The organism is Paraburkholderia sp. J12, from assembly GCF_905220215.1.
Lineage (GTDB): Bacteria > Pseudomonadota > Gammaproteobacteria > Burkholderiales > Burkholderiaceae > Paraburkholderia.
Genome location: NZ_CAJMZC010000018.1, coordinates 1 through 56,625, shown reverse-complemented (window position 1 = coordinate 56,625; position 56,625 = coordinate 1). Strand labels below are relative to the sequence as shown.

The window sequence follows — 56,625 nt, the reverse complement described above, 5'->3', positions numbered from 1 at the left end:
CGCTGTCGCCGGCGCTGGGGTGTGCGACGTGCGTGCAGTCGGCATAGACGTAGAACGCGCCGTCGGGCATGACCGGCACGCGAAAACCCAGCGATTCGAGGGCAGGTGCAATGAAATCGCGCCGGCGCTGGAATTCGAGGCGGCGCGATTCGTAGATCGCAAGCGTGTCCGGCTCGAAGCACGCCAGCGCCGCATGCTGCGCGAGTGCCGACGCGCAGATGAAGAGGTTCTGCGCGAGCTTCTCGAACGCGCTGATGAGCGCGGGCGGCACGATCAGCCATCCCAGGCGCCAGCCCGTCATGTTGAAGTACTTCGAGAAACTGTTGACGGTCACGACGTCGTCGCCGAACGACAGCGCCGAAACGGGTCGCGCTCCGTAGCTCAAGCCCTGGTAGATTTCGTCGACGATCGTGAAGCCGCCGCGTGCCCGCACAGCTTGCACGATGCGTTCGAGCTCGCCGGGTTCGATCGAGGTGCCGGTGGGATTCGACGGCGAGGCGAGCAGCACGCCGCGCGTGCGTGGCGTCCAGAGCCGTTCGACGTCGGCGGCCGTGAGCTGGAAGCGCGCCTCGGGGCCGCTCGGCACGAGCACCGGCTTGCCTTCCGCCGCCGCCACGAAGTGGCGGTTGCACGGGTAGCACGGGTCGGGCATCAGCACTTCGTCGTCGCGATCGACGAGCGCCGTGCAGGCCAGCAGTAACGCGGCGGAAGCGCCTGCCGTTACCACGACGCGCGCCGGATCGATGGTGAGGCCGTACGCATCGCGGTAATGACCGGCGATGGCCTCGCGCAGCGCGTGAATGCCGAGCGCGTTGGTGTACTGGGTGACGCCGCGGCGCAGGGCGGCCGCGGCCGCTTCGACTACGGGTTCCGGTGCCGTGAAGTCCGGCTCGCCGATGCCCATGTGGATGATGTCGCGCCCGGCGCGTTCGAGTTTTGCCGCTTCCTTGGCCAGTTCCATGACATAGAACGGCTGGATGGCGTCGACGCGCGCGGCAAGCCGCAGGAGCGGTTCGGCAACGGTGTTCATGCGGGTGATTCCGATTCTTTCGTGCCGGGAAGGCCGGCTGGGTCCGGCGCGCGAGAGATGTTTCCCGGCGCGCGGACCGTATTACGACAACGACTGCCGATGCGCGAGGCGGCGAGGCAGGCGCACGCGGCGCTTGCCAGCCGCCTCCCGCATCACGACTTGCGCGCAGCCTGGATTTCCGTGGCGCGCAGTTGCACCGCGAGCTTGTCCAGCACGCCGTTGACGTACTTGTAGCCGTCCGAGCCGCCGAAGGTCTTCGCCAGTTCCACCGCCTCGTTGATCACGACGCGGTAGGGGATATCGACGTGGTGCGTAAGCTCGTAGGTCGCCACCAGCAGCACCGCGCGTTCGACGGGCGAAAGCTGCTCGATGGGACGGTCGAGGCAGGGCGCGATGGCGGCCGAAAGCGTCTCGGCATCGCGGATCACGCCGTGCAGGATCGCGTCCAGATGCTCGTGGTCGGCCTTGTCGTAGCCCTGCGAACCGCGCAGTTGCGCGTCGATTTCGCCGGCGGGCACACCCGACAGCAGCCACTGATACAACCCCTGCGTGGCCAGTTCGCGGGAGCGGCGGCGCGCGCTCTTCATTGCTGTTCCTCTTCGTCTTCCTCGTCTTCGTCCTCGTCGTCGTCGCCGCCGTCGAGTTGCTCCAGCGCCACCGTGAGGTTGGCCATTTCGACGGCGACGCGCGCGGCGTCACGACCCTTTTCGGTCATGCGCGCGACGGCCTGCTCGTCGTTTTCCGTCGTCAGCACGGCGTTCGCCACCGGCACGCCGAAGTCGAGCGCGATGCGCGAGATGCCCGCGCCGCTTTCGTTCGAGACGAGTTCGAAGTGATAGGTCTCGCCGCGCACGACCGCGCCGAGCGCGATCAGCGCGTCGAACTGGCCGCTTTCGGCGAGCTTTTGTAGTGCGAGCGGGATTTCCAGCGCGCCCGGCACGGTGACGAGCAGCACGTCTTCGCCCGTCACGCCGAGGCGTTCGAGCTCTTCGATGCACGCGTCGGCGAGGCCGTTGCAGACCGGTTCGTTAAAGCGCGACTGGACGATGCCGATGCGCAGTCCGTCGCCGTCGAGGTTCGGTTGATATTGTCCGATTTCCATGTGGTATCCGTTGGTTCGGTTAAGCGTTATGACGCGTGTTGAGCGGGGTGCGGCCGCGGCGGGTGAGGCGTGGCCGCTCAGGCGCGCGTGGTGGCGCGCTCGGCGGTTTCGGGCGGGCAGGGCGCCTCGGTGCTGCTGCCCGGCATCGGCACGAAGCCGGTGACTTCGAGCCCGTAGCCCGACATGCTGCCGAGGCGGCGGGGTTTCGACAACACCTGCATGTGTCCCACGCCCAGCTCGCGCAGGATCTGCGCGCCGATGCCGTAGGTCTTGAAATCGACCGGGCGGCGCGCGAGCGCCTCCGCGCGCTCCTTCTGGTCGAAGGCCTGGAAGACTTCGATCAGATGTTCCTTCGTGTCGCCGCAGTTGAGCATGACGATCACGCCGAGATCGCGTTCGGCGATTTCGCGCATGGCGGCGTCGAGCGTCCACGAGTGCGTGGACGCGCCCGTTTCGAGCAGGTCCAGCACCGACAGCGGCTCGTGCACGCGCACCGGCGTGTCGCGCTCGGGCGTGGGCGTGCCGCGCACGAGGGCGATGTGTGGCGTGCGCGTGGGGTGATCGACGTACATGACCGCGCGGAACGTGCCGTGCGCCGTTTGCATGGTGCGCTCCGCCACGCGCTCCACGATCGACTCGGTGCGGCTGCGGTAGTGGATCAGGTCGGCGATCGTGCCGATCTTCAGGTTGTGCTCCTGCGCGAACTCGATGAGGTCGGGCAGGCGCGCCATCGTGCCGTCGTCCTTGATGACCTCGCAGATCACCGCGGCCGGCGTGAGGCCCGCGAGCGCCGTGAAGTCGCAGCCTGCCTCGGTATGGCCAGCGCGCACGAGCACCCCGCCCGGCTGCGCCATGATCGGGAACACGTGACCCGGCTGCACGATGTGCTCGGCGCGCGCGTCGTGCGCGACGGCCGTCTGGATCGTGCGGGCGCGGTCGGCGGCGGAAATGCCGGTCGTCACGCCCTCGGCCGCCTCGATGCTCACCGTGAACGCGGTGCCGTACTGCGTGCCGTTGCGATAGGTCATGAGCGGCAGGTTGAGCAGCTTGCAGCGTTCCTGCGTGAGCGTCAGGCAGATCAGGCCCCGGCCGTATTTCGCCATGAAGTTGATCGCTTCGGGCGTGACGAATTCGGCGGCGATCACGAGGTCGCCCTCGTTCTCCCGGTCTTCTTCGTCGACGAGGATCACCATCCGGCCGGCTTTGAGCTCGGCGATGATCTCGGGGGTGGTGGCGAGGGTCATGTTGGGATCTTTTTGGGAAAGCGCATATTTTACGCCACGCGGGCGGGCAAGTCGCCGTCGACGGGGCCGAGGGTTGGCCGAACGGCCGGCTGGGCAGCGCCGGACACGGTCGGCACAATAGTAACGGTTGACGTTATTAACGCATGGCGTTACTATCCGCGATGATGACTTCGTTTGCATGCCGTGACACTGAGGCGCTCTTCCTTGGGCGCCGGGTTGCCCGCTTTGCCCTGATCGAGCGGGCGGCAATCCGCAAGCTGCAGCAGATTCATGCCGCCGCTACGCTCTCGTTCCTGCGCGCTCCGCCCGGCAACCGGCTGGAGCGCCTGTCGGGCGATCTCGCGGGTGGCTACAGCATCCGCATCAACGTGCAATGGCGGATCTGCTTTTACTTCGAGAACGGCGAGGCAGCGGAGGTCCGCATCATCGACTACCACTGAGGAGGACCACCATGGTACGGGAAGTTCCGCTTGCAACACCGGGCGAGATCCTTTCGGAAGACTGGCTCAAGCCCATGGGCATCAGCCAGTACGCGCTCGCGAAGGCGATTGGCGTGCCGCCGCGCCGCATCAACGAAATCGTGCTCGGCAAGCGCGCCATCACGGCCGACACCGCCGTGCGCCTCGCGGTCTACTTCGGCACCGACGCGCGCAGCTGGATGGAGCTGCAGGCGCACTACGACACCGAACTCGCGCGCGAGCAACTGCAGGACGTGCTGGCGCGCATCCAGCCGCTCGTGCGCGCGGAGCTTGCCGAAACCACCTGAAGGCCGCTTGAGTACGCACGCGCCGGTGCCATTGCGCGCTTCATGGCAAAGGTCAGGGCAAAGGTCATCGCAAAGACCGGTGCCGCCTTGCGTTTGCAAGGCGGCACCGCCGGATCATCGCAGCACGACGTCGTCGGACAGGCCTTTCGTCAGTTCGAGCGCCTGGCGCTCGAAAAGCCGGCGATAAAGCCCGTTCGGGCGGCGAACGAGGGCGTCGTGGGTGCCTTCCTCCACCACTCGCCCGCGATCGAGCACCAGCAGCCGGTCGAGCGCACGCACGGTCGAGAGCCGGTGTGCCACTACCACCGTCGTGCGTCCCACCATCAGCCGCTCCATCGCTTCCTGGATCAGCACTTCGCTCTCGCTGTCGAGGCTCGAGGTCGCTTCGTCGAAGATCAGGATCGACGCGTTGGCGAGAAACGCCCGGGCAATCGCGACGCGCTGGCGCTCGCCTCCCGAGAGCTTCACGCCGCGCTCGCCCACGAGCGTGTCGTAGCCGTGCGGCAACGCGTCGATGAAATCGTGCGCACTGGCGAGCTTTGCCGCGCGTTCGATCTCGGCGCGCGTCGCGCCGGGCCGCGCATAGGCGATGTTCTCCGCGAGCGAGCGGTGGAACAGCACCGGCTCCTGCTGCACGATGGCGATCTGCGAGCGCAGCGAGGCCTGCTGCACGAGCGCGATGTCCTGGCCGTCGATCGTGATCCGGCCGTCGGAGACGTCGTACAGGCGCTGGATCAGCTTGATCAGCGTGGTCTTGCCCGAGCCCGAGTGGCCAACGAGTCCCACACGCTCACCGGGCTTGATCCGCAGCGTGAGGTTCTCGTACAGCGGCCGTTCGATCGTGCCGTAGTGGAACGTCATGTTCTCGAAGCGGATGTCGCCGCGATCCACCACGATGGGCGGAGCGTTGGGCTTGTCGTCGATCCCGAGCGGCTGCGCATCGAGCATCACGAGTTCTTCCATGTCGTTGACCGAGCGCTGCAGGTTGCGCACATGCATCCCGACGTCGCGCAGATAGCCCTTCAACAGGAAGAACAGCGTGAGCGCGAACGTGATGTCGCCCACACTCGCGAGGCCTCGCGCCCAGAGGATCAGCGCCGAGCCGAGGATGGCCGCCTGCATCACGACGAGCAGCACGCCCTGCACGCCGCCATTGAGCGTGCCGCGCCGCCACGTGCGGCGCGTGCGGCTGTCCCACTTCGAGATCACGCGCGCGAGCCGCGCCTCTTCGCGCGCTTCCGCGCCGAACGCCTTCACGACGGCGTTGCAGGAGATCGCGTCGGCCAGTGCGCCGCCCATCTTCGTGTCCCAGGCGTTCGCGAGCCGCGCCGAAGGCGCGACATAGAAGAGCGACAGCGACACCGTGATGGCGAGGTAAAGCAGCGAGCCCAGCCCCACGACGAGCCCCATCACGTGCCAGTGCAGCCCGAGCAGCACGGTCGAGCCCACCAGCATCACGAGCGACGGGAAGAGCGCGACCAGCAGCGTGTCGTTGAGCAGGTCGAGCGCCCACATGCCGCGCGTGATCTTGCGCACGGTGGAACCTGCGAAGCTGTTCGCGTGCCAGTCGGTGGAGAAGCGCTGCACGCGATGAAACGCGTGCGTGGCGATCTCGCTCATCATCTTCAGCGTGAGCACGATGATGTTCTGGAATGCGGCCTGGCGCATGAGCGTGCCTGCGAGCCCGAGCGCGGTGAGCATCCAGAACGCCCAGACGGCTGCGTGCCACGCGGTATCGCTGCCGCTGGCGGCGTCGCGGGCGAGGGCATCGACGAGTTCGCCGGCGTAGTGCGGCGTGAGCACGTCGGCGAGCGCGCCGAACAGGGCGGCGAGCGCGATGGCGAACACGCGCACGGGCTGGCGCGTCCAGTGCCGCCAGGTGAAGCCGAGCACGTCGCGGAACGTGCGTCCTCCGGAATCGGTTTTTGCTTTTTGGTCGGTCATGGGGAGTGTGCTCCGGACTTTGCGCCCGGAGACTCGATGAAAAATTGGCAATGGAAAACGAACCCGTGCGTCGCGGCGGCGGCCGGACGCACTACTTCGAATTCGTGGAAATGCTGCGCGGCGAAAAGGAGGCCGCGCGGAGCGCGATTGCGCTAACCTCGGCGCGAAAGTCGCGATGAACCCGACTTCACCCGAGGCATTGGCATGCCGGCGGCGATTGGAGTGTTCTTGACCATCTCAGCCTCCTCGGAAAATCGGGTAAAGGGGAAGGGCGCCGCTCGTGTCGGCACCCGTATGAAGATTCTGCCGATTCTAACAGCGTCCCGACCTTCGTGCTTGCGGTGTTGGAGGGTGTGACGGAAACGACACGGCAGTCGCGAGAAAGGAGGGCCCGGGCCGCCGTTAGGCGAGGATGTTGCGTTAGTGCGAGTTACTTCAGTGAGAGTTACTTCAGCGTCGACGAACCGGCGCTGCCCTGCGAGGAACTGAGCATCCGCTCCACATACCGCGCAATCAAATCGATCTCCAGATTCACTGCGGTTCCTACCTGCAGATGCTTGAGCGTCGTAACTTCAACAGTATGCGGGATCAGATTGATCGAGAACTCGCAGCCATCGGCGCGATCCTCCACCGAGTTGACCGTGAGGCTCACCCCATTCACCGTCACCGAGCCCTTGTAGGCGAGATAGCGGCCGATATCGGCGGGCGCGAGAATGCGCAGTTCATGCGATTCGCCCACCGGCGCGAAGTAAGTGACGGTGCCGATCCCGTCCACATGGCCCGAGACGATGTGGCCGCCCAGCCGGTCGTGCGCGCGCAGCGCCTTTTCCAGGTTCACTTCGCCCGTTGCCGCAAGGCCCACGGTGCGGTTCAGACTTTCGCGCGAGACATCGACGTCGAAGGTCGTCGCCGACTTCTCGACGACAGTCATGCACGCGCCCTGGATTGCAATGCTGTCGCCGATCAGGACGTCGTCGAGGCCGAGGCTACCCGCGTCCACGCTCAGGCGCACGCCGGCGTCGGCGCCGCTGCGAAGCGGCGTGATCGATGCGATGCGGCCCACCGCCGCGACGATTCCGGTAAACATCGTGCTGTTCCTCGTGTTCGATTGCCTGTTCGGATCGACCCCGCCGCTCGGGCTCAGGGCGTATCCGTTTGCGCATCCTCGGCACGCTCGATGCGCGCGAGGATGCGCAGGTCGTCGCCGATACGATCGACCGCATGAAAATTCAGGCGCGTGCGCGCATCGAGCGAGGCGGGCGCGGCGATGTCGATCATGCCGAGCGCGTTGGTGCCGAGGAGCGACGGCGCCACGTAGAGCAGCAGCTCGTCCACGCAGCCTTCGCGCAGGAGCGAGCCGTTGAGCTTGTAACCCGCTTCCACGTGCAGCTCGTTCACGCCGCGCGCGGCGAGTTCGCCGAGCATCGCGGGCAGATCGACCTTGCCGTGCGCGTTGCCGAGCGCGACGATCTCGGCGCCGCGCGCGCGCAGGGTTTCGGCGCGTTCGGCGTTGTGTTCGTCGAGCGACGCGCAGAACACGAGCGTCGGCGCGCCGACGAGGATCTGCGCGAGAGGCGACACGTCGAGCCGGCTGTCCACCAGCACGCGTTTGGGCTGGCGCGGCGTATCGACGGCGCGCACGGTCATGCGCGGGTCGTCTTCCTTCACGGTGCCGATGCCCGTGAGGATCGCCGAGGCGCGCGCGCGCCACGCGTGGCCGTCCGCGCGGGCCGCTTCGCCGGTGATCCACTGGCTCTCGCCCGAGGGCAGGCCGGTGCGGCCGTCGAGCGTCGCCGCGATCTTCATGCGCACCCACGGGCGCTTGCGCACCATGCGCGAGACGAAGCCGATGTTCAGCTCGCGCGCCTCGTTGGCGAGCAGCCCGCAGCGCACGTCGATGCCCGCGTCGCGCAATATGCCGAGTCCTCGCCCCGAAACGAGCGGGTTCGGATCTTCCATTGCCGCGATCACGCGCGCGACCTTCGCTTCGATCAGTGCATTCGCGCACGGCGGCGTGCGGCCGAAGTGGCTGCAGGGTTCGAGCGTGACATAGGCCGTCGCGCCGCGCAGGTCGTTGCCGCGTGCGCGCGCGTTCTTCATCGCCTGGATTTCGGCGTGATCCTGGCCGGCCGGCTGCGTGTGGCCTTCGCCGATGATCTCGCCGTCCTTCACCAGTACGCAGCCGACGCGCGGATTCGGGTCGGTCGTGTAAAGGCCGCGCGCCGCGAGGGCGAGCGCGCGTTCCATATGGAGGAAATCGGTTTGCGAGAACATCGTCGTGCTTTCTCCGCGGCGGCGGGTCGGGGGCGCCGGGCGCAGCGCCCGGCGAGGTCGTTGTGTGCGCTCTTGCGTGACGCGCTATGCCGTGCTTCGCGTGACGGATCAGCTGGCGAAGGCGCGGCGCGCGGCGGCGATCGTTTCGTCGATCGTCGCGTCGTCGTGCGCGCTCGACACGAAGCCTGCTTCGTAAGCCGACGGCGCGAAGTACACGCCCGCATCCAGCATCTGATGGAAGAAGCGGTTAAAGCGCGCAACGTCGCTTTTCGTGACTTCGGCGAAGCTGGTCGGGACGGTGTCCGCAAAGTAGAGGCCGAACATGCCGCCCACCGAATCCGCCACGAACGGCACCTGCGCTTCGCGCGCCGCGGCGCTCAAGCCTTGCGCGAGGCGTGCCGTTTGTGCCGAAAGTTTTTCGTAGAAGCCGGGCGCCTGGATCAGCTGCAGTGTCTTGAGGCCGGCCGCGACCGCCACCGGGTTGCCCGAGAGCGTGCCCGCCTGGTACACGGTGCCGTTGGGCGCGAGGTGGTCCATGATCTCGCGGCGGCCGCCGAATGCCGCGGCGGGCATGCCGCCGCCGATCACCTTGCCGAGGCACACCATGTCCGCCTCCACGCCGTAGAGTGCCTGCGCGCCCTTCAGGCCCACGCGGAAGCCGCACATCACTTCGTCGAAGATCAGCACGGCGCCGTGCTTCGTACAGAGGCTGCGCAAGGCGCCGATGAATTCGGGCGAGCCTTTCACGAGGTTCATGTTGCCCGCCACCGGCTCGACGATCACGGCGGCGATCTCGTCGCCGAACGCCTTGAACGCTTCTTCGAGAGCGGCCACGTTGTTGTACTCGAGCACCGTGGTGTGCTTCGCGATATCGACGGGAACCCCCGCCGAAGTCGGATTGCCGAACGTGAGCAGACCCGAGCCGGCCTTAACCAGCAGGCTGTCGGCGTGGCCGTGGTAGCAGCCCTCGAACTTCACGATGCGGTCGCGCTTCGTGTAGCCGCGCGCGAGACGCAGCGCGCTCATGGTGGCTTCGGTGCCGCTCGACACCATGCGCACCTGCTCCATCGAAGGGACGATCTTGCAGATTTCCTCGGCGATTTCGATCTCGGCCTCGGTCGGCGCGCCGAACGAGAAGCCCTTGTGCAGCACGCGTTCGACGGCTTCCAGCACTTCCGGATGGACGTGGCCGACGATCATCGGGCCCCAGGAGCCGATGTAGTCGATGTAGCGTTGGCCGTCCGCGTCCCAGAAGTACGGGCCTTGCGCGCGCTCGATGAAGCGCGGCGTGCCGCCGACCGAGCGGAACGCCCGCACGGGCGAGTTGACGCCGCCGGGAATGGTGCGCTGCGCGCGTTCGAAGAGGGCCTCGTTCCGGGACGGCGTGCTGGACTGGGTGTTGGACATGGGTGCTGGGCCTGCGTGAGTGCTGCGTGTGTGATAGCGCGCGGCGCGAAATTCGGGCGCGGCGTAGGGAGGATCTGCTGAAATTGTACCGGACTCGCGGCGAGCGAGCCGGCGGCCCCGGCGGGGATGCACGGTGCCGGCGAGCACGCTGCCGGGCTCGCGCGAGTCCCATGCCGGCGGGGTTTGCGCGGTGCGTGAGGCTATTTCCGGCGGCCGGCAACGGCCTTGCCGGGCGCAGGGGTTTTCGCGCGCGGGCGCCGGCGCGGGGTACTCGCGGGCCAGGGTGCGGCATCGAGCCGCGTTTCGCCCGCTGTCGCGTTATCCGGCTCCGGGGGCAGCACGGCTGCGAGCGGTAGCGGCCTGCGCCCGGTCAGCTCCGCCCAGCGCTTTTCCAGTGCGCCTTCCGCAATCGGCTTGATGACGGTGCCCGAACTCTGCGCGTCCCACGTTTGCACCGAGAACGGATGCACGCGCAGCGCGTCGCGGCCGATCACGACTTCGTGGCTCGCATCGACGAGCCAGTCATAGACGAAGTCGATACACAGCCGATAGCCGCGCTTGTAAGCCGGATCCGGCACCTCGTAGGGCGCACGCGTCACATAGCCCGAGCCGAACAGCCCGCGCGGCTCGGACGCCACACGATGCACGAACACGCGATCGCCCGGCAGGATGCCGCGGGCGAAGCCGCAGCCCCAGGTATCGGCGACGGGAACGCCGGCCCGCACGCGTTGCGCGAGCTCGGGCAGTTCGGGCCAGGGCCACTTCTTGGGGCTCCAGATGAGCAGGAAGGCGGTCATCGTTCGGGGCGGCCGAAAAGGCCGCAAGAATGGGAGAGGTCGAAAAAGCGGGCAGGAAAAGCGGGCAGCTTACCGCGAAGACGGCGAAGGCTGCATCGCCTTCGCCGCCGCTGCGCTTTTAAGCGTCGGGTACAATCATCGGCTTCGACGCCGCTTTGCGCCATCCGCACGGCGCGCCTATAACCGATGCAGCCGCGGCGCACCGCCCGCGGCCCGCTCCCGCGTCTCTCCATGCCCCATTCCACCCGCCGCCGGCCCGATCTCCGGCTGATCCTGCTGCTCGGCGCACTCGCGGCCTGCGGTCCGCTCGCGACGGACATGTATCTGCCGAGCCTGCCGGCCATCGCGCAGGCCTTCGGCGTTTCGACCGCGGCCGCGACGGCCACGCTCACGAGCTTCATGGCCGGGTTCGCCGTCGGCATGCTGTTGTACGGTCCGCTCTCCGATGCGTATGGCCGGCGTCCCGTGCTGCTCGGCGGCATCGCGCTCTTCACGGTGGCGAGCGTTGCGTGCTGGCTGTCGTTTTCGGTCGGCGAGCTCGTGGTCGTGCGCTTTCTGCAGGCGCTCGGTGCGGGCGCGGCTTCGGTGCTGGCGCGCGCGATTGCCCGCGATGCGCACGAGCCGTCCGACGCCGCCAAGGTGCTTTCCATGGTCGCGATCGTCACGTCGATCGGGCCGCTGCTCGCGCCGCTGATCGGCGGACAGTTGCTGCTGATCGGCGGCTGGCGCGTGGTGTTCGTTGCGCTCACACTGTTCGGCCTGACCTGCGCCGTGATGGCCTGGCTGCGCGTGCCGGAGACCTGGCCGCCCGAGAAGCGCGAAAGCGCCGCCGTGCTGCGCTCGTTCGCGGCTTATGGGCGGCTGCTGCGCGATCCGCTCGTGTGGGGGCACATGCTTTGCGGCGGTATGGCGTTCGCTTCGATGTTCACCTACATCTCGGCCACGCCCTTCGTTTATATCGAGTACTTCCACGTCTCGCCGCAGCATTACGGGCTCTTCTTCGGCATGAACGTCTTCGGCATCATGCTCGGCAACTTCCTGAACACGCGCTTCATCGGGCGCATGGGCACGCTGCGCATGGTGTCGATCGCCTCCAGAGTGAGCATCGTCGCGTCGTTCTTCGTGGCGCTGATGTGCGTGACGGGCTGGGGCGGCTTGTGGTCGATCGTCGCCGGGCTGTTCTTCGTGGTGAGCGTGGTCGGGCTCCTGAGCGCGAACTGCGCGACCGATCTCATGTATCGCTATCCCGTCAACGCAGGGGCGGCCGCGGCCGTGTTCGGCGCGGCCCAGTTGGGTCTGGGCGCATTCGCGAGCGTGGTGGTGGGGTGGTTTCCGGGTATCTCGCCGCTCGGCATGGGCTGCACGATCGGCGTGTGCGGTGCGATGACGTGGGTGGGGCGCAGCATCGTCGTGAAATGGCACGGCCGGCCCGCGCCGGGGCAGAAGACGCAGCCGGCCTCCACGTAATTGCGCGCTGGAAGAGTCGCAGACGCACAGCCGAAATGAAAATGGGACGCCGAAGCGTCCCATTTTTGTGCTACCTGTGAATCAAGGCGCTCAGTCGCGTGCCGTCGATGACGCTCCGTGGCTCAGCCAGTCGAGCACGGCGGAGGCATCGTCGTCGGCATGCTCGCGCGCGCGCTCGACGGCATCGTGCATTTCGCCGTTCGACGAAGCCCGGCGGATCGCCACGCCCACCGCGAGGATGTCGATCATCAGCAGGTGCAGGATGCGCGAAATCATCGAAAGCTGCGACTCGCGCATCTCGATGTGATCCGTTTCCAGTGCCACGGTCGCGCGCCGGGCGAGCGGCGTGTTGCTCGACGTGATCGCGATGACCTGCGCGCCGGCCTGCATGGCCACGTCCAGCACGCGCAGCAGCTCGGGCGCGCGGCCCGACTTCGACACCGCCACGATCACGTCGCCCTTGCCGAGCAGCGCGGCGGAGGCCGCCTGCATGTACAGGTCGCCGTAGGCGATGGTCGGGATGCCGAAACGGAAGAACTTGTAGTGCGCGTCCTGCGCGACGATATGCGAGTTGCCGAGCCCGTAGAACTCGATGCGGCGCGCGCCGTTGAGCAGCGTGATGGCTTCCTCGACGTGCTCGAAATTCAGGTGCTCGCGCAACTGCAGGATCGCCGAGACGGTGTTGTCGAGCACCTTCGCGCCGAAGTCCGTTGCCGTGTCGCCGAGGTGCACCTGGCTATGGCTCACGGGAATCGTACCCGTGAGGCCCGTGGCGAGCTTGAGCTTGAAGTCCGAGAGACCCTGGCAGCCGAGCGAGCGGCAGAAGCGGATCACCGTGGGCTGGCTCACGTCGGCCTTGCGCGCGATATCGACGATCGGGTCGTTGATGATCGAGCGCGGATGGTTCAGCGCGAGGTCGGCCACGCGGCGCTCGGCCGGCGTGAGCGCGTCGCGCATCTGGCGAATGCGCTCGAACACGGCCGACGAACCGCCGCCCGCGCGGTTCGCCAGTTGCTCCGCGAGGATCGCGGACACGCCGAGGAACGCCGGATATTCGGCGGTGATGACGTAGGTCGGGACGTTCGCGAGATACGCATCGAAGCGGCCCTTGGCTTCGAAGCGCTGGCGGAACGACGAGCGCGTGAAGAGTTCGCCGAGACGCGGCACCACGCCGCCGCCGATATAGATGCCGCCGAGCGAGCCGAGCGTCATCGCGATGTTGCCCGCGAAGCTGCCGAGGATGCCGCAGAAGCACTCGACCGTTTCGAGCGCGAGTTCGTCGCCTTCATGGGCGCGCTGGACGACGTCGGCCGTATCGAGGTCGGCGGCCACGCGCTTCTTGTCGCGCGCGGCGAGCGCGCGATAGATGATCTCCACGCCCGGGCCCGCGCACACGCGCTCGAACGAGACATGCGGCCACTTCTTGCGCGCGAACTGCAGCACGATATCTTCGCGCTCGTCCTGCGGCGAGAAGCTCGCGTGGCCGCCTTCGCTGCCGAGCGCGATCCAGCGGTCGTCGGCGGGAATGAGGCCCGAGACGCCGAGGCCCGTGCCCGGGCCGAGCAGGCCGATCACGCTGTTCTGGCGGCGCTGGCCGCCGCCCACCTGGACGCGCTGGGCGTCGGTCAGGCCCGGCAGCGCCATGGCGAGCGCGGTGAAATCGTTCACGACCAGCAGCGTGTCGAAGCCGAGCGCGCGGCGCGTGGCTTCGATGGAGAAGGTCCAGTCGTGATTGGTCATGCGCACCTGGTCGCCGTCGACCGGGTTCGCGATCGCGATCGCCGCATGATTCACGCGGCCGATCTTCGTGTCCTTCAGGTATTGCTGGATCACCTCCGCGACGCCGGGGTAGTCGGTGCACGGATAAACGCGGACCTGGCCGATCTCGCCCGGTCCGGTCTCGAGCGCGAAGCGCGCATTGGTACCGCCGATATCGGCGAGCAGCCTCGGTCCGTCAGCGTGCTGGCCCGCGCCCGGGGCGGTTTTATTAGGCACACCAGTAGACATCGAGTCTCACTCCCTTGTCGTTCGCCAGCTTCGAAATGGCGTTGTTCTGTTCGGCCGCGGCGGCCTGTTGCAGGACTTCCAGCTTGCGCTCGCCTGCGATCAGCAGGAACAGGCGGTCGACCTGGCGCAGCGCCTGCATCGACCACGAGACGCGCGCGTGCGGCGCGGCCTGCGGATGGACGGCCACGAACGGGCGCGCCGTGGTGATCGCTTCGTGCCACTCGGGCGCGTCTGCGAAGATCGACGCCGTGTGGCCGTCCTCGCCCATGCCGAGTACGGCGACGTTGGGCAGAAGGCGCTGCGGGTCGGCGTTGAGCGCGGCCACGTGCGCATCCAGCGTCTGGCTCACGTCCACGAGCGGCAGAAAGCGTGCGTGCGCCGCTTCGTTCTTCAGCAGCGTTTCATGCACGAGGCGCGCGTTGCTGGCCGAATCGGTTTCCGGCACCCAGCGGTCGTCCACGAGCGTGACGTCGGTGTGGGCCCAGTCGAAGCGGTGCGTCGACAGGGCTTCGAGGAAGGGGCGCGGGCTCGTGCCGCCGGAGACGGCGAGCGTCGCACGGCGCGCACCGGTCCCGGGCGCGGCGGTCTGAGCGGCGAGCGACGCATGTAGCGCATCGCCCACGGCTCGCGCCAGCGCGTCGGATTGGACGCGCGGGTCGTCGAATACGTGAAGCTCGATCACTTCTCCTCCATGCAGCTTTTTTGTAGATATCGGTCGGTTTCCATCAGTCGGTCCCGGCGCGCGCGCCTCGCGCGCACGCCGTCTTGCGTCTTCTTCAGTTCTCTTCTTCGAGCCAGCAGGTGCCGTGCTGCGCGAGCATCGCACTCGCCGCGGCGGGGCCCCACGTGCCGGCCGCATAGGGCTTCGGTGCGCGCGTGGAGGCGGCCCACTCGTTCAGGATCGGCTCGACCCATTTCCATGCCGCTTCCTGCTCGTCGCGGCGCACGAAGAGTGCGAGGCGCCCGTTGATCACGTCGAGCAGGAGGCGCTGATATGCCTCCATCTGGCCTTCGCGGAAGAACTGGTCGAACGCGAGGTCCAGATGCACGCTCGCGAGGTTCATCCCTTCGCCGGGCTGCTTCGCGAGGCAGTAGAGGCGGATGTTCTCGTTCGGCTGCAGGCGGATCACCAGACGGTTCGCCCCGGGGCGCAGCGCGGGCGCGCCGAGCGCCGAGTGCGGCACCGGCCGGAAATTCACGACGATCTCCGCCACGCGGTCCGCGAGCCGCTTGCCGGTGCGCAGGAAAAACGGCACGCCGGCCCAGCGCCAGTTTTCGATCTCGACCTTGAGGGCGACGAAGGTTTCGGTGTGGCTGTCGGGCTTGACGCCCGCTTCCGTCGCATAGGCCGGCACGGCCTGGCCGCGGATCACTCCCGCATGATACTGGCCGCGCACCGCAACCTTGCTGATATCGCCGGCGTCGATGGGCTTGAGCGCGCGCAGCACGCGCAGCTTCTCGTCGCGCACCGAGTCGGAGTCCATCGAGTGCGGCGGCTCCATCGCGACGATCGAGAGCAACTGCAACAGGTGATTCTGCACCATGTCGCGCAGTGCGCCGGTATTGTCGTAAAAGTCGCCGCGCGCTTCGACGCCGAGCTCTTCCGCAATCGTGAGCTGGATGCTCTCCACCCATTCGCGGCGCCACAGCGGTTCGAACAGGGCGTTGCCGAAGCGCAGCGCGAGCAGGTTCTGCACCGGCTCCTTGCCGAGGTAGTGGTCGATCCGGTAGATCTGGCCTTCGGCGAAGATCTCGCCGACCGCGTCGTTGATCGCATTGGACGACTTGAGATCGTAGCCGAGCGGCTTCTCCAGCACGATGCGCGAGTTCTCGTTCAGGCCGACCGCGGCGAGCGCGCGGCAGATCGGCACGAACAGCGACGGGCCCGTGGCGAGATAGAACACGCGGATGCCGGGCATCGTCTCGATGGCGTCGCGCAGCATCGCGAAATCTTCGGCGCGCGAAAGATCGAGCTTCACATAGTCGATGCGCGCGAGAAAGCTCGCCCACGCGGCTTCGTCGATTCCGTTCTTCGAGACGTGCGGCCGCACGTGCTGGTCGACCCACTGGATGTACTCGTCGCGATTTTCCTCGTGACGCGTGACGCCCACGATCCGGCCCGACTCCGCCAGCATGCCTGAACGGTGTGCTTCATACAGGGCCGGCAGGATCTTGCGCATCGACAGGTCGCCGGTAGCGCCAAAGAGCACGAACGTGAAGCCCGAATCGGTCTGCAATTGCATAGTCTCCGTCACAGTCCTGGGGAGGCCGCGGGTGGGGGTGTCGGGCGGCCGTAGTCCGATAAAATTTTTTTTGACACTGAATTGTAGTTTAACTACAATCCAAATCAAGAGGTAACGTTCATTCGATGAAAAAAGCGTGCTGCCCCGCGTCAAACGGTGGACTGGCGTGATTTCGCGAGCGGACGGAACATCCCTCATGTTAAAGGACATTGAAATTGTCGATGTGCGAGCCGGACGGCCGGTTCGCCCGCATGAGGGGGTAGCCGCGTGACGCAGGCGGCACCTCGACCTGCCGCGGGAAAAGACCCACACGAACTTGCCCGCCGGCCGGTGAAAATCAAAAGAGGAGACAGTCACTTGCATTCCGTACCACTCATCTCTTGAGCGTCCAGCGGCCGGACACCGGCTCGCGGCTCGCGCGCGTTTAATGAAAACACGCGTGCGGCACTCCGGCGCCCGACCGTCCAGTGTTTTGCCTGTTTTTTGTGCCTGTTTTAACCACACAGCACCCTGGCGACATCAGGGGCCATCTGTTTTTACTGTTCAGGTGTCTGGAGGAGATAAGCAATGAAATTCCGAGCGATCATGGGCGCCCTGTGCGCCGCAGGTCTGATGGGCGGCGTCGCGACGGCGCAGGCTGCCGAGTCCCTTGAAGTGCTGCACTGGTGGACTTCGGGCGGCGAATCGAAGGCCGTCGGCGTGCTCAAGGACGACATGCAGAAGCAGGGCTACGTGTGGAAGGACTTCGCGGTCGCCGGTGGCGCGGGCGCGGCAGCCATGACCGCACTGAAGACCCAGGTGATTTCGGGCAACGCGCCGAGCGCCGCCCAGATCAAGGGTCCGCTGATCCAGGAATGGGCCGAGCAGGGCGTGCTGGTGCCGATCGATTCGGCCGCCACCGACTGGAAGGCCAACCTGCCGCCGCAAATCGACAAGATCATGCACGCGGATGGCCACTACGTCGCGGCTCCGTTCTCGGTGCACCGCGTGAACTGGCTGTGGATCAACAAGGCTGCACTCGACAAGGTGGGCGCCAAGGCGCCGACCACGTGGCCTGAATTCTTCGCGCTGGCCGACAAGCTGAAGGCCGCGGGCTACCAGCCGGTCGCCGCAGGCGGCCAGCCGTGGCAAGACCTGACGCTGTGGGAAGACGTGGTCCTCTCGCAAGGCGCCGACTTCTACAAGAAGGCGATCGTCGACCTCGACCAGAAGACCCTCACGTCGCAGCAGATGATCGGCGTGTTCGACACGGTCCGCAAGATCGAGTCGTACATGGATAACGGCCGCACGGGCCGCGACTGGAACCTCGCCACGGCCATGGTCATCAACGGCAAGGCCGGCATGCAGTTCATGGGCGACTGGGCGAAGGGCGAGTTCGCGAACGCGAACAAGCAGCCGGGCACGGACTATGTCTGCGCGCCGGTGCCGGGCACCCTGAAGTCGTACACGTTCAACGTCGACTCGTTCGTGTTCTTCCAGCAGAAGGACCAGAAGGCGGCAACGCCGGGTCAGCTCGCGCTCGCGAAGACCATCATGAGCCCGGCGTTCCAGGAGCAGTTCAGCCTGTACAAGGGTTCGATCCCGGTCCGTCTGGGTGTGGACATGAGCAAGTTCGATGCGTGCGGCAAACAGTCGTATGCGGATGAGCAGACCGCGATCAAGTCGGGCGGCTATGTGCCGTCGCTCGCTCACGGCATGGCTCAGCCGGATGCCACCGCGGGTGCGATTACCGACGTCGTGACGAAGTTCATGAACTCGGATCAGGACTCGAAGAGCGCAGTCGAAGCGCTCGCCAAGGCAGCAAAGACGAAGTAAGCAGGGTGAGTTCCGCGTGCGGTGCGACCGGCGTTGCCGGCGCGCCGCGCGCGGCACCCTGGGCATGACGGTTCATCCCGAACCTTTTCCCGTGCGAAACGGGCCGCCGCGCCGCTTGTGAAACACAGGCACGGCCGGCGCCGTAACGTACCGTACCAGGAGTTGCGCAGTGACTGCTTCTCTTAGCGGCAACGGCAAGGCGGCCACGCCTGCTACCCGCCGCACGTCGCCGATGGCGGCGCTCGCAGACCGCTGGATTCCGAAGCTGGTGCTTTCGCCCAGCATTCTGATCAGCCTCGTGTTCGTCTACGGCTTCATCGTCATTACCGGCTATATTTCGCTGTCCGATTCGCGATTGATGCCGCGCTACGATTTTGCAGGCTTCGACCGCTACAGCGAGCTGTTCTCGAACGACGTCTGGTGGACGTCGGCGCAGAACCTCGGCTGGTTCGGCATTCCCTTTATTGCCATCTGCGTGTTTCTCGGCCTCTTTCTCGCGATCCTGCTCGACCAGCAGATTCGTCAGGAAGGCGCGCTGCGCGCGGTGTTCCTCTATCCGATGGCGCTCTCGTACATCGTGACGGGCACGGCCTGGCAGTGGATCTTCAATCCCGATCTCGGCCTCCAGCAGGTGCTGCACGACTGGGGCTGGACGAGCTTCCAGCTCGGCTGGCTCAACGACCCGGACAAGGCCATCTTCTGTATCGTGGTCGCGGCCGCCTGGCAGTCCACGGGCTTTTGCATGGCGCTCTTCCTCGCCGGCCTGCGCGGTGTGGACGGCGAAATCTTCAAGGCCGCCCAGGTGGACGGTGCGACGCTGCCCACGATCTACCGCAAGATCGTGATTCCGAGCATGCGTCCCGTGTTCTTCTCGGTGCTGCTGATCCTGTGCCACATCACGATCAAGACGTTCGACCTCGTGGTCGCGCTGACCGCGGGCGGCCCGGGTACCTCGTCGTCGCTGCCGGCCATCTTCATGTACACGTTTTCGTTCAATCGCGGGCAGCTCGGTCTCGGCGCCGCGTCGTCGATGATGATGCTCGCAACCGTCGTGGCCGTGCTCGTGCCGCTGATGTACCTGGAATCGAGGAGCACGCGCAATGCAGCCTAAGATGACGGTAAGCCGCGTGTTCATCTACGCGGTGCTGATCCTGTTCGCGGTGTATTTCCTGTTTCCGCTGTACGTGATGCTCTCGACATCGTTCAAGACGCTCGACGAACTGCACCAGGGCAACATGCTCACGCTGCCCACCCATCCGAGCTTCGCGCCGTGGGTGAAGGCGTGGGCCGAGGCGTGTACCGGCGTGCGCTGTGACGGCATGCAGCCGTTCTTCATGAACTCGGTGAAGATGGTGATCCCCGCGGTGCTGATCTCGTCGATCATCGGTGCGTTCAACGGCTACGTGCTCACGCACTGGCGTTTTCGCGGCGCGGATGCGTTCTTCACGATGCTGCTTGTGGGCTGCTTCATCCCGTTCCAGGCGATCCTGCTGCCGATGGCGCGTCTCGAAGGCTTCTTCGGCCTGTCGAACACGATCGGCGGGCTGGTGCTCGTGCACGTGGTGTACGGCATCGCCTTCACCACGATGTTCTTCCGCAACTTCTACGTGAGCGTGCCGGCCGAACTGGTGAAGGCCGCGCGCATCGACGGCGCCGGTTTCTTCACGATCTTCACGCGCATCATGCTGCCGATCTCGCTGCCCATCTTCATGGTGTGCCTGATCTGGCAATTCACGCAGATCTGGAATGACTTCCTGTTCGGTATCGTGTTCTCGGGCGTCGATTCGATGCCGATCACGGTGGCGCTGAACAATCTCGTGAACACGTCCACGGGCGTGAAGGAATACAACGTCGATATGGCCGGCGCGATCATCGCCGCGCTGCCCACGCTGCTCGTCTACGTAATCGCCGGCCGCTACTTCGTGCGCGGTCTCACGGCGGGCGCGGTGAAGGGCTAACTTCGAAAGTTTGAGAAAAGGATTTACGGTATGGCAAGCCTTTCCATTCGCGACGTCTACAAGACTTACCCCAACGGGGTGCCGGTCCTGAAGGGCGTCAACATCGACATCGAAGATGGCCAGTTCCTGATTCTCGTCGGTGGATCGGGCTGCGGGAAATCGACGCTGCTGAACATGATCGCGGGCCTCGAGACGGTCACCAAGGGCGAGATCTGCATGGACGGCAAGGTCGTCAACAATCTCTCGCCGAAGGACCGCGACATCGCGATGGTGTTCCAGTCGTACGCGCTCTATCCCTCGATGACGGTGCGCGAGAACATCTCGTTCGGCCTGAACATCCGCAAGGTGCCGAAGGCCGAGCAGACGCAGATCGTCGATCGCGTGTCGAGCATGCTGCAGATCCAGCATCTGCTCGACCGCAAGCCGGGCCAGCTCTCGGGCGGCCAGCGCCAGCGCGTTGCGATGGGCCGTGCGCTTGCGCGCGATCCGATCATGTTCCTGTTCGACGAGCCGCTCTCGAACCTCGATGCGAAGCTGCGGATCGAGATGCGCTCCGAGATCAAGCTGCTGCACCAGCGCGTGGGCAAGACGATCGTCTACGTGACGCACGACCAGATCGAGGCCATGACGCTCGGCGACCGCATCGCCGTGATGAAGGACGGTATCGTCCAGCAGTTCGGCGCGCCGCAGGACATCTACGATTCGCCGTCGAACCTGTTCGTGGCCGGCTTCATCGGCGCGCCGCCGATGAACTTCATCAACGGCAAGCTGGTGGAGCAGGGCTCGGGCGTGGGCCTCGAACTCGATACGGGCGTGGCGCGCAACGTGCTGAACCTGCCGTTCGACGCGAACAAGCTGAAGAGCCATATTGGCCAGGAAGTGGTGCTGGGCCTGCGCCCGGAGCGCATCACCGACGCGCGCAGCTCGCACGACGGCCATGGCCACGAACTGCAGCGCCATAGGGTGAAGGTCGACGTGATCGAGCCGACCGGCCCGGACACGCTGGTGTTCGCGCAAGTCAACGGCAAGCGTGTGGTGAGCCGCGTGCACCCGGGCGCGAACCCGCAGCCGCTCAACAACATGGAACTGCTGTTCGACGTTTCGAAGGCCGTGCTGTTCGATCCGAAGACGGAAGAGCGTATTGCCTGAGCGGGTTGAAGGGGCCTGAAAAGCCCGAATGGACTTGGAGCGGTATCGAAAAAAGCCTTACGTGCGGATGCACGTAAGGCTTTTTTGCTGGAGCGGCGCGAGCCGGCCGGCCCGAGAGGCGCAGGCGCCCTAGCGTTCCGCGTGCGGAGGGTGCGGGTTGTGCCCGGGCGCATGCGGTTGCAGCAGCACGAGCACCGCGCCCGCGCCACCGTCGTGCGCACGCGCCTGGCAAAACGCGATCACTTCTTCCTTCTGCACGAGCCACGCGCGCACCTTGCCCTTCAAGACCGGCTCCTTGCCGACCGAGCCGAGCCCTTTGCCGTGTATCACGCGTACGCAGCGCAGGCCGCGCTTGCCGGCTTCGCGGATGAACGCCTGCAGCGCCTCGCGCGCCTCCTCGCGGCGCATGCCGTGGAGGTCGAGCTGCGCCTGCACGATCCACGTACCGCGCCGCAGCTTCTTCACGACTTCGGCGCTCACGCCGGCGCGGTGGAAGAAGAGCGAATCGTCGGTGTCGAGCAGGGTTTCGGGATCGAAGTCGTCGGAGATCGCCTCGTGCAGCACGGCTTGTTCGTCGCGCTGCGTCTGAAGCGGCAGCGGTACGGGCGGCGAACGGCGCGCCGGCGAGCGCGGCGGTGCGTTCAACGGCGACACGGCGCCGATCTCGCGGCGAAAGAGGTCGCTGTCGGCGGCGGCTTCCACGCGTGCGGTCTGGGCGGCCGCGCGGTCGCGCTCGCGCTGGCGCGTCTGCGCCTTGAGGGCGTCGCGCAGGCTCCCCAGTCCGGCAAAGCCTTCCTGGGATTTCGCGTTGCCGCTGGTTTCGGCCGTGGAGGCGGGCTCGGCCTGGGGCACGGGTTCCGTCTCGCGCGCGGGCTTGGCGCGTCTGGGTTCGCCGGGATGAGGCACGTTCTTCGGCATGACAGAAGGCGCTGAATGGTTGAAGCGGATGAGAAGTCGGGCAGCGCGAACGCCTCGTCCGCACAAAAGAAAAAGGCCGCAGGCCAGTTGGCCGCGGCCCTCGTTGCGGGGCGCCTGCCGGCTGCCGTTCGCTATTCTAGCGGCTTGCAGCCCGGCCCGGCAGCGAGCCCTGGGCGGCCCGGCGGTCGATTGGTCGATTTAGCGCTCGGCTTCGGCGCTCATGGCGTGCGGCTGGCCGATCTCGTTGATGGTCTCGAGATAGCGCTGCGCATCGAGCGCGGCCATGCAGCCCGTGCCGGCGCTCGTAATCGCCTGACGATAGACGTGATCCTGCACGTCGCCCGCCGCGAACACGCCCGGCACGCTCGTGCCCGTGGCGTTGCCGTTCAGGCCGCCGTTCGTGATGATGTAGCCGTTCTTCATTTCCAGCTGGCCTTCGAAGATGTCCGTGTTCGGCTTGTGGCCGATCGCGACGAAGAGGCCCTGCAGGTCGATGTCGGCGGTCGCGCCCGTCTTCGCGTTCTTGATGCGGATGCCGTTGACGCCGCCCTCGTTGCCCTTGACCTCGTCGAGCACGTGATCCCACTTGATTTCGACGATGCCTTCCTTTTCCTTCTCCAGCAGGCGGTCGATCAGGATCGGTTCGGCGCGGAACTTGTCGCGGCGATGGATCACCGTCACCTTCTTCGCGATGCCCGAGAGGTACAGCGCCTCTTCCACGGCCGTATTGCCGCCGCCGACCACGGCGACGTGCTGGTTGCGGTAGAAGAAACCGTCGCAGGTCGCGCATGCCGAAACGCCGCGGCCCATGTACAGCTCTTCGCTCGGCAGGCCGAGGTACTGCGCCGACGCGCCGGTGGCGATGATGAGCGAGTCGCAGGTGTATTCGGCCGAATCGCCGATCAGGCGGATCGGCTTTTCGTCGAGTTTGGCCGTGTGGATGTGATCGAACACGATTTCCGTGTTGAAACGCTCGGCATGCTCGAGAAAACGCTGCATCAGCTCGGGGCCCTGCACGCCGTTCGGGTCTGCGGGCCAGTTTTCCACGTCGGTCGTGGTCATGAGCTGGCCGCCTTGGGCGAGGCCGGTGACGAGGAGCGGCGAGAGGTTCGCGCGCGCCGCATAGACGGCGGCCGTGTAGCCGGCGGGGCCGGAACCGAGAATCAGGACTTTGGCGTGTTTGGTTGCAGACATGGTCGAAATCCGTAGAAAGACGCTGCGAATGAGGCTTTGAAGCGGGGCCGCCCCGCGGTGCGGCGGGGCATACGCATGTAATTGGGCATCAGCCCGCAATTATAAAGGCCGGGGGCTTTTGGCGCCTCATGAAGCTTCCTCATCGCGCCGATAGCCCGGGTAGAGGCGCCCGGGCTATCGGCGCGCCGCCGGGGCGCCACTGTTGCCGGTTACCGTCATTTACAGCCGGGGCCGAAACAACGCGTTTACAATAGGCCGGATCGGACGACGGCGGCCGCGCCAGCGCGCGGACCGCGTATGCATCAAGGATCAGCACCAGGATTCAATGGCCAAAGCTACCTATTCCGCGCAGGCGCAGGCATTGCCTCACCGCATGTCGCGCCTTTTCACCGAAATCCGCTGGCTGCTGCAGGTGGCGCTGGGCGTATTCCTGCTGATGGCGCTCATCAGCTATAGCCGCCACGACCCGAGCTGGACCCACGCCGCCCAGGTCGATCACATCGCCAACTGGGCGGGCCGCGTCGGGGCGTGGACTTCGGACATTCTGCTGCTGCTGTTCGGCCTTTCGGCCTACTGGTGGGTCGTGCTGCTCGCGCGCAGCATTTCGGCGAACTACCGGCGCATCACGCGCCACGAGGCGATCGACGAAGAGGCCGAAGACAAGCCGCGCGACCACGGCTGGATCGCCGAGGGTTTCGCGTTCGTGCTCGTCCTGCTCGCCTGCGACGGCATCGAGGCGCTGCGCATGTGGTCGCTCAAGGTGCAGCTGCCGCGCGCGCCGGGCGGCGTGGTGGGCGAGGCTGTGGCGCGCGGCGTCTCGCACGCGCTCGGCTTCACGGGCGGCACGCTCGCGCTGTTGCTCGCGCTTGCGATCGGCCTGTCGCTCTATTTCCGCTTTTCCTGGCTTTCCGTGGCCGAAAAGGTGGGCGAGGGCCTCATCAACGCCGTGACGCTCGCCAAGCTGCGCCGCGAAGAGGGCCGCGACCGCAAGCTGGGCGAGGCCGCCGCGGTCAAGCGCGAAGGCAAGGTGGAGCGCGGCCGCGTGAAGATCGAGGAACACGAGCCGGTCACGATCGTGCCGCCCGTGGTCACGCCGCAGCGCTCGGAGCGCGTGGAGAAGGAGCGCCAGGTGCCGCTCTTTACCGACCTGCCGGGCGATTCCACGCTGCCCCCCATTGCGCTGCTCGACCCGGCGCCCACGACCCAGGAAACGATCTCCGACGACACGCTCGAGTTCACCTCGCGCCTCATCGAGAAGAAGCTCAAGGATTTCGGCGTCGATGTGGCCGTGGTGGCCGCGTATCCGGGCCCCGTCGTCACGCGCTACGAAATCGAGCCGGCCACCGGCGTGAAGGGCAGCCAGATCGTCAACCTCGCGAAGGATCTGGCGCGCTCGCTCTCGCTCGTCTCGATCCGCGTGGTGGAAACGATCCCGGGCAAAAATTTCATGGCGCTCGAATTGCCGAACCAGCGCCGCCAGACCGTGCGCCTGTCGGAAATTCTCGGCTCGGCCGTTTATGCCGACGCGCCTTCGGCGCTCACCATGGGCCTCGGCAAGGACATCAGCGGCAAGCCGGTCTGCGCCGACCTCGGCAAGATGCCTCACCTGCTCGTGGCCGGCACGACCGGCTCGGGCAAGTCGGTGGGGATCAACGCGATGATCCTCTCGCTTCTCTACAAGGCGAGCGCCGAACAGGTCCGCATGATCCTGATCGACCCGAAGATGCTCGAAATGAGCGTCTACGAGGGCATTCCGCATCTGCTGTGCCCCGTGGTGACCGATATGCGCCAGGCCGGCAACGCGCTGAACTGGACCGTCGCCGAAATGGAGCGGCGCTACAAGCTCATGAGCAAGCTCGGCGTGCGCAATCTCGCGGGCTACAACAACAAGATCGAGGAAGCGAACAAGCGCGAGGAGAAGATTCCGAATCCGTTCAGCCTCACGCCGGACGATCCGGAGCCGTGCCAGAAGCTGCCGCATATCGTCGTGGTGATCGACGAACTGGCCGACCTCATGATGGTGGTGGGCAAGAAGGTGGAAGAACTCATCGCGCGCATCGCCCAGAAGGCGCGTGCGGCCGGCATTCACCTGATCCTCGCCACGCAGCGTCCTTCGGTCGACGTCATTACGGGCCTCATCAAGGCGAACGTGCCGACCCGGATGGCGTTCCAGGTCTCGTCCAAGATCGATTCGCGCACGATTCTCGACCAGATGGGCGCCGAATCGCTGCTCGGCATGGGCGACATGCTCTACCTGCCGCCGGGCAGCGGCCTGCCCGTGCGCGTGCACGGCGCGTTCGTGGCCGACGACGAAGTGCACCGCGTGGTCGAAAAGCTCAAGGAGCAGGGCGAGCCGAACTATATCGAAGGCATTCTCGAAGGCGGCACGGCGGGCGAGGGCGACGAGGGCTCGGCCGGCGCGGGAACCAGCGGCACCGGCGACGAGTCCGATCCCCTATACGACCAGGCGGTCGAAGTGGTCATCAAGAACCGTCGCGCGTCGATCTCGCTCGTGCAGCGGCACCTGCGCATCGGCTACAACCGGGCGGCGCGGCTGCTCGAACAGATGGAGCAGTCGGGGCTCGTTTCCGCGATGTCGTCGAACGGCAACCGCGAGATTCTCGCGCCGTCGCGCGACGCGGATTGAAGCCGCGCTCATTTTTTCTCCTGGAGAACCCCTAGATGCAGTTTTTCGCAGGACAACACGGTCGGTTTGCCCCATTCGCTCAACGGGGTGCGCGCGCGGCGCGCGCCTGCGTCGTGGCGCTCGGCGCTTCGGTGCTGATGGTTTCGCAGGCGTTCGCGAGCGGCACCGACCAGCTCAAGCAGTTCGTCGCGCAGGTGCATTCCGCGCGCGGCGACTTCGTGCAGCGCGAGCTGAAGGTGCCTTCGGGCGCGAAGAATGCGAGCGATGCGATTGCCTCGGCCATGTCGACTTCGAAGACCTCGAGCGGCACCTTCGTGTTCGCGCGGCCCGGCAAGTTCATCTGGCAATACGAGAAGCCCTATCAGCAGCTGTTGCAGGCCGACGGCGACAATCTTTACGTCTATGACAAGGACCTGAACCAGGTCACGGAGCGCAAGCTCGGCGGCGCGCTCGGCGCGAGCCCGGCGGCGATCCTCTTCGGCAGCAACGACCTCGAGAAGAACTTCACGCTGCGCGACGCGGGCGTGAAGAACGGCATAGACTGGCTCGAACTGATTCCGAAGTCGAAGGACACGCAGTTCCAGAGCGTGGGCATCGGCTTTCGCGACGGCAACCTCGAAGCGATGGAACTGCACGACGTGTTCGGCAACGTGACGCTGCTCACGTTCTCGAACATTCAGACGAATCCCTCGCTGCCGGCTTCGACGTTCAGATTCGTGAGGCCGGCAGGCGCCGATCTCGTGACGGGCGGCGCCGACTGAGGCTGCGGACCACAAAAAAACGGGCGGCTCGATACGGGCCGCCCGTTTGCTTTTTGGTCTTCGAAGTACTTCAGGCGCTTACGTCGCGGTAAAGCGGATCACGCCGTCCGTGCCGGTCGCGCGCTTGAGCTTGCCCGCAAGCCACAGGAGGTGCAGGTGCGCCAGCGCCTCGCCCAGGGCGAAGGTCATCTGGTGGATGTCGAGCTGGCGCTTGAACATCAGCGGCACGATGTCGGCCGCGCTCTGCGGGGCCTTCGTACAGGCCTCGACGACTTCCGCGAGGCGCGCGTCGTGGTGCTCGCGCAGTTGCGCGATGCGCGTGCGCACGCCGCGAAACGGCTTGCCGTGCGAGGGCAGCACGAGCGTGTCTTCGGGCATCGTCTCGTAGCGGCCGAGCGATTCGAGGTACAGGCCGAGCGGGTTGCCCTCCGGTTCGATTTCGAACACCGAGACGTTGGTCGAGATGCGCGGCAGTACCATGTCGCCGGAAATCAGCACATGCGTTTCTTCGCAGAGGAGGGCGCAGTGCTCCGGCGAGTGGCCGTAGCCCGTCACGACGCGCCAGTCGCGCCCGCCGATCTTCACTGTGTCGGCTTCGCGCAGGCGGCGATATTGCGCGGGCAGTGCCGGCACGAGGTGCGTGTAGTAGCCGTGGCGGTTGCGCAGCTTGTCGAGCGATTCCGGGTCCGTGAGGCCGTGACGGCCGAAGTGGCGCGCCGCGCCTTCGCCGCCCGCGTTCGAGCCGTCGCCCGAGGACATCACGCGTGCGCTCGTGTATTCGCCGAGCGTGGCCCACAGGCGCACGTCCCAGCGCTGTTTGTCGCCGCCCGCGCAGATCCAGTGCGCAAGGCCGATATGGTCGGGGTGGCAGTGCGTGACGAGCACGCGCAGCACCGGCAGCCCTTCCAGCACGGTATCGAACACCTGCTCCCAGTGCGCCTTGATCGTGTCGTTGGCGATGCCGCAGTCCACCACGGTCCAGCCGGGCTGGCCGTCGATCTCGTCGCGCAGCAGCCACAGGTTGATGTGATCGAGCGCGAACGGCAGCGGCATGCGCAGCCATTTGACGCCGGGCGCAACGTCGAAGGCGTGGCCGGGCTCCGGCAGAGTGTCGGCGTAGGGGTAAGCGAGCTGGTGTTCGAGGGCGTTCATTGTGGGTGTCTTCTCCTGTCGTGGCCGGGCTGGCTGCCGCCGGCTCCCCGACATTGTCGCTGCATTGCGTCAATTCTGCAGGCCGGTATGGGGCGGACCCGGTTGCGCAAGCGTCAGGTTGACGATAACGTAAACGTCCATTGTATCGATCAACGCGGCCCAACGTCGCCCGAGGGGGGCGCTGGCGCCCCCAAGGCCCGCCGCCCATTGCACACCATGATCCAGTACACGATTACCGAACTCGCCCGCGAATTCGACGTGACGCCGCGCGCGATCCGCTTCTATGAAGACCAGGGCCTGCTCGCGCCGAGCCGGGAGGGCGCGGGCGGACTCAAGCGCGTGTTTTCGGGGCGCGATCGCACGCGGCTGCGGCTGACGCTGCGCGGCAAGCGGCTGGGCTTCACGCTCTCCGAAATTCGCACGCTGCTCGACCTGTACGAATCGCCGACCGACACGCTGCCGCAGTTGCAGGCGTTTCTCGACACGGTGGTACGCCATCGCGAGATCCTGGAGCGCCAGCGCGCCGACCTTGACGCTACGCTCGAAGACCTCGCGCAGTACGAGAGCCAGGCGCGCGAACTGCTGCTGAGGGCGAGCCCGGCCGCCCCGGCGGAAACGGCCGCCGAGGAGACAGCCGTGGAGGGCGCGAAGAAGTAGGCGCGGCCGCGATGAAACATTTCCCGAAACTGCTCTCCTCGCAGATAGGCTTCGATGTCGCGCAGACGATGCTCGAGGGCTTCAACCGTCACTACCGCAATTTCAGCGCGGCGGCGGTGCAGGCGAAGGGCCTTTTCGAAGCGGCGGACTGGCGCGGCCTGCAGCGGCTCGCGCGCGAGCGCATCACGTCCTATGACGAGCGCGTCGAAGAATGCGTGGTGACGCTCGAAGACGAGTACGACGCGGAAAGCATCGACGACGAGGTCTGGCAGCAGATCAAGCTGCACTACATCGGTCTCCTGACGACACACCGGCAACCCGAGTGCGCGGAGACCTTCTTCAATTCGGTGTGCTGCAAGATCCTGCACCGCTCCTACTTCAACAACGATTTCATCTTCGTGCGGCCCGCCATCTCGACGGAATACATCGAGAACGACGAGCCCGCGGCCAAGCCCACCTACCGCGCGTACTACCCGGGCAAGGACGGGCTCGCCGCGACGCTCGAGCGCATCGTCACGAACTTCCAGCTCGAGACGCCGTTCGAGGACCTCACGCGCGACGTGGGCTGCGTGATGCAGGCGATGCTCGACACGTTTGGCGAAGTGGAGCCGAAGGCGAACTTCCAGATCCACGTGCTCTCGTCGCTGTTCTTTCGCAACCAGTCGGCCTACGTCGTCGGTCGCATCATCAACGGCGACCTGCTCGTGCCGTTCGTCGTGCCGATCCGCCATGTCGCGGACGGCAGCGGCCGCCTCGCGCTCGATACCGTGCTGCTGCGCCCCGAGCAGTTGCTCATCCTGTTCAGCTTCTCGCACTCGTATTTTCTGGTGGACATGGAAGTGCCGTCCGCTTATGTCGAGTTCCTGCGCACCGTCATGCCGCGCAAGTCGCGCGGCGAGATCTACACGTCGCTCGGCCTGCAGAAGCAGGGCAAGAACCTGTTCTACCGCGATCTGCTGCACCACCTCTCGCATTCGTCGGACCCGTTCATCGTTGCGCCCGGCATCCGCGGCATGGTGATGATCGTCTTTACGCTGCCCTCGTTTCCGTATGTGTTCAAGGTCATCAAGGACAGCTTCCCCGTGCCGAAGGAAACTACGCGCGAACAGGTGGAGGCGAAGTACCAGCTCGTGAAGCGCCACGATCGCCTGGGGCGGCTCGCCGACACGCTCGAATATTCGAGCGTCGCGCTGCCCATCGCGCGCCTCGACGAGGCGCTCGTGCGCGAGCTGGAAACGCTCGCGCCTTCGGTCATCGAGTACGAGGGCGACAATCTCGTGCTGCGTCATCTGTACATCGAGCGCCGCATGGTGCCGCTCAATCTCTGGCTGCAGAACGGCAGCGACGAAGACGTCGCGCACGGCATCCGCGAGTACGGCAATGCGGTGAAGGACCTGATGCGCGCGAACATCTTCCCCGGCGACATGCTGTACAAGAACTTCGGCGTGACGCGTCACGGCCGCGTGGTGTTCTACGACTACGACGAGATCGAGTACCTCACCGACTGCAACGTGCGCGCCGTGCCGCCGCCACGTAATGAGGAGGACGAACTATCGGGCGAGCCGTGGTATCCCGTCGGGCCGCGCGATATTTTCCCGGAGACCTACGGCACGTTTTTGCTGGGCGACCCGCGCGTGCGCCGTTATTTCCTCGAATATCACCCCGACTTCTTCGACCCGGCGCTCTGGCAGGCGAGCAAGGCGCGCCTGCTGGCGGGCGAGGTGCCGGATTGCTTTCCCTACGATGCGTCGCTGCGCTTTTGCGCGCGCTATCCGGAGCGCTACGCGAGCGAGGCGTCGCCCGCGGCGGCGCGGGCGGCCTGATGGGGCGCGCAATGGGCAAACGGAGCGACGCTGAGTGGCGGGCGTCGCCGCGCAGCGCGCCCATGAGGCGGACAACGACGTCGTCGCGACTGGCGCGGCGAGTCCTGGCGGCCCACCGGTCGTCATCGCAGATGTCATATCGCAGATGTCATCAAGGAGCTGAAACATGAGTGAGACAAACCAGGATCCCATCGTCATCGTCTCGGCGGCGCGCACGCCGATGGCGGGTTTTCAGGGCGATTTCGCATCGCTCACGGCGCCGCAGCTCGGCGCCGCCGCGATTGCGGCGGCCGTCGAGCGCGCGGGCCTGAAGCCCGGGCAGATCGAGGAAGTGGTGATGGGCTGCGTGCTGCCCGCGGGGCAGGGCCAGGCGCCGGCGCGCCAGGCCGCGCTCGGCGCAGGACTGCCGCTCGCGGCGGGCGCGACCACCGTGAACAAGATGTGCGGCTCGGGCATGCGTGCGGCGATGTTCGCGAACGACATGCTGCTTGCGGGCTCCGCAGAGGTGGTCGTGGCGGGCGGCATGGAGAGCATGTCGAATGCGCCGTACCTGCTGCCGAAGGCACGCGCCGGCTTGCGCATGGGCCACGGCCAGGTGCTCGACCACATGTTCCTCGACGGCCTCGAAGACGCCTACGACAAGGGCCGCCTGATGGGCACCTTCGCCGAAGAGTGCGCGGGCGAATACGACTTCACGCGCGAGCGCCAGGACGCGTTCGCCATCGAGTCGCTCAAGCGTGCGAAGCAGGCCAACGAAGACGGTTCGTTCGCGTGGGAAATCGCCCCGGTGAAGGTGGCTTCGCGCGCGGGCGAGACGCTCATCGCGCGCGACGAGCAGCCGTTCAAGGCCAACCTCGACAAGATTCCCACGCTCAAGCCTGCGTTCAGCAAGACGGGCACGGTGACGGCGGCCAATTCGTCGTCGATCTCGGATGGCGCGGCCGCGCTCGTGATGATGCGCGCATCGACGGCAAAACGCCTGGGCGTGACGCCGCTCGCGCGCGTGATGGGGCATACGACCTTCGCGCAGGAGCCGGCGAAATTCACGACGGCGCCGGTGGGCGCGATCGCGAAGCTCTACGAGAAAACCGGCTGGCGCGCCGAGGACGTCGATCTCTACGAGATCAACGAAGCGTTCGCCGTGGTCACGATGGCCGCGATGAAGGAGCACGATCTGCCGCACGAGAAGGTCAACGTGAATGGCGGCGCGTGCGCGCTGGGGCATCCCATCGGCGCGTCGGGCGCGCGCATTCTCGTGACGCTGATCGGCGCGCTGCGTGCGCGCGGCGGCAAGCGCGGCGTCGCGAGCCTGTGCATCGGCGGCGGCGAAGCGACGGCGATGGGCATCGAACTGCTGTAATCCGCGCGACTGCGGTACGCTAGTGCGAGGTGCTGCGCGCCGCAGGGAGGCGGCGCGGCACCGTGCGCGGCGGCACGATGGCGCCGCGCTTCACGATAAAGCCAGGGTGTCCCCATGAAAACAGTGTTGATCGTGGGCGCGTCGCGCGGCATTGGCCGCGAGTTCGCGCGCCAATATGCGAAGGCGGGCTGGCGCGTGCTCGCCACCGCGCGCGGCAGCGAGGGTCTCGACGGATTGCGCGAGCTCGGCGCACAGCCGTTTCAGCTCGACATCGCGCGGCCCGAAGAGATTGCGGCGCTCGGCTGGAAGCTCGACGGCGAGAGGCTCGATGTCGCCCTGATCGTGGCCGGCGTCTATGGCCCGCGCACCGAGGGTGTCGAAACCGTCACGGCCGAAGACTTCGAACTCGTGATGAACAGTAACGTACGCGGCCCGATGCAGCTGATCCCCATTCTGCTGCCGCTCGTCGATGCGGCCAACGGTGTGCTCGCCGTGTTGTCGAGCCGCATGGGCAGCATCTCGCAGACTACGGGCACGACGGGCTGGCTCTATCGCGCCAGCAAGGCGGCGCTCAACGACGTGTTGAAGATCACCTCGCTGCAAACGCGCCGCGCCACCTGCATCGCGCTGCATCCTGGCTGGGTGCGTACCGACATGGGCGGCGCGCACGCGGCGATCGACGCGGCGCACAGCGTGACCGGCATGCGCGAGGTGGTCGCGGAAGCCGCGGCCGCGCGCGACGTATTCAACGGCCGTTTTTTCCAGTACGACGGCACCGAACTCGACTGGTGAGCCCTCACGAAAAATGAACGCAGCAAAATGAATGTCGATACTGCGCGCGCCGCAAGGCCCGCCGATTGTCCCTGCGGCGGCGCCGCGCCCGATCTCAAGGCGGGCGCGAAACCGCCGCGCTATGCCGCCTGTTGCGGCCGTTTCCTCGATGCGGGCGAGGTGCCTGCGACAGCGCTCGAACTCATGCGCTCGCGCTACACGGCCTACGTGCTCGGCGAGACGCAGTACCTGCGCGCGACCTGGGCCCAGGAAACCTGCCCCCCCGACCTCGATGCCGACCGGACCGACGCGGTCGCCCCGCGCTGGCTGGGCCTCGCGGTAAAACGCCATGAACAGGCCGACGCCACTCACGCGATCGTGGAATTCGTCGCGCGCTACAAGACGGGCGGACGCGCCTCGCGGCTGCACGAAACCAGCCGCTTCACGCGCGGTGCGGACGGCCGCTGGCGCTACGTGGACGGCGATATCGCAGACGCGTGAGCGCGGGTCTCGATCGCATCGCTGTTTCTTACATAAGTAATTAATTTTTCGATGTTATTTTGACTCGCTGTGGGGTGGGTGCGACGCTTTTTCGGGGCCGCACCGACCCGAAAGCGGCGTACCGCCCGCCGCGCAGGGCCTGTGCCTCGCTGGCACGCGTTATGCCGGGTAAGCCCTGAATTGCGCAACAATATTTTGTCGTGCGACGATGCAATCACGGTGTCCGGCTCGAGCGGACTCCCGCGAAAGCGGACACCAGTGGCAAGCTCCCGAGCGATGCCACAGCGGTGTTCCGATCGGCTTTCCCCGTGACGGGCCTCACCGGCGCATGTCTTCGCGACACGCGCAAGGGCTCTCGTTGTGCCGGGAAACAGGCTGGCCGGAGTAAGACGGATTCAGGCAGGTTTCTCGCAGGCGGGTTTGCGAATGGCGTACAGGTTGCTTTCTGGCGGTTGGGCGTTGGCCGGCACGATGTGTCTGCTTTCGGTCGCTCACGCCGCACCCGCTGCCGATAGCGCCGCGCCGGCCGTTATCCCGGCTGCCGCGCAGGTCTCTACCCCTCATATCGCGTCGCCCGCCGCCGGCCCGCTTGGCGGCGCCAATGCCTCCCCGCTCGCACTCGACGACGCCTGGCTGCCCGCCGTGCGTGCCGACCTCAACGAGCAGGTGATCCACGTTCCGGTGGACGCCGACGGCTCCGTCACCCTCGAAACCACGATCTATCGTCCGGACGGCCCCGGCCCGTTCCCGATGATCGTGTTCAATCACGGCAAGATTCCCGGCGACCCGCGCTACCAGTCGCGCAGCGATCCGGTGTCGTTCGCGCGCGAGTTCGTCCGCCGCGGCTACGTGGTCGTCGCGCCGAACCGCCGCGGTTTCGCGGGCTCGGGCGGCACCTACGAGCAGGACGGCTGCGACGTGGCGAGCAACGGCCTCGGCCAGGCCGCCGATGTCGCCGCGACCATCGACTACATGGCGAAGCAACCGTATGTCGATGCGAACCATATCGCCGTGGCCGGCACCTCGCATGGCGGTCTCGCGACCATCGCCTACGGCACGCAAGCCGCGAAGGGCGTGCGCGCACTCATCAACTTCTCGGGCGGCCTGCGTCAGGACGCCTGCACGGGCTGGCAGGACAATTTGACCCAGGCCTTCGGCGGCTACGGCGGCAAGGCCCGCGTGCCGTCGCTCTGGCTCTACGGCGACAACGATTCGGTGTGGACGCCGGACCTCGTCACGAAGATGTTCGCGGCTTACCACAATGCCGAGGGCACCGCCGACGCGGCAGGCCCGGTGAGCGCGAAGCTCGTGGATTTCGGTTCGTACAAGAACGACGCGCACCGCCTCGTGGGCGATCGAGACGGCGTACAGGTCTGGTGGCCGAAGGTGGAAGCGTTCCTCGCTCACGAGGGCATGCCCACGAGCGTGCAGTATCGCGTGGCCGCACCCGCCGCGCCGAGCGGCACCGGTTACGCCACCGTCGACTCGGTGGGCGCCGTGCCTTACGTCGATCAGGCCGGCCGTGACGGCTACCGCAACTTCCTGAAGCAGTATCCGAGCCGCGCGTTCGCCGTTTCCGATTCGGGCGCGTGGTCGTGGGCCGAGGGCGGCGACAACCCGATGGCCGTGGCGATCGCCAACTGCGAGAAGCACAGCAGCGATGCCTGCCACCTGTACGCCGTGAACAGCACCGTGGTCTGGTCCAACAACGCCGCCGTCACGGCGCAGAACGACGCGAGCGCCGGCGTGGTGCCGGCCGTCGCCGAGGCCGTCGAGAACAACGGTCACGCACTCGCGAGCCGGTAAGGTTTTCCTCCTGCCCTCGCGGTGGCGCGTGTTACCCGCTGCCGTATCGTCTCCCTTCGATTTCGTCTGGCTACGCAGTGCGCGTTCTTTGCGCGCTGCTTTAAGCCTGTCGCGCGCGTAGCACACGCCCCCGTTTGTCCATTTCATCTGCGTTTTCGCCCTATTTCGCTAGCGCACGACGCAACGCACCCCGATTTCTCGCCGCCTCTCCACAGATTTTTTGCACAAGCGCGGTTTACTTTTTCGTCGCTAACTACGCTCATTTCGGGTCTTTGCGGACGATCGGTTCCGTGCTGTCCGCAACCGCGCCAAACGTCGCGCCCACGGGCCTCGCGGCGCCATTCCAGGGGTAGTGCATTGCGCAGGCGTTCGCGCTAATCTCGGTCCCGCTGTCGTATCGGGAGTCGTACTTGAATCCGCAATCCAATCTCGCCACCGATCGCTGGATCGAGCGCAGTCTGCGCGCCGTGTGGCATCCGTGTACCCAGATGAAGCATCACGAGCGTCTGCCGCTCATCGCGGTCGCGCGCGGCGAAGGCCCGTGGCTGTACGACCGTGACGGGCGCCGCTATCTGGACGCCATCAGCTCCTGGTGGGTCAATCTGTTCGGTCACGCGAATCCGTCGATCAACGCCGCGCTCAAGGCGCAGCTCGACACGCTCGAGCACGTCATGCTTGCGGGCTGCACGCACGAGCCTGCCGTGGAACTCGCCGAGCGGCTCTCGGCACGCACGGGCAATGCGCTCGGCCACGCGTTTTTCGCATCCGATGGCGCCTCGGCCGTCGAGATCGCGCTGAAAATGAGCTTTCACGCCTGGCGCAATCACGGCGAAAGCAACAAGCGCGAGTTCGTTTGCCTCGCCAACAGCTATCATGGCGAGACGATCGGCGCGCTCGGCGTGACGGATGTGAAGCTCTTCAGGGATGCTTACGATCCGCTGCTGCATCATGCCCACGTGGTCGCTTCGCCCGACGCGCGCCAGGCGCAGGCCGGGGAAACCGCGGCCGATGTGGCGCAGCGCGCGCTCGCCGACGTCGAGCGGCTTTTTCAGGCGCGCGGCGAACACATCGCGGCGCTGATCGTCGAGCCGCTCGTGCAGTGCGCGGCAGGCATGGCGATGCACGATCCGGCGTATCTCAAGGGATTGCGCGCGCTGTGCGACCGTTACCGCGTGCATCTGATCGCCGACGAAATCGCGGTGGGATGCGGGCGCACCGGCACGTTCTTCGCTTGCGAGCAGGCCGGCATCTGGCCCGATCTGCTGACGCTTTCGAAAGGCATCAGCGGCGGCTACCTGCCGCTTTCGATCGTGCTGTCGAGCGACGCGATCTTCGAAGCGTTCTACGACGACGACACCACGCGCGGCTTTTTGCACTCGCATTCGTACACGGGCAACCCGCTCGCGTGTCGTGCCGCGCTGGCTACGCTCGATCTGATCGAAGAAGGCGACGTGATCGCCGCGAACGCGCGCAAGTCGGCGCAACTGCGCGAGGCGTTCGAGCCGCTCGCATCGCACCCGCTCGTGCGCAACCTGCGCCAGTGCGGCACGATACTCGCCTTCGACGCTGCGATCGAAGACCCGGCGCGCGCGGCCACGTTCTCGCGCCGCTTCTTCGAGCACGCGCTGTCTCGCGAGCTGCTGCTGCGCCCCATCGGCACGACGGTGTACGTCATGCCGCCGTACATTCTCGATGCGTCGACCCAGGCGCTTCTCGCCGCGCGCACGCGCGAGACTTTCGAGGCCACCGTCGCGGAGGATTGCTGATGCAGCTCATCGATACTCTCGAACAAGGTTTGCGCGAACTGGACGCCCGCGGCTTGCGCCGCCTGCGACGCACCATCGATACGCCGTGCAACGCGCACATGCTGGTGGACGGGCGCGAAACGATCGGTTTCGCGAGCAACGACTATCTGGGCCTTGCCGCGCATCCGCAGCTCGCCGCCGCGCTGGCGGAAGGGGCGCAGCGCTATGGCGCGGGCAGCGGCGGCTCGCATCTGCTGGGCGGCCATTCGCGCGCGCACGCGCAGCTCGAAGACGATCTCGCAGAATTCACAGGCGGTTTCGTCGATAACGCGCGGGCGCTGTACTTCAGCACCGGCTACATGGCGAACCTGGCCGTGGTGACCGCGCTCGCCGGACGTGGCACGACGCTCTTCTGCGACGCGCTGAACCACGCCTCGCTGATCGACGGTGCGCGGCTCTCGCGCGCGGACGTGCAGATCTATCCGCATGCCGACATGGACGCCCTGAGCGCGATGCTCGAGGCCTCGGGCCCGGGTCCGAAGGCGATCGTCACCGACACCGTGTTCAGCATGGACGGCGACGTGGCGCCGCTTGCGCGTCTCGTCGAACTCGCCGGGCAGCATCACGCGTGGCTCATCGTCGACGACGCGCACGGCTTCGGCGTGCTGGGGCCGCAAGGGCGCGGCGCCGTGGCCGAGGCCGCGCTGCGCTCGCCGTATCTGGTGATGGTCGGCACGCTCGGCAAGGCGGCGGGCGTGGCGGGGGCCTTCGTTGCCGCGCACGCCACGGTGATCGAGTGGCTCGTGCAGCGCGCGCGGCCCTATATCTTCACGACGGCTTCGGCGCCGGCGGTCGCGCACGCGGTCTCCGCTAGCCTGCGCCTGATCGCGGGCGACGAAGGCGATGCGCGGCGCGCGCATCTGCGTCAGTTGATCGCGCGCACGCGGACGATGCTCAAGGAAACCTGCTGGATGCCCGTCGATTCGCAGACTGCCGTGCAGCCGCTCGTCGTGGGCGCGAACGACGCGACGCTCGCACTCCAGGCCGTGCTCGAGCGCGACGGCCTGTGGGTGCCCGCGATCCGGCCGCCGACGGTGCCCGAGGGCACGTCGCGCCTGCGCATTTCGCTTTCGGCCGCGCATTCGCAGGCGGATCTCGATCGGCTCGACGACTCGCTGCAACGCGCGAGTCGCGAAGCGCTGGAGGGCGCACGATGACCCTCTCGCTTTTCGTCACCGGGACCGACACGGAGATCGGCAAGACCTTCGTGAGCGCGGCGCTGCTGCGCGGCCTCACGCATGCGGGCCTACGCGCGACGGCGCTCAAACCCGTCGCCGCCGGCGCGTACGAGCGCGACGGCGTGTGGCACAACGAGGATGCCGATCAGCTCGACGCTGCCGCGAGCGTGCTGCTGCCGCCCGACATGCGCACGCCTTTCCTGCTCAAGGAGCCCGCCGCGCCGCATATCGCCGCCGCGCTCGAAGGCGTGACGCTCGACATGCAGCGTATCGTCGATTGCCACCGGCAGGCGTGCGAGCGTGCCGATGCGGTGGTGGTGGAGGGTGTGGGTGGCTTTCGCGTGCCGCTCACGGCCCAGCACGACACGGCCGATCTTGCCGTGGCGCTCGGCTTGCCGGTGGTGCTCGTGGTCGGTATGCGCCTCGGCTGCATCAGCCATGCGCTGCTCACCGCGGAAGCCATCGCGGCGCGCGGTCTCGCGCTCGCGGGCTGGGTCGCGAACCGCATCGACCCCGCCATGACTTTCCCCGAAGAGAACATCGACGCGTTGCGCGAGCGCCTCGCTGCCCAGTACGGTGCGCCGCTCATCGGCGTCGTGCCGCATCTGCGCGGCGGCAGTGCCGACGACGCGGCAGAACACCTGAACATCGAAACGCTGCTCGCGCGGCTCGGCGCCGCCAGGGTCGCGCCGGCCTCCCGTTGATAACTGCTTCGAACTCCTGATAGATAACGTCAAGAAGGATCCCCACATCATGACGCAAACCCACATCGACATCACCGGGCTCACCCGCGCCAAACCGCAGGCCGCGGCCGATGAGAGCAGCACGGCGCGCTGGCGCGTTGCCGACGTCGTCGCGCTCTACGACCTGCCGTTCAACGACCTGATGTTCCGCGCGCAGCAGGTGCACCGCGAGCATTTCGACGCGAACGCCGTGCAGCTTTCCACGCTTCTGTCGATCAAGACCGGCGGCTGCGAAGAGGACTGTGCCTACTGCCCGCAATCGGCGCATCACGACACGGGCCTCGAAGCCGACAAGCTGATGGCCGTCGACGAGGTGCTGAAGGCGGCCCGCGTCGCGAAGGAAAACGGCGCGACGCGCTTTTGCATGGGCGCGGCGTGGCGCAATCCGAAGGACCGCCATCTGGAGCCGATCAAGGACATGATCCGCGGCGTGAAGGAAATGGGCCTCGAAACCTGCGTGACGCTCGGCATGCTGGAGGATCACCAGGCCAGGGCGCTGGCCGATGCGGGCCTCGACTACTACAACCACAACCTCGACACGTCGCCGGATTTCTACGGCCAGATCATCTCGACGCGCACGTACCAGGACCGGCTCGACACGCTCGAGCGCGTGCGCGACGCGGGCATCAACGTGTGCTGCGGCGGTATCGTGGGCATGGGCGAGTCGCGTCGCGAGCGTGCGGGGCTGATCGCGCAGCTCGCGAACATGGAACCGTATCCGGAATCGGTGCCGATCAACAACCTCGTGCAGGTGCAGGGCACGCCGCTCGAAGGCACCGAGCCGATCGATCCGTTCGAGTTCGTGCGCACGATTGCGGTGGCGCGCATCACGATGCCCAAGGCGATGGTGCGTCTTTCGGCGGGCCGCGAGCAGATGGACGAGGCACTGCAGGCGCTGTGCTTCATGGCCGGCGCGAACTCGATCTTCTACGGCGACCAGTTGCTCACCACGAGCAATCCGCAGGCGGAGGCTGACCGCAAGCTGCTCGCGCGGCTCGGCATACGCGCCGAGGCGGCGCAGCAGTTGAGCGAGACGGAAGCGGCGCAGCACGGCGGCTGCGGTCATTGCGAATGACGATTGCGCGTGACGCGCGGGCGATCCGCGCGTCACGCGATGAACCGGACGGCGCGCCTCGTAATGGGGCGCGCCGTTCGTTTTTTTATCAGGCGTAAGCCGCGCGGCGGCGCGCGGTGAGCAGAAGATAGCAGAGCGCGCCGATCACGAGGGAGGGCAGCGTCGCGCCCAGATTCGGCATCCAGGTGTTGAGCGCCTGATAGGCGCCGAAGCCCAGCACCCATGCGACGAACGCGCTCACGTGCCAGCCGCCCGAGTAGCCATAGACGCCGCCCAGGTCGGCGAGCGCCTGCGGCTCGATGCGACGGCGGCGCACGATGAAGTGATCGGCGAGCACGACACCGAAGAGCGGTGCGAATACCGAGCCGATGAAGAGCAGGAAGTTCTCGTAGCGCGCCATCGGCACGACGATGCCGATGGCCGTGCAGAGCGCGCCGAAGGCGGCCGAGAGCCAGGGCACGCTGGCGCGCGTCCAGAAGGTGCTGGTCGAGACGGCAGCGGAGTGGATGTCGGCGAAAGCATTGTCGACTTCGTCGATCAGCACCAGCAGCAGTGCGAGGCCGCCACCCGCTTGCGCGAGCGCCGTGGTGAGGAGCGCGTCGCCGCCGCCCGCCGCGAGGCCGTAGATCGCGCCGAGCGCGTAGAACCAGAGGTTCGCGATGCCATAGCCGAAGAGCGTGCCGCGGAAGCTTTCGCCGGCGCGTTTGCCGAAGCGCGTGTAGTCCGCGATCAGCGGCAGCCACGAGAGCGGCATTGCCACCACGAGGTCGATCGCGCTGCCGAACGTCATGTCGCCCGTGCCGGGGCGGCGCATCAGCGCGCCGAGATCGTGGCGCGCGAGCAGGTTCCACGTGAGCCATGCGGCGCCCGCGAGCAGCAGCCAGATGCCCCACGTGCGCAGGAAGCGGCGCACGAACGAAAGCGGGCCGCTCACCGCGAGCAGCGTGGCGAGGAGGCCGGCCAGCAGCGTCCAGACGAGCGGCACCGAGAAGCCGAAGGCTTGCTTCGCGAGCGCATCGGCGGAATCGCGCATCACGATGATTTCGAACGAGCCCCAACCCACGAGCTGGATCATGTTGATGACCGCGGGCACCGAGGCGCCGCGCACACCGAGCGTGGGACGCAGCGACGACATGGCCGCGAGCCCGGTATCCGTGCCGATCACGCCCGCGAGCGCGAGCAGCACCACGCCGATCACGCTGCCGACGGCGATGGCCGCCAGCGCGGCCGGCAGCGAGAGGCCCGGCACAAGGAGCGCGCCGGCTTGCGCGACGAGCAGGCCGATGCCGAGCGAGAACCACAGCGCGAAGGCGTCGCCGGTGCGGAACTGGCGGCGCGCGTCGGGCACCGGCTGCAGCGGGGCGTAGGTGGAGCCGGCAACGCCGGCCTGGGAATCCTGGGTCATCGGAAGAACTGTCCTCTGGTGTGGTCGAATCGTCGAAGCGTCGACCCGTTATTGGTATTTGGGGCGCGATTGGTGGCCCGGTGTGCGTCGTGTATCCAACAACGCATGGGAGCCTTCAAAGGCTGACAGAGCGCCCGCGCCGCTTTCGAACTCGCCCCCCTGGCTGCCTGCTTGTCTGCGCCACGCTGTCATAATGCACGATTACATCCGGCGCGGCCTTGCGGTTCCGTGATGGGCCGCTGCGGCACCCGCATCCGCCGCCGCGTCCGTAACCTGACATTATCGCGAAAACGTCATGTTCGAAGAAACCCGTGCCAACGTCCCGCTCGCGGAGCGGCTGCGCCCGCGCTCCATCGACGAAGTCATCGGCCAGAAGCATCTGCTTGGGCCCAACAAGCCGCTGCGCGTCGCGTTCGAGTCCGGCGAGGCGCATTCGATGATCCTCTGGGGGCCGCCGGGCGTGGGCAAGACCACGCTCGCGCGCCTCATGGCCGACGCCTTCCACGCCGAATTCATCGCGCTTTCGGCGGTGCTATCGGGCGTGAAGGACATCCGCGAGGCCGTGGAGACTGCGCAGATCCATCGGGCGCACGGCAAGCAGACGCTCGTGTTCGTCGACGAAGTGCACCGGTTCAACAAGAGCCAGCAGGACGCGTTTTTGCCGCACGTCGAATCGGGCTTGTTCGTTTTTATCGGCGCGACGACCGAAAATCCCTCGTTCGAAGTGAACAGCGCATTGCTCTCGCGCGCGGCGGTGTATGTGCTCAAGAGCCTCGACGAGGAAGAGCAGGGCGAGTTGCTCGCGCGCGCGGCTCGCGAGCTCGGCGGCCTCACGTTCACCGAAGAGGCGCAAAAGGCGCTGGTCGGCTCGGCCGACGGCGACGGCCGCAAGCTCTTGAACAACCTCGAGATCGTGGCGCGCGCCGCCGCGCAGCAGAAGTCCACGGAAGTCGACGGGGCGCTCCTCGGCAGCGCGCTGGCCGAAAACCTGCGGCGCTTCGACAAGGGCGGCGACGCGTTCTACGACCAGATCAGCGCGCTGCACAAATCGGTGCGCGGCAGCAATCCGGACGGCGCGCTCTACTGGTTCTGCCGCATGCTCGACGGCGGCGCGGATCCGCGCTACCTCGCGCGGCGCATCGTGCGCATGGCGTGGGAGGACATCGGCCTTGCCGACCCGCGCGCGGCGCGCATGACGCTCGACGCCGCCGAGACCTACGAACGCCTCGGCTCGCCCGAGGGCGAGCTGGCGCTGGCCCAGGCCGTGATCTACCTGGCCGTCGCGCCGAAGTCGAACGCCGGCTACAACGCGTACAACGAAGCGCGGCGCTTCGTGGGCAAGGACCAGTCGCGCGCCGTGCCGATCCACCTGCGCAACGCGCCGACGAAGCTGATGAAGGAGCTGGGCTACGGCCACGAATACCGCTACGCGCACGACGAGCCGGATGCCTACGCAGCGGGCGAAACCTATCTGCCGGACGGCATGCGCGAGCCGCACTGGTACCAGCCCACGCCGCGCGGGCTCGAAGGCAAGATCGGCGAGAAGCTCGCGCGCCTCGCCGAACTCGACGCGCAATGGCGCGAGGAACACCGGGACGAGATTCGCGAGCGAAAGCGCAAAGGCTGAGGCGGCGCGGGCAGCGCTGCTCACGGCAGCCACGCCGCGCAGCCGCCGATGATCGCCGGTCGCGGAGCCCGCGCGCCGGTGCGCTAAAATCGATACTTCACACAACGAAACTGCGTCCCACAATCCCATGCTCGACATCCAGCTGCTGCGCAAAGACCTCGAAGGCGTCGCGAAGCGCCTCGCCGACCGCGGCTACACCCTCGACGTCGCGGCTTTCTCCGCGCTCGAAGCGGAACGCCGCGCCATCCAGACCCGTACCGAAGAACTGCAGGCGCGCCGCAACAGCCTGTCGAAGCAGATCGGCGCGATGAAGGGCCGCGGCGAGGACACGTCGGCGGTGATGGCCGAAGTGGGCGGTATCGGCGACGAAATGAAGGCGTCGGCGGCGAAGCTCGAGGCAATCCAGTCGAGTCTGTCGGACCTGCTGCTCGGCGTGCCCAACCTGCCGCACGAGAGCGCGCCGGTGGGCAAGGACGAAAACGACAACGTGGAAGCGCGCCGCTGGGGCACGCCGCGCCAGTTCGAGTTCGAGGTGAAGGACCACGTGGACGTGGGCGTGCCGCTCGGCCTCGATTTCGAGACGGGGGCGAAGCTCTCGGGCGCGCGCTTCACGATGCTGCGCGGCCAGATCGCGCGTCTGCACCGCGCGCTCGCGCAGTTCATGATCGACACGCACACGCAGCAGCACGGCTATACCGAAACCTACACGCCGTACATCGTCAATCCGGAAATCCTGTACGGCACGGGCCAGTTGCCCAAGTTCGCCGACGACATGTTCCGCGTGGAGAAGGGCGGCGCCGACAATACGGTGACGCAGTACCTGATCTCCACCTCGGAGATTTCGCTGACGAACACGGTGCGCGACAGCATCGTCGAGGCGAGCGCGCTGCCGATCAAGCTCACGGCGCATTCGCCGTGCTTTCGCTCGGAAGCGGGCTCGTACGGCCGCGACACGCGCGGCATGATCCGCCAGCATCAGTTCGACAAGGTTGAGATGGTGCAGATCGTCGCGCCTGAAACGTCGTACGACGCGCTGGAGCAGATGGTGGTCCACGCCGAAACGATCCTGCAGAAGCTCGGCTTGCCGTACCGCGTGGTTACGCTGTGCACGGGCGACATGGGCTTCTCGGCGACCAAGACGTACGACCTCGAAGTGTGGCTGCCCGCGCAGAACACCTATCGCGAAATCTCGAGCTGCTCGAACACGGAAGCGTTCCAGGCGCGCCGCATGCAGGCGCGCTATCGCAATGCGCAGGGCAAGCCGGAGCTCGTGCATACGCTCAACGGTTCGGGCCTCGCGGTGGGCCGGGCGCTCGTGGCGGTGCTGGAGAACTATCAGGAAGCAGACGGTTCGGTGACGGTGCCCGAAGTGCTGCGTCCGTACATGGGTGGAGTGGCGCGTCTTTCGGTGGGCGCCTGACGTCTTCCGGGCCAGGGCGTTTTCCTTGTCCTCCAATTTTTTTGAAAGGGGACTTGGAAAGTGTGGCGGGATGTTCTATAATCTTCGCTTCGCCAGTCAACGACCTGACTGATGAAACCGCGGTGAAGGCGTGATGCCGGTTACCACGGTGGCAGTGCCCCGGAGAGGTGGCAGAGTGGTCGATTGTACCTGACTCGAAATCAGGCGTACGGTAACCCCGTACCGTGGGTTCGAATCCCACCCTCTCCGCCAAATACGAAAAACCCCCTGCAAGCTGGAAGGCTGCAGGGGGTTTTGCTTTGGGGGTGTTCCATTTGCGGGGAATGTTCTGGACTGCCAGGTTTCCTCGGTTCGCCGTGGGCAGTAGAGGGGCAGATGAGCACGGGGCACCCCGATTCACGATCTGGCGTTCGGCGTCGAGCGTTGTAAGATTATTCTTGTTCTCAAGGGCGACATACGTCCGGACAATCGGACGTATCCGAGTCCGGCGCGAACCCGGTGCGAACCCGGAGGCTGGCGGTCGCGCTTGCCCCCGGTACAATCGCTCCTTTGATCTGGCGGCGCGGCTTCCCGAGCGGCGCCGCGCCCACTTCGGTTCACAGATGGCTATTTCCTACAAATCCGCCGCCGACATCGAGCATCTGCGCATTGCCGGCCGCCTCGCAGCCGACGTGCTCGCGATGATCGGCGAGCACGTCAAGCCCGGCGTTTCCACCGACGACCTCGACGCGATCTGCAACGATTTCATCGTCAACACGCTGAAGGCGGTGCCGGCCAACGTCGGCTACCTGGGTTTTCCGAAAACGATCTGCGCGTCGGTCAACCAGGTGGTCTGCCACGGCATTCCCAGCCGCAACGAGATCCTGAAGGACGGCGACATCATCAACATCGACGTCGCCGTGATCAAGGACGGCTATTTCGGGGACACGAGCCGCATGTACACCGTGGGCACGCCGAGTCCGGTCGGGCGCCAGCTCATCGACACGACCTACGAGGCGATGCTCGCCGGCATCCGCGAGGTCAAGCCCGGTGCAACGCTTGGCGACGTCGGCCATGCGATCCAGCGCCGCGCCCAGGCCGACGGCTTTTCGATCGTGCGCGAGTACTGCGGCCACGGCATCGGCAAGGTCTATCACGAGGAACCGCAGGTGCTGCACTACGGCCAGCCGGGGCAGGGCCTGCGCCTGAAGCCGGGCATGGTCTTCACGATCGAGCCGATGGTGAACGCCGGCCGCGCGGGCACTGCCGTGCTGCGCGACGGCTGGACGGTGGTGACCAAAGACCGTTCGCTTTCGGCGCAGTGGGAGCACATGGTGGCCGTCACCGACGACGGTTACGAGCTGCTCACGCCCTGGCCGGACGGCACCGGCGACTACGAGTCGCCCTGACCCCGTTGGCCAGATGAGTGCATGACGGCTGCGCGGCCATCTGTAAAGGGCTGCGTGCACGTCGGGGCTGCCGTGAAGCGCCCGCGCGACGATCCGCCACTTTTGTCAAATAAGGATTTGACTCCCAGGCGAGTTCGGTTAAAGCTACGTTTTAATGCTTTATAGGGGTTTACGACTGCATGAGTCCGTCACTGACCGTTCGCCGTATCGCTGCCGATCAGGGCGCCGTGCTCCGCGAGCTACGAACTGCGTCGTTGCGCGATGCGCCATACGCGTTCGGCGATGCCACGCTCGAAGATGCACTCTCTGCGGATGCAGCGCTATTCGATGCGGCGGCGGCCCGGTACGCGGATTCGCACTCCGGCACGTCCTTCATCCTTTACACCGAGGGCCATCCCGCGGGCCTCATCGGCGCGAGTTTCGAGAACGCGCCGGCGCGCCGCGCATTCGTTTCGGCGCTGTGGGTCGCACCGGCCGTGCGGCATCTGCGCGGCGGGGAACTGCTGCTCAATGCCGCGATCGACTGGCTCGTCGCCGAGGGCGCAACCCAGGCCTACGCCTGGATCACGGACAACAACACCACGGCCATGCGCTTTTACGAGCGTTTCGGCTTCATTTCCACCGGCGACCACGCGCGCAGCAAGCAGTCGCCCGAGCAGTGGGAAACGCTGCTCATGCGTGATATCGCGAGCCGCTCGCTGAGCGCGGCGTCAAATTAGTGCCGCAGTGTTCAGGGGCACATCGTTTCTTCCACGCGCCCGGTTCCATCGTTCCCTGATCGCAATCCCGCGTGCCCGTGGGCCGGATCGGGCCGTTTCGGTATCGGATGTCAGATTGATCCGCTAAAAATGATGGCCGTGCGCGTCGGCGCCTGTAAAATACGCAAAATTTTTCGCCGAAAGCCATGTCGCCCAGGAAATCGCCATATTTTGAACTGAAGAGCGGTTCAGTCGATACGCTGCTGTTCGTGGTCAAGACGACCGAGCTGGATGCCATGCGCGCCGAACTCACGCGGCGCTTCGAGGCCACGCCTGAATTCTTCGCGAACGACACGGTCGCCATCGACCTGCGGCGCCTGGCCGACGGCGAGCAGGTTGCGCTCGGCGACATCGCGCGTTTGCTGGAGAGCGTGAGCATGCGTCCCATTGGCGTCGTTGCCCAGCCCGCGCAGCATGGCTGGGCCGCCGAAGCAGGCCTGCCGTTTCTCGAAGCGCGCGACCGCCGCGGCGCCGGCGCGAAACCGGCCGCAGACGAAACCGGCGTCGCCGATGCCGTTGCCGATAGCGCATCCGCCGCTGCAGCCGCAGCGACCTCTGCTATTGCACAGACGCCGGCTGCATCCGCTACGCCGGCGCAGCCCGAACTCTTTTCCACCTCCGATGCTGTCCCGACGGACGCGGCGCCGGCCGATGCCGACGCCGGCGCATCGCGAACGGCGCGCGCCGAGCCCACGCTCGTGATCGACCGTCCCCTGCGTTCGGGCCAGCGTATTTACGCGAAGGGCGACGTGGTCGTGCTCGGCCTCGTCTCGAACGGCGCGGAAGTGATCGCCGAAGGCAACATCCACATCTACGCGCCGTTGCGCGGCCGCGCGCTCGCGGGCGTGCACGGCAATCACGACGCGCGCATTTTCTGCACGTGTCTCGAGGCGGAACTGATTTCCATTGCGGGTATCTACCGTACCACTGAGGTGCCGCTTTCCGGCGAAGTGGCCGGCAAGCCGGTGCAGATCCGGCTGGACGCGGAAAAACTGTTGATCGAACCGTTGAGGCTCACCTGACGCGCCGGCAGAAGCCGGAAAAACGGCGCGCGATGGGACCAAACTGAAGAAACTGACGAACACAAGGTTAAGGGAATGGCAAAAATCATTGTGGTGACTTCGGGCAAGGGCGGCGTGGGCAAGACGACCACGAGCGCGAGCTTCGCATCGGGCCTCGCGTTGCGCGGCCACAAGACCGCGGTCATCGATTTCGACGTGGGCCTGCGCAATCTCGACCTCATCATGGGTTGCGAGCGCCGTGTCGTGTACGACCTCATCAACGTGATCCAGGGTGAAGCGAACCTGAACCAGGCGCTCATCAAGGACAAGAAGTGCGAGAACCTCTTCATCCTGCCGGCTTCGCAGACGCGCGACAAGGACGCGCTCACGAAGGAAGGCGTGGAGAAGGTCATCAACGATCTCGTGGCGATGGACTTCGAGTACATCGTGTGCGATTCGCCCGCCGGCATCGAGTCGGGCGCGCTGCTTGCGATGCACTTCGCCGACGAAGCGCTTATCGTGACGAACCCGGAAGTGTCGTCGGTGCGCGACTCGGACCGCATCCTCGGCATTCTCTCCTCGAAGACGAAGCGCGCGATCGAAGGCAAGGATCCCATCAAGGAACACCTGCTCATCACGCGCTACAACCCGAAGCGCGTGAGCGAAGGCGAAATGCTCTCGCTCACCGACATTCAGGAAATCCTGCGCATCGAGCTGATCGGCGTGGTTCCCGAGTCGGAAGCCGTGCTGCACGCGTCGAACCAGGGCCTGCCCGCCGTGCACCTCGACGGCACCGACGTCGCCGAGTCGTACAAAGACGTCGTTTCGCGCTTTCTCGGCGAAGACAAGTCGCTCCGTTTCACCGATTACCAGAAGCCGGGCCTCTTTCAGCGCCTCTTCGGCAACAAGTAAGGGAGGCGCACGTCATGTCGTTTCTTTCGTTTTTTCTCGGCGAGAAGAAGAAGTCCGCCTCGGTAGCGAAGGAACGCCTGCAGCTCATCATCGCTCACGAGCGGGCAGGCGGCCATCCGCCCGCCGATTATCTGCCGGCGTTGCAGCGCGAACTGGTTGCGGTGATCTCGAAGTACGTGAAGATCTCCGACGAGGACATACGCGTGAGTCTCGAACGTCAGGACGACCTCGAAGTGCTCGAGGTCAAGATCGAGATTCCGCAGGCCTGATGTCCCTCGATGGCGCGGCGAGGCGTGCTGGCCTCGTGACTCGCTTCGCCGTCGCCCGATCCTCCGTTGTGGCGGCTTCCTTGTCGCGTCCACGCGTTTTGCGGCGTGGGTCGCTGCCGTTTGCCCGCGCCTGAGTCTTTCTCCCTGAGTTGCCGATTCCCGGCCCGCGCCTCCATTCGCCTTGCGCGAAACATTCGGTTTCACTTCACCCCAAGCCGTAATACGTCCGCTGTCAGCGAAAACGGGTCCTCGCGCATTGATCGGGTAGCGCCAATTCCGGCGTCAAAAAAACTCCAAGGGGTGATCCGTATGAACAAGTCTGTCCGCCTGATGCTTGCGAAGACTGCTTTCCTCGCGGCCGGCGTTTGCGCCGTTGCCGCGCCGGCGTTTGCCGAAGTGGTCGTCGTCGAGCCGAGCATGGCACCGCCCGCCGAGCGCATCGAAGTGGTGCCGGCGCCGCGCGTCGGCTATGTGTGGGACAAGGGCCACTGGAAGTGGGATCACGGCCAGTACGTGTGGATCACCGGCCACTGGCAGCGCGAGCGCGTGGGTTACCACTGGGTGCCGGGCCACTGGGTCGCGCACGGCCCGAACTACCGCTGGGTGGATGGCCACTGGGCTGCTTGATGGTGGTCTGAGGGTTGCCTGAGGTGCCCCGGGGGCCCGATAGCGAGGCAGAATCAGGGAGGAAAACAACATCATGAGCAAGAAACTGCTCGCCGTCGCAGCGCTCGCCCTCATTCTGGCCGGCTGCGTGGTCGTGCCGGGGAGACCGGTCTATTACCGGCCGGCTCCCGTCGTCATCTACTAAGCTGGCCGTTCGACTACGGCATCGACGGCTTTGCCCGGGCCCGCGGCGCATCAGCGATTGGCGTTTTCGTCCGCTGCTGTGTTGTCGGGCTCGTTTCGTCTGAGCGGCTCGGGTACGTCGGGCGTCGCATCCGCGTGGGGCGTTTCGGCGGATTGGGCGTCTGCGGCCGGGTGAGGGGCTGCGGCAGGTGCCGGCTGCGGCGCCATATAGCGCAGTGACAGCGTTTCGTAGAGCGGCGGCGCGAAGAAGCGCGACACGCGGCTCGCGATCAGCGCGGTTGCCATCAGCGAAATCACGAGCGCGTGACCGTTGATCATCTCCATCACGATCACGAACGACGTGATGGGCGACTGCGTGACCGCCGCGAGATAACCCACCATGGCAAGCGCGATCAGCATCTGCAGCTCGAGGCTGCCGAACACCATGTGCAGCGCGTTGCCGAAGCCCGCGCCGATCGACAGCGACGGCGCGAAGATGCCTCCCGGAATCCCGGGCAGGTAAGACCCCACCATCGACGCCATCTTGAGGAACGGATAGGCGAGCGAAAGATGCTCGTGTCCGTCGAGCAGGCCGCGCGCCTCGGCATAGCCGCTGCCGAACGTGGTGCCGCCCGAAGCCAGCCCGATCAGCGCGATGGCGAGCCCGCAGAGCGCGCCGAATGCGACCGGCTGCTCGCCGTGCAGCTTGCGCAGCGGCGTCGGAATCCAGCGCGCGGTATTGAGCAGCAGCCAGCAGAAGATGCCACCGGCAATGCCGGTGACGATGGCCGTGAGCAGGACGGCGACAGCGAGCAGGTCGGGGAAGTGCGCGCCGATCTGGATCGTGCCGAAGTACGTGTAGTTGCCGTTCAGGCCCAGCGCGATCACGCCCGCGATGATGATGGTGGTGATGACCACGCCGCTGGCGCGCGCCTCGAAGCTGCGCGTGAGTTCCTCGATGGCGAACACGATGCCGGCGAGCGGCGTGTTGAAGGCCGCGGAGAGGCCGGCGGCCGCGCCGGCCAGCACGAGCTTGCGTTCGATGAGCACGTTCGAGCGCGGATAGAGCCGCCGCATGTTGAACATGAGCGCGGCGCCGACCTGCACTGTCGGCCCTTCGCGGCCGATCGTGAAGCCGCCGAGTATGCCGAGAAAAGAGACGGCGATCTTGCCGGCCAGGATGCGCAGGGTGAGCAGACGGGCTCCGGATTCGCCGGGCCGCGCGTGAAGCGTGGCGATGACTTGAGGAATGCCGCTGCCTTCGGCGCCGCGAAAGAACTTGCGGGTGAGCCAGACCGAGGCGGCCGCGACGGCCGGCGTAACGATGAGCGGCAGCCAGACGTGCTCGCGCTGCATGTGCAGGAACGCGTTGTAGCCCCAGTCGATCAGGCGGGCGTAGAACACCGCCACGAGGCCGACTGCGATCGCCCCGAGCCACAGCACGCCGTATTGCCGCCACAGGCGCCGTGCGCGCCGCACGACGGTCGAAAAGAGTTCGGGACTGGCCGTTTGCATGGGCTTTTTCGGGGCGCAAAGACGAAATTATAGCGGCGCCTCCAGGGGCGGCAGCTTTCAGACGAATAACGGCGCTTTTCCCCGGCTGCGTTTATGCCCGGTAAACAAGGGCCCGATTGAGCGGGAGAGCAGTACGAGGACCGGACGCCTTCTGGCATCGCCATTCCGTTAAAATCTCGGGAAAACGAATGGAATGTGAGCCGTCAGGACAATGAAACGGTTTTTGATTATCAAGGTGACCTCGCTCGGTGACATCGTCGAGGCGTTGCCGGTCGTGGCCGACATACAGCGCGAATTTCCGGGCGCCAAGGTGGACTGGGCCTCGGACGAGCTGTTTGCCGATATCGTGCGCTGGAACGGCGGCGTCGATCGCGTGCTCTACGCGCCGCTGCGCCGCTTCAAGAAAACGCGCAGCTGGGCGGACCTGAAGGCGATTGCCGCGTCGATCGGCGAGTTGCGCGCCGAACGCTACGACGCCGTCATCGACATTCACGGGGTGTACAAAAGCGCGATCATCGCGTGGCTCGCGCGCTCGAAGCGGCGCTTCGGCTATCTCGCCCAGGATCTCGGCGAACGCGGCGCGGCGTTTGCGTACAACGGACGTTTCGGACCGCGTCCGAAGTGCGATGCCTGGCTCGGCATGCGCATCAGCACGGGCGAGGCGCTCGGCTACACGGTCGACACGCCGCCGGACTTCAACATGAAGATTCCGCGCGACGGGACGGCCTTGCCCGCGCCGGACGCGCCGACCGCGCTGATCTTCCATGCGACCTCGAAAGACGACAAGAAGTGGCCCGTCGCGCATTGGGGCGAACTGTGCCGCGATCTGCAGACGCGCGGCCTGCGCATCGAACTGCCGTGGGGCTCGGATGCCGAGCGCGATACGGCCAACGAAATCGCTGCGCTCGTGCCCGGCGCGGTGGTGCTGCCGCGTCTTAGCGTTGCGCAGGTCGCGCAGCGTATCGAAGACGTGGCGCTCGTCGTCGGCACCGATACCGGCTTCGTCCATCTCGCTCACGCGCTGCTCAAGCCGACCGTGATGATCTTCGTCGCCACGCCTGCCGAGCATCTCGGCGTGCGGGCGCCGGGGCGCTCGGTATCGGTGGGCGACGGGCAGCACGTGCCGCCGGTGCAGGTCGCAATCGATGCGGTCAGCGGGGTCTATCCGCCGCGCACGGGAGCCCCGGCGCAACACACGGCAACCTCGGCTGCCTGACCGGCACGCGATCCCTTTCTGCCGTTTTCGCGCGTATGCGGCATGCGCTGCATGCGTGCGAAGGCACATCGCACACATCTTCCTGGCCGACACCCGGCGGACATTTTTCCGTCATGTCCGCGCCACGTCCGTTTACACGTTTGTTAAAAGTGTCGCCGCGAATTGGTCCATTCGCCGTGGGCGCGGCAGCACGGCGTGCGAAGCCCTCTCGCGTGTAACACACGCCATACCGCTACTTACAAATTGCAACGCCTCGCATAGGCGCCGTCGTGTTCAATCTGAATCGTCCGGAAGCCATTCAGGGACTTCCCCAAAGCGCACCGGACAACAGACATTGACTCGACGGGAGAATGAAGTGAAACGACTGACGCTTACCCTCATTGCAGGTGCACTGCTCGCGGCGGCGCTGAGCGGATGCGTCGTGGTGCCGGCCGGAGGCTACTACGGCGGCGGCTACCATCACGGCTACTACTACTGATCTGTCGGGAGAGGAAGGGCGGCATGCGCGCCGCCAGCTTAAAGCCGTTCAGGCAAAGAGCATTTCGAGGGCGACGACCGCTGCGATGGCAGTCGCATTCGCGGCAATCGCCTCGATCACCACGGCACGCCAGCTCGCTGTGCGCAGGCGAAAGGCCAGCAGCAGCGAAATGCCCAGAGCGAGGGCGATCATCAGGACGACGTCGGCGTTGCTCAGATGGATGTTCATCGTTGGCTCCGTGAATGGGCAGAGCAGTGGGGCTGACCGGAAAGGCTGACCTGGCGCTTCGAGTATAGTCAGGTGCCGCTTGCGCTCAAAGTGGACAAAAAAAAGCGGAGGCCGCGTGGCGGACTCCGCTTTTTTCATGGGCCGAAGCCGCGGGTTTTACATGAGCGTCGTGTCGCGTGTCTCGCGCATGCACAGGACACCGAACAGGCTGACCGCGGCCGCAATCGACACATAGGCGCCCACCCACGACAGGCCGCCGCGCGCCGCGAGCACCTGGGCGATATACGGCGCGACCGAGGCACCGAGGATGCCGCCCAGGTTGTACGCCACGCCGGCGCCGGTATAGCGCACGCTGGTGGGGAAGAGCTCGGGCAGGAGCGCGCCCATCGGCGCGAAGGTGGCGCCCATCAGGAACAGTTCGATCACGAGGAAAAGCAGCACGAGCGGCAGCGCGCCGCTGCCGAGCAGCGGCGCCATCGTGAAGCCCGAAGCGATGGCGGCGAGGCAGCCGACGATCAGCACGGGCTTGCGTCCGAAGCGGTCGCTGGCCCATGCCGAGAGCGGCGTGGCGAGGCCCATGAACACCACCGCGATGCACAGCATGCCGAGGAAGGTCGGACGCGCAATGTGCAGCGCCGTCACGCCGTGCGAGAGCGAGAACACCGTGGCGTTATAGAAGAGCGTGTAGCAGACGACCATCGCGAGCGCGCCGAGCAGCGTCGGCTGCCAGTGTTTCGCGAGGAGTGTCGCGACCGGCACGCGCACGCGTTCTTCGCGCTCGACGGCGGCCTTGAACGCAGGCGTTTCGGCGATCTTCAGGCGCACGTAAAGACCCAGCGCGACGAGCACGGCCGAGACGATGAACGGCACGCGCCAGCCCCAGTCGCGAAACTGCTGGTCGGAGAGCGTCGAAGCGAGACCGAAGAAGAGGCCGTTCGAAGCGAGAAAACCCACCGACGGGCCGAGCTGCGGAAACATCCCGAACCAGCCGCGCTTGCCTTGCGGCGCGTATTCGGTGGCGAGCAGCGCGGCGCCGCCCCATTCGCCGCCGAGACCAATGCCCTGGCCGAAGCGCAGGACGCACAAGAGGATCGGCGCGAGGCTGCCGATCGCGTCATAGCCGGGCACGAAGCCGATCAGCGTGGTCGAGAGCCCCATCACGAGCAGCGACGCGACGAGCGTCGATTTGCGGCCGATGCGGTCGCCGAAGTGACCGAACAGAAACGAGCCGATGGGCCGCGCGACGAACGCGATGCCGAACGTGACGAACGCCGAAAGCGCCTGGGCCGTGGCCGACCCGTGCGGGAAGAACACCGGGCCGATCACGAGCGCCGCGGCCGTTGCGTAGACATAGAAGTCGTAGAACTCGATCGCGGTGCCGATGAAGCTCGCGAAGATCACGCGCGATGTGCGCGTGGGTGCCGCGTCGGACTGATCGGCGCGCGCGGGCGAAATGGGGGAGGTGGACATCGTCGGGTCTCCAGTCGTTGTGACACGCGTCGTCGCCGTGAGGCGTCGCGCGGGTCTTTGTACGGGGTGCTGGCCAGCGCCGGGCATCCCGATGTCTGTTGGCGATTTTTGCTGGCCGTAGCCGGCGGGCCGGCCACGATGCGTCAGTATGCATCGCGCGGGCTCGGGCGGGGCGGGCGCGATTCGACCGCGCGCGGCTGCGCGAGGATGGGCGCAGCGAAATGCCGACCGGTCCTGAAGGGGACCGGGGCCAGGCGCGGTCGGTGTTCGTCGAGGCCGGGCGGGTGGCGCGCATCGACGCACGAAGCCGGCTGAGGCCGGCAGGGGGTAGCGGAAAATTATAGCGACCGTGCGGCGCGCGCAGCAAGGCGGCGGAAAGCTCGCGCAAGGCGGCCTGTTAGCCGTTCAGTGCGCTCTCAGTCGAAGTTCTGCGCCTGCGGCGAGGCGAGCGTGCGCAACTGGAATTTGCCGTTGTCGTTGAAGAGCCAGTCTTCGAACAGTTCGAGCTGGCCCGCCGGATTGAGCAGCCGCGAGGGCGGCGGAGGCAGCGGAGACGCGCGGCGCAGTGTCGAGAGCGCGGTGGCTTCGGCCTCGTCGTCGCCGTTGGTGCGATAGACCGACGACCTCACGATCTGCCCGTTGCGATCGACGACGAAAGACACGACGACGAGCGAGCGCAGCATCGCCTGCGGCGTGCCATGGAGGATATACGAGGGATTGCGCTCGACGATGCGTTGCGCGACGGATGTCCGGTACTGATCGAGCGTGTTGCTGTTGATCGCTTCGGATGGAATGATGAGGAGCGGGCGCTGTGGCGGCGTGATCGTGCAGGCGCTCGCGATCAGCAGGGACAAAGCGAAACCCAGGCGCCGCAGCACGATGGCGCACGATGCGACGGGACCGCTTGGCAGGTAGGCGCGGATGAGCATTGTCGAGCAAGCTCGAAGGCGAGACCAGATTCGAGCTTAGCCGAAACGCTCGCGGATGCAATCCTAAGTGACCCGCGAAGTGACCCGCGCCGTGCGGGGAAGGCGAGACGGGGAAAGGCTTACGGCTTATTACGGCTTATTCAACCGGGAATTGCGCGCACGGATCGGCGGCAACGGTTGCGCAGGCATACGAGTATTCGCCGCTCTTCAGGAACAGATCCTTGCCGAGCTCGAAGTTTTGGCGAAAATCCGGCGAGCTTTCCCAGGCGATGTAGCCCGAGCACATCACAGCAGACAGAACGACCAGCGAAAAGGCGATTTTTTCGAGAATTTGAAAACGATGCGGCATGGTGGTGATTTCCCTCAACAGGCGGAATTTTACCGCAATACTAGGGTTTTCACCTAGTTATATGATGCCTTTCCGTTTTTATATGGCCCTGTTTAAATCCGGATGGGGACGCATGGAACGCGGCGCGGCTTCCATAACGTTGCACGGAAGGTTGCACGAAAGCGCGCGCCGGATCGCGAAGCGTCAGAACATCGGATGGGTATCCGGATAGAGCGCCGTGCGCAGCGCGAAGCCGCCCAGCACGACGAAGATGATCGCGGCGAGCACGTGCACGGCCTTGGTCGGCAGGCGGTCGGCGAACTTGTGCCCGAGGTAGATGACGGGGACGTTGGCGAGCATCATGCCGAGCGTGGTGCCCGCCACCACGCCGAAGAATTCGTGAAAGCGCGCGGCGAGAGCCACGGTCACGACCTGCGTCTTGTCGCCCATTTCGGCGAGGAAGAAGGTCAGCACGGTGGTGCCGAACACGCCCATCGGCCGCTTGGTCGCGACGGCATCGGCTTCGTCGAGCTTGTCGGGGACGAGAATCCAGATCGCCATCAGCGCGAACGAGGCGACGACGGCCCAGTTCATGACCCTGGGATTGATCACGCTCGCGAGCCACGCGCCCAACGCGCCCGAGCACGCATGATTGACCAGTGTGGCGACGAACACGCCGAGCACGATAGGGATGGGCTTGCGGTAACGGGCTGCGAGTACGAGCGAGAGCAACTGCGTCTTGTCGCCGATTTCTGCCAGGCCGACGACGCTGGTCGAGACGAGGAAGGATTCCATGGTTTCTTTTGTAACCGGGCCGCACAGTCAGTACGCGATGACACACAGCCCCGCGACCCGGCTAGGTGGGGGTGTACGTCATCGGTCTTGCCAGGCTCATGCTGCGCGCGCCATGCCGCCCGAAGGCCGGCAAGTATGTTGACGTGCGCCTCCGGACCTTGCGTCCGGAGCGGCTACTCCCCGAAGAGTGGGGCGATTATAAAAGCATTACAGCGGGGGAGGCAACCCTTGGCGTTTGAGGGATTAGCGACCGCGCAGGACACGTGAGCGGTGGCCTTCATTGCCCAGATTTTCAACTGCTGTGGAACTGGCAGGAGGAATGGCGGGTACAAAAAATCGACTCGTGACGGTCCGCTCTCGCGTTTCATTAAGTGACAGTTGGTTTGTTGTCGCCGTAAAGCAATTCAGAAAGATCGCCAGGGCATAGTCGTCGCATCACCTTAGATGGGGCACGACATGGCACTCGGACGCAATCAGGAATGCCAGGGGCCGTACCTTCTGCG

Annotated in this window: 51 protein-coding genes, 1 tRNA gene and 1 riboswitch (1 of these 53 only partly in view); of the genes, 30 read left to right on the top strand and 22 right to left on the bottom strand. The window is 66.1% G+C overall.

What is annotated here, in order from left to right:
* From U5760_RS27775 to ribBA, 4 genes are all read right to left on the bottom strand, one after another.
* A protein-coding gene (locus U5760_RS27775; RefSeq protein WP_322015509.1) for a pyridoxal phosphate-dependent aminotransferase crosses the window boundary here: on the bottom strand, positions 1–1,030 show its 5' portion. It extends 164 nt beyond the left edge of the window; only the first 1,030 of its 1,194 coding nucleotides appear in the window; it begins with the start codon at positions 1,028–1,030; the stop codon falls past the left edge of the window.
* Positions 1,031–1,182: 152 nt separating this feature from the next.
* Positions 1,183–1,617 (bottom strand): transcription antitermination factor NusB, encoded by a 435-nt coding sequence (gene nusB, locus U5760_RS27770; protein ID WP_322015508.1) that lies wholly within the window; start codon positions 1,615–1,617, stop codon positions 1,183–1,185.
* Positions 1,614–2,132 carry a 6,7-dimethyl-8-ribityllumazine synthase gene (gene ribH, locus U5760_RS27765; protein WP_028226001.1) on the bottom strand — a complete coding sequence of 173 codons (519 nt, stop codon included), beginning with the start codon at positions 2,130–2,132 and terminating at the stop codon, positions 1,614–1,616. The genes nusB and ribH overlap by 4 nt, the downstream gene beginning before the upstream one ends.
* Before the next feature lie 77 nt (positions 2,133–2,209).
* On the bottom strand, positions 2,210–3,376 hold the full coding sequence (gene ribBA, locus U5760_RS27760) for a bifunctional 3,4-dihydroxy-2-butanone-4-phosphate synthase/GTP cyclohydrolase II (RefSeq protein WP_322015507.1): 1,167 nt from the start codon (positions 3,374–3,376) through the stop codon (positions 2,210–2,212).
* Between the two features lie 161 nt (positions 3,377–3,537).
* Between ribBA and U5760_RS27755 the strand changes: the two genes are divergently transcribed.
* Together U5760_RS27755 and U5760_RS27750 are read left to right on the top strand one after the other, a co-directional pair.
* The gene (locus U5760_RS27755; RefSeq protein WP_415914191.1) at positions 3,538–3,816 is read left to right on the top strand and encodes a type II toxin-antitoxin system RelE/ParE family toxin; all 279 of its coding nucleotides are present in this window, start codon (positions 3,538–3,540) and stop codon (positions 3,814–3,816) included.
* A gap of 11 nt (positions 3,817–3,827) precedes the next feature.
* Positions 3,828–4,142 (top strand): HigA family addiction module antitoxin, encoded by a 315-nt coding sequence (locus tag U5760_RS27750; RefSeq protein ID WP_322015505.1) that lies wholly within the window; start codon positions 3,828–3,830, stop codon positions 4,140–4,142.
* A gap of 114 nt (positions 4,143–4,256) precedes the next feature.
* On the opposite strand, the gene U5760_RS27745 is transcribed toward U5760_RS27750, so the two are convergent.
* The 5 genes from U5760_RS27745 to U5760_RS27725 all read right to left on the bottom strand — a co-directional run bounded on the left by U5760_RS27745 (position 4,257) and on the right by U5760_RS27725 (position 10,564).
* Positions 4,257–6,086 carry an ABC transporter ATP-binding protein gene (locus U5760_RS27745; protein ID WP_322015504.1) on the bottom strand — a complete coding sequence of 610 codons (1,830 nt, stop codon included), beginning with the start codon at positions 6,084–6,086 and terminating at the stop codon, positions 4,257–4,259.
* A gap of 445 nt (positions 6,087–6,531) precedes the next feature.
* On the bottom strand, positions 6,532–7,173 hold the full coding sequence (locus tag U5760_RS27740) for a riboflavin synthase (protein ID WP_322015503.1): 642 nt from the start codon (positions 7,171–7,173) through the stop codon (positions 6,532–6,534).
* Positions 7,174–7,226: 53 nt separating this feature from the next.
* Positions 7,227–8,360 carry a bifunctional diaminohydroxyphosphoribosylaminopyrimidine deaminase/5-amino-6-(5-phosphoribosylamino)uracil reductase RibD gene (gene ribD, locus U5760_RS27735; RefSeq protein WP_322015502.1) on the bottom strand — a complete coding sequence of 378 codons (1,134 nt, stop codon included), beginning with the start codon at positions 8,358–8,360 and terminating at the stop codon, positions 7,227–7,229.
* A gap of 108 nt (positions 8,361–8,468) precedes the next feature.
* Positions 8,469–9,767 carry a glutamate-1-semialdehyde 2,1-aminomutase gene (gene hemL, locus U5760_RS27730; RefSeq protein ID WP_322015501.1) on the bottom strand — a complete coding sequence of 433 codons (1,299 nt, stop codon included), beginning with the start codon at positions 9,765–9,767 and terminating at the stop codon, positions 8,469–8,471.
* Positions 9,768–9,967: 200 nt separating this feature from the next.
* On the bottom strand, positions 9,968–10,564 hold the full coding sequence (locus U5760_RS27725; RefSeq protein ID WP_322015500.1) for a hypothetical protein: 597 nt from the start codon (positions 10,562–10,564) through the stop codon (positions 9,968–9,970).
* Between the two features lie 231 nt (positions 10,565–10,795).
* Here U5760_RS27725 and U5760_RS27720 point away from each other — a divergent pair, with 231 nt between their 5' ends.
* A complete protein-coding gene (locus U5760_RS27720; RefSeq protein ID WP_322015499.1) occupies positions 10,796–12,031 on the top strand; it encodes a Bcr/CflA family multidrug efflux MFS transporter in 1,236 nt (411 codons plus the stop codon).
* A gap of 90 nt (positions 12,032–12,121) precedes the next feature.
* Here U5760_RS27720 and U5760_RS27715 read toward each other — a convergent pair whose 3' ends face one another.
* The 3 genes from U5760_RS27715 to zwf form a co-directional block, all read right to left on the bottom strand.
* The gene (locus U5760_RS27715) at positions 12,122–14,038 is read right to left on the bottom strand and encodes a bifunctional transcriptional regulator/glucokinase (RefSeq protein ID WP_322015498.1); all 1,917 of its coding nucleotides are present in this window, start codon (positions 14,036–14,038) and stop codon (positions 12,122–12,124) included.
* Entirely contained in the window at positions 14,019–14,720 is a 702-nt protein-coding gene (gene pgl / locus U5760_RS27710; RefSeq protein ID WP_322015497.1) for a 6-phosphogluconolactonase, read from the bottom strand. The genes U5760_RS27715 and pgl overlap by 20 nt, the downstream gene beginning before the upstream one ends.
* A gap of 94 nt (positions 14,721–14,814) precedes the next feature.
* A complete protein-coding gene (gene zwf / locus U5760_RS27705; protein WP_322015551.1) occupies positions 14,815–16,275 on the bottom strand; it encodes a glucose-6-phosphate dehydrogenase in 1,461 nt (486 codons plus the stop codon).
* A gap of 573 nt (positions 16,276–16,848) precedes the next feature.
* Between zwf and U5760_RS27700 the strand changes: the two genes are divergently transcribed.
* The 4 genes from U5760_RS27700 (at position 16,849) to U5760_RS27685 (ending at position 21,203) form a co-directional block, all read left to right on the top strand.
* Positions 16,849–18,096, top strand: a complete 1,248-nt coding sequence (locus U5760_RS27700; protein ID WP_322015496.1) for an ABC transporter substrate-binding protein — start codon at positions 16,849–16,851, stop codon at positions 18,094–18,096.
* Between the two features lie 169 nt (positions 18,097–18,265).
* On the top strand, positions 18,266–19,207 hold the full coding sequence (locus tag U5760_RS27695; protein WP_322015495.1) for a sugar ABC transporter permease: 942 nt from the start codon (positions 18,266–18,268) through the stop codon (positions 19,205–19,207).
* Positions 19,197–20,054, top strand: a complete 858-nt coding sequence (locus tag U5760_RS27690) for a carbohydrate ABC transporter permease (RefSeq protein ID WP_322015494.1) — start codon at positions 19,197–19,199, stop codon at positions 20,052–20,054. Before U5760_RS27695 ends, U5760_RS27690 begins: the two co-directional genes overlap by 11 nt.
* A gap of 30 nt (positions 20,055–20,084) precedes the next feature.
* Positions 20,085–21,203, top strand: coding sequence for a sn-glycerol-3-phosphate ABC transporter ATP-binding protein UgpC (locus tag U5760_RS27685; protein ID WP_322015493.1), 1,119 nt, complete (start codon positions 20,085–20,087; stop codon positions 21,201–21,203).
* 129 nt (positions 21,204–21,332) lie between these two features.
* Here the strand turns inward: U5760_RS27685 and U5760_RS27680 are convergent, their stop codons facing one another.
* Both U5760_RS27680 and trxB read right to left on the bottom strand, forming a co-directional pair.
* Positions 21,333–22,121 (bottom strand): Smr/MutS family protein, encoded by a 789-nt coding sequence (locus tag U5760_RS27680; RefSeq protein ID WP_322015492.1) that lies wholly within the window; start codon positions 22,119–22,121, stop codon positions 21,333–21,335.
* 198 nt (positions 22,122–22,319) lie between these two features.
* The gene (gene trxB / locus U5760_RS27675) at positions 22,320–23,315 is read right to left on the bottom strand and encodes a thioredoxin-disulfide reductase (protein ID WP_322015491.1); all 996 of its coding nucleotides are present in this window, start codon (positions 23,313–23,315) and stop codon (positions 22,320–22,322) included.
* 325 nt (positions 23,316–23,640) lie between these two features.
* Between trxB and U5760_RS27670 the strand changes: the two genes are divergently transcribed.
* Together U5760_RS27670 and lolA are read left to right on the top strand one after the other, a co-directional pair.
* Entirely contained in the window at positions 23,641–25,962 is a 2,322-nt protein-coding gene (locus U5760_RS27670) for a DNA translocase FtsK (RefSeq protein ID WP_322015490.1), read from the top strand.
* Positions 25,963–25,997: 35 nt separating this feature from the next.
* Positions 25,998–26,723, top strand: coding sequence for an outer membrane lipoprotein chaperone LolA (gene lolA, locus U5760_RS27665; protein WP_322015489.1), 726 nt, complete (start codon positions 25,998–26,000; stop codon positions 26,721–26,723).
* 78 nt (positions 26,724–26,801) lie between these two features.
* Here the strand turns inward: lolA and U5760_RS27660 are convergent, their stop codons facing one another.
* Positions 26,802–27,875: an MBL fold metallo-hydrolase gene (locus tag U5760_RS27660; protein WP_322015488.1), complete on the bottom strand. Its 1,074-nt coding sequence runs from the start codon at positions 27,873–27,875 to the stop codon at positions 26,802–26,804.
* 216 nt (positions 27,876–28,091) lie between these two features.
* On the opposite strand from U5760_RS27660, the gene U5760_RS27655 reads away from it, so the two are divergent.
* From U5760_RS27655 to bioB, 10 genes are all read left to right on the top strand, one after another.
* On the top strand, positions 28,092–28,532 hold the full coding sequence (locus U5760_RS27655) for a MerR family DNA-binding transcriptional regulator (protein ID WP_322015487.1): 441 nt from the start codon (positions 28,092–28,094) through the stop codon (positions 28,530–28,532).
* Between the two features lie 11 nt (positions 28,533–28,543).
* Complete coding sequence (aceK, locus tag U5760_RS27650) at positions 28,544–30,355, top strand: bifunctional isocitrate dehydrogenase kinase/phosphatase (RefSeq protein ID WP_322015486.1); 1,812 nt, start codon at positions 28,544–28,546, stop codon at positions 30,353–30,355.
* A 166-nt stretch (positions 30,356–30,521) separates the two neighbouring features.
* On the top strand, positions 30,522–31,715 hold the full coding sequence (locus U5760_RS27645; RefSeq protein WP_322015485.1) for an acetyl-CoA C-acetyltransferase: 1,194 nt from the start codon (positions 30,522–30,524) through the stop codon (positions 31,713–31,715).
* A gap of 114 nt (positions 31,716–31,829) precedes the next feature.
* On the top strand, positions 31,830–32,507 hold the full coding sequence (locus U5760_RS27640; RefSeq protein WP_322015484.1) for an SDR family oxidoreductase: 678 nt from the start codon (positions 31,830–31,832) through the stop codon (positions 32,505–32,507).
* A gap of 27 nt (positions 32,508–32,534) precedes the next feature.
* Positions 32,535–32,987 carry a YchJ family protein gene (locus U5760_RS27635; protein WP_322015483.1) on the top strand — a complete coding sequence of 151 codons (453 nt, stop codon included), beginning with the start codon at positions 32,535–32,537 and terminating at the stop codon, positions 32,985–32,987.
* A gap of 426 nt (positions 32,988–33,413) precedes the next feature.
* A complete protein-coding gene (locus U5760_RS27630; protein WP_415914189.1) occupies positions 33,414–34,793 on the top strand; it encodes a dienelactone hydrolase family protein in 1,380 nt (459 codons plus the stop codon).
* Positions 34,794–35,203: 410 nt separating this feature from the next.
* Complete coding sequence (bioA, locus tag U5760_RS27625; RefSeq protein ID WP_322015482.1) at positions 35,204–36,559, top strand: adenosylmethionine--8-amino-7-oxononanoate transaminase; 1,356 nt, start codon at positions 35,204–35,206, stop codon at positions 36,557–36,559.
* Positions 36,559–37,755 (top strand): 8-amino-7-oxononanoate synthase, encoded by a 1,197-nt coding sequence (gene bioF, locus U5760_RS27620; protein WP_322015481.1) that lies wholly within the window; start codon positions 36,559–36,561, stop codon positions 37,753–37,755. Before bioA ends, bioF begins: the two co-directional genes overlap by 1 nt.
* Entirely contained in the window at positions 37,752–38,480 is a 729-nt protein-coding gene (gene bioD / locus U5760_RS27615; protein WP_322015480.1) for a dethiobiotin synthase, read from the top strand. The genes bioF and bioD overlap by 4 nt, the downstream gene beginning before the upstream one ends.
* Before the next feature lie 49 nt (positions 38,481–38,529).
* Positions 38,530–39,594, top strand: a complete 1,065-nt coding sequence (gene bioB / locus U5760_RS27610; RefSeq protein WP_322015479.1) for a biotin synthase BioB — start codon at positions 38,530–38,532, stop codon at positions 39,592–39,594.
* A gap of 88 nt (positions 39,595–39,682) precedes the next feature.
* Here bioB and cytX read toward each other — a convergent pair whose 3' ends face one another.
* A complete protein-coding gene (gene cytX, locus U5760_RS27605; protein ID WP_322015478.1) occupies positions 39,683–40,999 on the bottom strand; it encodes a putative hydroxymethylpyrimidine transporter CytX in 1,317 nt (438 codons plus the stop codon).
* 295 nt (positions 41,000–41,294) lie between these two features.
* Here cytX and U5760_RS27600 point away from each other — a divergent pair, with 295 nt between their 5' ends.
* The 9 genes from U5760_RS27600 (at position 41,295) to U5760_RS27560 (ending at position 49,001) form a co-directional block, all read left to right on the top strand.
* Positions 41,295–42,626, top strand: coding sequence for a replication-associated recombination protein A (locus U5760_RS27600; protein WP_322015477.1), 1,332 nt, complete (start codon positions 41,295–41,297; stop codon positions 42,624–42,626).
* 127 nt (positions 42,627–42,753) lie between these two features.
* Positions 42,754–44,046, top strand: coding sequence for a serine--tRNA ligase (gene serS, locus U5760_RS27595; RefSeq protein WP_322015476.1), 1,293 nt, complete (start codon positions 42,754–42,756; stop codon positions 44,044–44,046).
* A gap of 161 nt (positions 44,047–44,207) precedes the next feature.
* A tRNA-Ser gene (locus tag U5760_RS27590) sits at positions 44,208–44,298 on the top strand.
* Positions 44,299–44,648: 350 nt separating this feature from the next.
* Positions 44,649–45,434, top strand: a complete 786-nt coding sequence (gene map / locus U5760_RS27585; protein WP_322015475.1) for a type I methionyl aminopeptidase — start codon at positions 44,649–44,651, stop codon at positions 45,432–45,434.
* Between the two features lie 179 nt (positions 45,435–45,613).
* Positions 45,614–46,153, top strand: coding sequence for a GNAT family N-acetyltransferase (locus U5760_RS27580; RefSeq protein WP_322015474.1), 540 nt, complete (start codon positions 45,614–45,616; stop codon positions 46,151–46,153).
* Positions 46,154–46,338: 185 nt separating this feature from the next.
* Positions 46,339–47,214: a septum site-determining protein MinC gene (minC, locus tag U5760_RS27575; protein ID WP_322015473.1), complete on the top strand. Its 876-nt coding sequence runs from the start codon at positions 46,339–46,341 to the stop codon at positions 47,212–47,214.
* Between the two features lie 75 nt (positions 47,215–47,289).
* Positions 47,290–48,105 (top strand): septum site-determining protein MinD, encoded by an 816-nt coding sequence (gene minD, locus U5760_RS27570; protein WP_028226706.1) that lies wholly within the window; start codon positions 47,290–47,292, stop codon positions 48,103–48,105.
* Positions 48,106–48,119: 14 nt separating this feature from the next.
* Positions 48,120–48,374 (top strand): cell division topological specificity factor MinE, encoded by a 255-nt coding sequence (minE, locus tag U5760_RS27565; RefSeq protein WP_027795398.1) that lies wholly within the window; start codon positions 48,120–48,122, stop codon positions 48,372–48,374.
* Positions 48,375–48,683: 309 nt separating this feature from the next.
* Positions 48,684–49,001, top strand: a complete 318-nt coding sequence (locus U5760_RS27560; protein ID WP_322015472.1) for a YXWGXW repeat-containing protein — start codon at positions 48,684–48,686, stop codon at positions 48,999–49,001.
* Positions 49,002–49,235: 234 nt separating this feature from the next.
* Here the strand turns inward: U5760_RS27560 and U5760_RS27555 are convergent, their stop codons facing one another.
* The gene (locus U5760_RS27555) at positions 49,236–50,678 is read right to left on the bottom strand and encodes a chloride channel protein (protein ID WP_322015471.1); all 1,443 of its coding nucleotides are present in this window, start codon (positions 50,676–50,678) and stop codon (positions 49,236–49,238) included.
* 211 nt (positions 50,679–50,889) lie between these two features.
* On the opposite strand from U5760_RS27555, the gene waaC reads away from it, so the two are divergent.
* Together waaC and U5760_RS27545 are read left to right on the top strand one after the other, a co-directional pair.
* Complete coding sequence (waaC, locus tag U5760_RS27550) at positions 50,890–51,894, top strand: lipopolysaccharide heptosyltransferase I (RefSeq protein ID WP_322015470.1); 1,005 nt, start codon at positions 50,890–50,892, stop codon at positions 51,892–51,894.
* Positions 51,895–52,249: 355 nt separating this feature from the next.
* Positions 52,250–52,372, top strand: coding sequence for a hypothetical protein (locus tag U5760_RS27545; protein ID WP_281175909.1), 123 nt, complete (start codon positions 52,250–52,252; stop codon positions 52,370–52,372).
* A gap of 48 nt (positions 52,373–52,420) precedes the next feature.
* On the opposite strand, the gene U5760_RS27540 is transcribed toward U5760_RS27545, so the two are convergent.
* From U5760_RS27540 to U5760_RS27520, 5 genes are all read right to left on the bottom strand, one after another.
* Positions 52,421–52,600, bottom strand: a complete 180-nt coding sequence (locus tag U5760_RS27540) for a hypothetical protein (protein ID WP_322015469.1) — start codon at positions 52,598–52,600, stop codon at positions 52,421–52,423.
* Positions 52,601–52,756: 156 nt separating this feature from the next.
* Positions 52,757–54,070 carry an MFS transporter gene (locus tag U5760_RS27535; protein ID WP_322015468.1) on the bottom strand — a complete coding sequence of 438 codons (1,314 nt, stop codon included), beginning with the start codon at positions 54,068–54,070 and terminating at the stop codon, positions 52,757–52,759.
* A 416-nt stretch (positions 54,071–54,486) separates the two neighbouring features.
* Entirely contained in the window at positions 54,487–54,999 is a 513-nt protein-coding gene (locus U5760_RS27530; protein WP_322015467.1) for a TonB family protein, read from the bottom strand.
* A 136-nt stretch (positions 55,000–55,135) separates the two neighbouring features.
* Complete coding sequence (locus U5760_RS27525) at positions 55,136–55,366, bottom strand: hypothetical protein (protein ID WP_322015466.1); 231 nt, start codon at positions 55,364–55,366, stop codon at positions 55,136–55,138.
* A 165-nt stretch (positions 55,367–55,531) separates the two neighbouring features.
* Entirely contained in the window at positions 55,532–56,122 is a 591-nt protein-coding gene (locus U5760_RS27520) for a TMEM165/GDT1 family protein (protein ID WP_322015465.1), read from the bottom strand.
* Positions 56,123–56,159: 37 nt separating this feature from the next.
* A riboswitch (yybP-ykoY riboswitch) is annotated at positions 56,160–56,316 on the bottom strand.
* Between the last annotated feature and the right edge of the window lie 309 nt (positions 56,317–56,625).

Coding starts and splice junctions, on each gene's coding strand:
- U5760_RS27600 (WP_322015477.1), top strand. CDS start 41,295: ATGTTCGAAGAAACCCGTGCCAACGTCCCGCTCGCGGAGCGGCTGCGC.
- minE (WP_027795398.1), top strand. CDS start 48,120: ATGTCGTTTCTTTCGTTTTTTCTCGGCGAGAAGAAGAAGTCCGCCTCG.
- U5760_RS27535 (WP_322015468.1), bottom strand. CDS start 54,070: ATGTCCACCTCCCCCATTTCGCCCGCGCGCGCCGATCAGTCCGACGCG.
- U5760_RS27670 (WP_322015490.1), top strand. CDS start 23,641: ATGGCCAAAGCTACCTATTCCGCGCAGGCGCAGGCATTGCCTCACCGC.
- U5760_RS27745 (WP_322015504.1), bottom strand. CDS start 6,086: ATGACCGACCAAAAAGCAAAAACCGATTCCGGAGGACGCACGTTCCGC.
- map (WP_322015475.1), top strand. CDS start 44,649: ATGGCTATTTCCTACAAATCCGCCGCCGACATCGAGCATCTGCGCATT.
- U5760_RS27640 (WP_322015484.1), top strand. CDS start 31,830: ATGAAAACAGTGTTGATCGTGGGCGCGTCGCGCGGCATTGGCCGCGAG.
- hemL (WP_322015501.1), bottom strand. CDS start 9,767: ATGTCCAACACCCAGTCCAGCACGCCGTCCCGGAACGAGGCCCTCTTC.
- waaC (WP_322015470.1), top strand. CDS start 50,890: ATGAAACGGTTTTTGATTATCAAGGTGACCTCGCTCGGTGACATCGTC.
- trxB (WP_322015491.1), bottom strand. CDS start 23,315: ATGTCTGCAACCAAACACGCCAAAGTCCTGATTCTCGGTTCCGGCCCC.
- ribH (WP_028226001.1), bottom strand. CDS start 2,132: ATGGAAATCGGACAATATCAACCGAACCTCGACGGCGACGGACTGCGC.
- U5760_RS27630 (WP_415914189.1), top strand. CDS start 33,414: ATGGCGTACAGGTTGCTTTCTGGCGGTTGGGCGTTGGCCGGCACGATG.
- U5760_RS27700 (WP_322015496.1), top strand. CDS start 16,849: ATGAAATTCCGAGCGATCATGGGCGCCCTGTGCGCCGCAGGTCTGATG.
- ribBA (WP_322015507.1), bottom strand. CDS start 3,376: ATGACCCTCGCCACCACCCCCGAGATCATCGCCGAGCTCAAAGCCGGC.
- U5760_RS27720 (WP_322015499.1), top strand. CDS start 10,796: ATGCCCCATTCCACCCGCCGCCGGCCCGATCTCCGGCTGATCCTGCTG.
- U5760_RS27690 (WP_322015494.1), top strand. CDS start 19,197: ATGCAGCCTAAGATGACGGTAAGCCGCGTGTTCATCTACGCGGTGCTG.
- U5760_RS27560 (WP_322015472.1), top strand. CDS start 48,684: ATGAACAAGTCTGTCCGCCTGATGCTTGCGAAGACTGCTTTCCTCGCG.
- U5760_RS27530 (WP_322015467.1), bottom strand. CDS start 54,999: ATGCTCATCCGCGCCTACCTGCCAAGCGGTCCCGTCGCATCGTGCGCC.
- bioD (WP_322015480.1), top strand. CDS start 37,752: ATGACCCTCTCGCTTTTCGTCACCGGGACCGACACGGAGATCGGCAAG.
- U5760_RS27655 (WP_322015487.1), top strand. CDS start 28,092: ATGATCCAGTACACGATTACCGAACTCGCCCGCGAATTCGACGTGACG.
- bioB (WP_322015479.1), top strand. CDS start 38,530: ATGACGCAAACCCACATCGACATCACCGGGCTCACCCGCGCCAAACCG.
- cytX (WP_322015478.1), bottom strand. CDS start 40,999: ATGACCCAGGATTCCCAGGCCGGCGTTGCCGGCTCCACCTACGCCCCG.
- U5760_RS27645 (WP_322015485.1), top strand. CDS start 30,522: ATGAGTGAGACAAACCAGGATCCCATCGTCATCGTCTCGGCGGCGCGC.
- U5760_RS27725 (WP_322015500.1), bottom strand. CDS start 10,564: ATGACCGCCTTCCTGCTCATCTGGAGCCCCAAGAAGTGGCCCTGGCCC.
- U5760_RS27685 (WP_322015493.1), top strand. CDS start 20,085: ATGGCAAGCCTTTCCATTCGCGACGTCTACAAGACTTACCCCAACGGG.
- U5760_RS27540 (WP_322015469.1), bottom strand. CDS start 52,600: ATGAACATCCATCTGAGCAACGCCGACGTCGTCCTGATGATCGCCCTC.
- U5760_RS27740 (WP_322015503.1), bottom strand. CDS start 7,173: ATGTTTACCGGAATCGTCGCGGCGGTGGGCCGCATCGCATCGATCACG.
- U5760_RS27750 (WP_322015505.1), top strand. CDS start 3,828: ATGGTACGGGAAGTTCCGCTTGCAACACCGGGCGAGATCCTTTCGGAA.
- ribD (WP_322015502.1), bottom strand. CDS start 8,360: ATGTTCTCGCAAACCGATTTCCTCCATATGGAACGCGCGCTCGCCCTC.
- serS (WP_322015476.1), top strand. CDS start 42,754: ATGCTCGACATCCAGCTGCTGCGCAAAGACCTCGAAGGCGTCGCGAAG.
- minD (WP_028226706.1), top strand. CDS start 47,290: ATGGCAAAAATCATTGTGGTGACTTCGGGCAAGGGCGGCGTGGGCAAG.
- U5760_RS27635 (WP_322015483.1), top strand. CDS start 32,535: ATGAATGTCGATACTGCGCGCGCCGCAAGGCCCGCCGATTGTCCCTGC.
- bioF (WP_322015481.1), top strand. CDS start 36,559: ATGCAGCTCATCGATACTCTCGAACAAGGTTTGCGCGAACTGGACGCC.
- minC (WP_322015473.1), top strand. CDS start 46,339: ATGTCGCCCAGGAAATCGCCATATTTTGAACTGAAGAGCGGTTCAGTC.
- nusB (WP_322015508.1), bottom strand. CDS start 1,617: ATGAAGAGCGCGCGCCGCCGCTCCCGCGAACTGGCCACGCAGGGGTTG.
- U5760_RS27660 (WP_322015488.1), bottom strand. CDS start 27,875: ATGAACGCCCTCGAACACCAGCTCGCTTACCCCTACGCCGACACTCTG.
- lolA (WP_322015489.1), top strand. CDS start 25,998: ATGCAGTTTTTCGCAGGACAACACGGTCGGTTTGCCCCATTCGCTCAA.
- U5760_RS27520 (WP_322015465.1), bottom strand. CDS start 56,122: ATGGAATCCTTCCTCGTCTCGACCAGCGTCGTCGGCCTGGCAGAAATC.
- U5760_RS27715 (WP_322015498.1), bottom strand. CDS start 14,038: ATGTCTACTGGTGTGCCTAATAAAACCGCCCCGGGCGCGGGCCAGCAC.
- U5760_RS27580 (WP_322015474.1), top strand. CDS start 45,614: ATGAGTCCGTCACTGACCGTTCGCCGTATCGCTGCCGATCAGGGCGCC.
- U5760_RS27680 (WP_322015492.1), bottom strand. CDS start 22,121: ATGCCGAAGAACGTGCCTCATCCCGGCGAACCCAGACGCGCCAAGCCC.
- U5760_RS27555 (WP_322015471.1), bottom strand. CDS start 50,678: ATGCAAACGGCCAGTCCCGAACTCTTTTCGACCGTCGTGCGGCGCGCA.
- U5760_RS27755 (WP_415914191.1), top strand. CDS start 3,538: ATGATGACTTCGTTTGCATGCCGTGACACTGAGGCGCTCTTCCTTGGG.
- aceK (WP_322015486.1), top strand. CDS start 28,544: ATGAAACATTTCCCGAAACTGCTCTCCTCGCAGATAGGCTTCGATGTC.